Genomic DNA, 57,671 nt, shown 5'->3' with positions numbered 1-57,671 from the left:
CGGCCGAGGTGCTGCGCCTAATGCCGAAGGCAACCACGCTGATGGGCGTGCCCACCTTCTATACCCGTCTGCTCGACCAGCCCGGGCTCACCCGCGAGGCGACCGCGCACATGCGCCTGTTCGTCTCCGGCTCGGCCCCCCTGCTGGCCGAGACGCACCGCGCCTTCGAGGAAAAGACCGGCCAGGCCATTCTCGAGCGCTACGGCATGACCGAGACCGGCATGAACACCTCCAACCCCTACGACGGCGCACGCATCGCCGGCACGGTGGGCTATCCCCTGCCCGGCATCGAGGTGCGCATCGCCGACCCCGCCACCGGCGCCATACTGGGGCCGGAGGAGATCGGCTCCATCGAGGTGAAGGGACCCAACGTCTTCAAGGGTTATTGGAAGCTGCCGGAGAAAACCGCGTCCGAGTTCCACGACGGCTATTTCATCACCGGAGACCTCGGCAAGATCGATGGTCGCGGCTACGTCCACATCGTCGGGCGCGGCAAGGACCTCGTCATCACCGGCGGCTTCAACGTCTATCCCAAGGAAGTCGAAGGCGAGATCGACGCCCTGCCGGGCGTGCTGGAAAGTGCCGTCATCGGCCTGCCGCACAAGGATTTCGGCGAGGCCGTCACGGCGGTGATCGTGCGCACGCCGGGCTCCGCCCTCACGGAGGCGCAGGTGCACGCCGCGCTGGATGGCAGGCTCGCCAAGTTCAAGCTGCCGAAGAAGGTTTTCTTCGTGGACGAGTTGCCGCGCAACACCATGGGCAAGGTGCAGAAGAACGTGCTGCGCGACACCTACAAGGACATCTACCGCTCCGTGGCGTGACGCATGCACCGTCCCGGCATGAGCCGGGCGGCGGGTGATCCGCCGCCCAACAGTGACGTTGAGTAACCAGGTCACGCATATGCTCCGGCTCAAGATCCCGAACAATCGGGACGGCCGGGAGGAAACGCCAAGCAGCCAGGCCCCGTGCATCGCCGGTGGCCGCAAGGAGGACAGCCATGCTCATTTCCCGCCGCCACGTGCTCGCCGGTGCCATCGCCGCCCCCGCCGTCATCAGCTTTTCCCGGCTGGCCAGCGCCGCCACCACGCTGAAGATCTCGCACCAGTTCCCCGGCTCGACCGGCGATGACGGCGACTTCCGCGACCGCCTGGTGCGCAAGTTCGCCACCGAGGTGGAGAAACGTTCCAATGGCGAGCTGAAGTTCGAGATCTATCCCGGCTCGTCGCTGATGAAGACGAACGCGCAGTTCTCCGCCCTGCGCAAGGGCGCGCTCGACTTCTCGCTCTACCCCATCTCCTATGCCGGCGGCGAGGCGCCCGAATGCAACATCGGCCTCATGCCCTGCCTCGTCTCGTCCTACGCCCAGGGCCTCGCCTGGAAGACCAAGCCGGTGGGCGAGGAGTTCTCCGCCTATCTGGACGGCAAGGGTGTCAAGATCATCACCTGGGTCTGGCAGGCGGGCGGCGCGGCGAGCCGCGAGCGGCCGCTGGTCGGCCCCGAGGACGCCAAGGGCATGAAGATCCGCGGCGGCTCGCGTGAAATGGACCTGATGCTCCAGGCGGCGGGCGCGGCGGTGCTGAACCTGCCGTCGAACGAACTCTACGTGGCGATGCAGACCGGCGCGTGCGACGCCGGCATCACCTCCTCCACCAGCCTGATCTCCTTCCGGCTGGAGGAACTGTCGAAGAACCTCGCCACCGGCAAGGGCAAGTCCTACTGGTTCATGCTTGAGCCGCTGCTCATGTCGAAGGCCATCTTCGACAAGCTACCCAAGGCGCAACAGGACCTGATCACCACCGTCGGCGCGGAAATGGAGCCCTTCGGCCTCAAGGGCGCGCAGGAGGACGACATCAAGGTCGCCGAGGTGTTCGGCAAGGCGGGCGCCAAGGTCCACGACCTCAGCGACGCGGTGATCGAGCAGTGGCGCGTCATCGCCCGCGACACCGCCTGGAAGGACTATGCGGCGAAGACCCCGCTCTCTGCCAAGCTGCTGAAGCTCGCCGAAGAGGTCCAGGCATGAGTGCCCACGGCTTCGAGATCGCCGGGACGGGTGCCTCCCCGGAGGCGCGCGCCCTCTCCGCCGCGCGGGCGGCCCACCCGGTCCTGGGGGTGTTGCAGGCGACGCTCACGCGGATCAACACCGTCATCGTGGTGGCGGCCTCCATCGCCCTGGTGGCGGCAAGCGTCATCCTCTCCTACAGCGTCGTCATCCGCCTGTTGTTCCACGCCCCCACTTACTGGCAGGACGAAGCCTCGGTCTTCCTGCTGGTGGGCGCCACCTTCATGACCGCCGCCTATGTGCAGGGACGGCGCGGCCATGTGGCCATCGAGGCGCTCACCGCCCTGCTGCCGCCGCGCGTCAATGCCGCCCGGCTGCTGCTGGTGGACCTCGCCAGTCTCGCCTTCTGCGCCTTCTTCTCCTGGAAGTCCTTCACGCTGCTGCACGAGGCGTGGGAGGACGGCCACGTCTCCTCCTCCACCTGGGGTCCGCCCATGTGGATTCCCTATTCGGTCATGACGCTGGGCATGAGCCTGCTCACCCTCCAGATCGCCCTCCAGGCGGCCTGCGCGCTCCTTGGAGGCCGTCGCTCATGAGCACGCTCGTTGTCGGCCTGATGTATGGCGGCGCCACCCTCGCCACCATGTTCATCGGCATGCCCATCGCCTTCGCGCTCGGCGCGGTTGCGGTGCTGTTCATGTTCGGCTTCATGCCCTCCGCCTCGCTCGATACGGTGACGCAGAATGTCTATGAGGAGATGGCCTCCATCACCCTCCTGTCGATCCCGCTGTTCATCCTGAAGGGCGCCGCCATCGGTAAGTCGCGGGCGGGGCAGGATCTCTATTCGGCGCTGCATGCCTGGATGCACCGCATCCCCGGTGGGCTCGGCATCGCCAACGTGTTCGCCTGCGCGCTGTTCGCGGCCATGGCCGGGTCATCCCCCGCCACCTGCTCGGCCATCGGCTCGGCAGGCATTCCGGAGATGCGCAAGCGCGGCTATTCCGGCGCTTTCGCCGCCGGCCTCATCGCCGCCGGCGGCACGCTCGGCATCCTGCTGCCGCCCTCCATCACCATGATCCTTTATGCAGTCGCGGCCGAGCAGTCGCTGGGCCGGCTGTTCCTCGCCGGCCTCGGGCCCGGCCTACTGCTGGTCGTCCTGTTCGCCGGCTACGCCATGGTGCGCTTCCGGCAGGAATATGCTGCCGCCAAGGCCGCCTATGAGCGCACCGGCGTGCACTCGCAGATCCTGCACGAAGACAACCTCACCATGCGGGACCGCTTCGCGGCCCTGCCTCGGGTGCTGCCGTTCGTGGTATTGCTCACCGGCGTGATGATCGCGCTCTATGGCGGCTACGCGACGCCGTCCGAGACGGCGGGCCTCGGCGGCATCCTGGCGCTGGCCCTCATCGCCGCCATCTACGGCGTGTGGAAGCCGGCGGACCTTGCGCCGATCCTCACCTCCACCATACGCGAATCCACCATGCTGATGCTCATCATCGGCATGTCGCTGCTCTATTCCTATGTCATGAGCTACCTGCACATCAGCCAGGGTGCGGCGCAGGCCATCGTGGCGCTGCAGCTCTCCAAGTGGCTGCTGCTGGCCACCATCCTGCTGCTCGTGGTGGTGCTCGGCTTCTTCCTGCCGCCGGTGTCCATCATCCTGATGACCGCGCCGATCATCCTGCCGCCGCTCAGGGCAGCCGGCTTCGACCTGATCTGGTTCGGCGTGGTGATGACCATCGTGATGGAAATGGGGCTGATCCACCCGCCGGTGGGGCTCAACATCTTCGTCATCAAGAACATCGCCCCGGACATCCCGCTGAAGGACGTCATCTGGGGCACCGTGCCCTTCGTGCTGTTGATGATGGCCGCGGTGGTGCTGCTCTGCCTGTTCCCGCAGATCTCCACCGGCCTGCCCGACCTGGTGATGGGCAAGGGGCGGTGAGTCCGGCAGCCCGGCCCCCGCTCAGGAGGCCGGCGCGTCCGCCTGCGGGCGCTCCACCGGCACCACGTCCACGCCCACGGCGAGGATCTGGCTGCCAGACGACACCACCACCCCATCCACCGGAGAGACGTCGGCATAGTCCCGGCCGATGGCGAGGATCACATGGTCCTCGCCCGCGGGGATGGCATTGGTGGGGTCGAGCCCGATCCAGCCCGCCTCCTCGCCGCACCACACCTCCACCCAGGCATGGGTCGCGTCCGCGCCCGCCAGCCGCTCCTCGCCCGCCGGGGGGACCGTGCGCAGGTAGCCCGACACATAGCGCGCGGGAAGGCCGAGGCCGCGCAGGCCGGCGATCATCACATGGGCGAAGTCCTGACAGACGCCGCTGCGCGCCGCGAACGCTTCCGCCGGCAGGGTAGTGACGCAGGTGGCGCCCGGCTGGTAGGCGAAATCCTCGTGGATGCGGGTCATCACCTCCATCGCCGCCGCCAGGACCGGCCGGTCGTCGGCGCAGGAGGTCGCGACCCAGTCCGCGATGTCCACCTCCAGCGGCACGCTCCGGCTGGCGAACAGGCCGTGCACGGGCGAGGCCGGCCCCAGGTCCTGGCTGGCCAGCGCCGCCGCGCGGATCGCCTCCACTCCCGGCGTGCCCAGCGCCTCGGGTAGCGGCGTCACCGTCACGTCGATGCGGCTGCGGGTGGCGATGTCGAGCCGGTCGTGGGCCGCATCGATGGCCATCCAGGCGATGCCATTGCCGAAGAAATCGCGTCCGCGCTCGATCTCGCTGGGGCGCGGGGTGACGTCGAGCACGTGGGCGATGACATGCTGGTGGCCCTTGCGGTCCACCGGAGACATGCGCAACACCTGCTTCGTCGCCCGCACCGGCACGGCGTAGCTGTAGCTGGTAGTCTGGCGGATATCGTAGAGCATCACGCCACCTCAGGTCGCCACGGGCCAATAGACCGTTTCTTCCGGTTCCTGGATGAAATAGTGCGCGCCGATCTCGTCCGACAGCTTCAGCAAATCGCCCTCCATGGCCTCGAAATGCTGGAGTTCGAAACTCTCCGCCGTGCGCGCGATGAGGTCGGAGAGGATGCGCGCCACCAGGCGCTCGGAGAGCGAGGGTGGCGCGTCGGGATCGCGCCCCGGCAGCACGTGCAGATGGTCGGCGATGCGCTGGATCTGGAACATCAGCGAACGCGGGTTGTCAGGGTCAAGCATCACGAGGTCGAGCACCGGCCCGCGCGCCTCCAGCATCACATAGCGGGTGCGGTAGGTGATCTGGCTGTCCGCCAGTTGCAGCAGCACGTTGAGCGCGCCGCGCGGGGCCGCAGGCTCGGCGAAAGTGCGCGCGAAGCGCAGGATGGCGATGGAACGCTCGATGCGCCGGCCGATCTCCAGAAAGCGCCAGCCGGCGAGCCGGTTCATGTTCTCGCTGGCAAGGCCGGAGAAGGCCGCGATGATGCGCAGGCCCGCGTCCGCCCGCTCATAGGCATCCGCCTCGGAGGCGGCATTGGGCACCGGCGTGGTCAGGCAGCTTTCCAGGTCCAGCAAGGCCCGCCAGGCATCGGGCGAAAAGCGGTCGCGGATCACCGAGGCCGAAGCGCGGGCGTTGCGCACCAGTTGCGGCAGCGCGCCAGGCAGGTCCATGCGGGTCAGCGCGGCGATGGCGTAACGCGCGGGATTGGCGCGGGCGAGGTCGCGCGGCATGGCGCCCCAGGACGACAACAGGCTGAGCACGCGTGCGACCAGCGGCCCGGCCGAGGGCTCCACCTCGGAGAGCCGCCCGACCAGCGCGCGGACAACGCGCATGGTGGCCTCCGCCCGCTCCAGATAGCGCCCGAGCCAGAACAGATTGTCCGCCGAGCGACTCTGCAGCGTGCCGGATGAGCGGCGGATGCGCACATTCTCCGGGCTCGGCATCAGGGTGGCCGAGTTGACCACTCCGTCGGAGAGGACCCATACGTCCGCCGAGCGGTCACCGCGCTGCATGGAGAAGGCGCGGGCGTCGAGGCTCTCGGAAATGCGGCAGAAGCCGCCGGGCATCACTTCCCAGCCATCCTCGGTGGCGGCCAGGAAAACGCGCAGGGTGAAGGGCCGCGGCACGAGGCGGTCGCCGTTCCAGACCGGCATGGTGGACACCCGGGCGATGTCCTGGCCCACGAGGTCGGCGCCCCGCTGCGCCATGAGGGCCGCCACCCGGCGGCGCTCGGCGGGAGACAGATCCGCGCCCACCGCGGAAAACCGGCGGGGAAGCCCCGGAATGCGCCCGCCGAAGGCCGAGGTGATGACCAGATCGTCGAGATGCTCCATCACCTGCGCACGCTCGACGTCCTGCCCGCACCACCAGGTGCCCACATGCGGCAGGGCCAGGGGGTGGCCGAGCATCTCGGTGGCGATGCGCGGCAGAAAGGCCATCAGCGCCGGCGCTTCGACGAGGCCCGCGCCGAGCGCATTGGCGAGCGCGACGCCGCCCTGGCGGACCGCCTGCACCAGCCCCGGCACGCCGAGGCGGGAATGGGCGTTGAGCTCCAGCGGGTCGCCGAAATCCGCATCCAGGCGGCGCAGCAGCACGTCCACGCGCTTGAGGCCGGCCACGGTGCGGACATTGACCGCGTCACCGCGCACGGTGAGATCCTCACCCTCCACCAGCAGGAAGCCGAGATAGCGGGCGAGCAGCGCGTGCTCGAAATAGGTCTCGTTCAGCGAGCCGGGCGTGAGCAGGCCGATCCGCCCCTCGCCCGTGGCCTCGAGCTTGAGCAGCGAGGTGCGGAAGCTCTGGAAGAAGGAGGCGAGGCGTTCCATGCGCAGGGTGCGCGAGACATCCGGCAGCGCCCGCGTCACCGCAAGACGGTTCTCCAGCGCATAGCCGACGCCGGACGGCGCCTGCGTGCGGTCGGACAGCACCCACCAGCGTCCATCCGGGCCGCGTCCCACGTCAGCGGCGTAGAAGCGCAGGAAACGCCCTCCGCGCGGCTTCACGCCCACCAGGGGACGCAGGAATTCCGGGCTGCCCGCCACGGCCGCCGCCGGCAACGCGCCACTGGCGACGAGACTGCCGGCGCCATAGAGGTCCGCCAGCACGGTTTCGAGCAGTTCGACACGCTCCACCAGCCCGGCCGCCAGCTCCGACCAGTCGGATTTCTCCAGCAGCAGCGGGATATGGCTCAGCGACCAGGGGCGCTCGCCGCCGCCGGCGTCGTCATACACCCGGTAGAAGACACCGGATTCGCGCAGGTAGCGGTCGGCGGCGGAGAACCGGCGGCGCAGGTCGTCGGGGCCGAGTTCGGCGAGGGAGGCGAGAAAGGCAACCCAGTGCGCGCGCGGCTGCCCGTCGGCATCCATCATCTCATCGCGGACGCCGGGCAAGGTTTCGTAGCCGCCGAGGACGCTCTCCACGGCTGCCTGCTCGAACGCGATGCTGCGGGTCTCCGCGCCGGACACCGTCTTCCCTCTCCCGTCTCGCCCGCGCATCCGCCACGGCAGCGCGATCCGCCATCTCACAACAGTCCGCTTGCCCGAGGCTGCGGGCGCGAAAGGGAGAGCTTAACGATAAGCCGGACGCCTCCCTAACCCTTCAGGCTACGCTTGCCCGCTTATGCACGGGCTTCGGCCGCGAACCGGGCATCGCGCGCCGCCGGCGGCGCGCGATGGAAAGGGGATCACGCCGTGGTCCGCGAGACAAGCGCCGCCGCATCCAACGCCGCTCCGCAGCCGAAGATCGGCACCATGCTCAGGCGGCTCGGGAGGAAGCCCCGACGCGTCAGAGGCCGATCGGACGGCGCAGGTCGAGCGTCGTCGGGAATTCGTCCGGCGCGGCTTCCTCCGGGACATAGGCCAGACCGGGCGTATGGCCATGGTCCTGGAAGCGCGCCAGCCGCCGCGCCTCGGCCTCGTAGGAATTGACCGGGAAGGTCTCGTAATTGCGCCCCGCGGGATGGGCCACGTGGTAGACGCAGCCGCCCCGCGAGCGCCCGTTCCAGGTGTCCACCAGATCGAACACCAGGGGCGTGTGCACGGGAATGGTCGGGTGCAGGCCCTCCGGCGGCTGCCACGCCTTGTAGCGCACGCCGCCCACGAAGGTGCCGTTGCGCCCGGTGGGGGTCAGCGGCACGCGGCGGCCGTTGCAGGTGAGCAGGTAGCGGCCGGGCACGAAGCCCTCCACCTTCACCTGCACGCGCTCCACCGAGGAATCCACGTAGCGCACCGTGCCGCCGACGGCACCCTCCTCGCCCAGCACGTGCCAGGGCTCCAGCGCCTGGCGCACCTCGATGTCCACGCCGACCCGCTGCACCTTGCCGAAGGCCGGGAAGCGGAACTCGAACTGCGCCCGGAACCACTCGGGATCGAAATCGTAGCCGGCGTCCCGCAGGTGATCGAGAACGTCGAGGAAATCGGCCCAGCAATAATGCGGCAGCATGTAGCGGTCGTTCAGCGCCGTGCCCCAACGCACGCAGCCGCCGGTGAGCGGCTGGCGCCAGAGCGCGGCGATGAGCGCGCGCAGCAGCAGTTGCTGGGCGAGGCTCATGCGCCAGTCCGGCGGCATCTCGAAGCAGCGGAATTCCACCAGGCCGAGGCGGCCGGTCGGGCCGTCCGGCGAATAGAGCTTGTCGATGGAGATTTCAGTGCGGTGGGTGTTGCCGGTCACGTCCATCAGGATGTTGCGCAGCAGCCGGTCCACCAGCCAGGGCATCGGCGGCTGGCCGGTGCCCGGAAGCGGGATCTTCGAGAGGGCGATCTCCAGCTCGTAGAGGCTGTCGTGGCGGGCCTCGTCGATGCGCGGATGCTGCGAAGTGGGGCCGATGAACAGGCCGGAGAACAGATAGGACAGCGAGGGATGGCGCTGCCAGAACAGGATGAGGCTCCGCAGCAAATCGGGCCGCCGCAGGAACGGGCTGTCCGCCGGGGTGGAGCCGCCCACCACCACGTGGTTGCCGCCGCCGGTGCCGGTGTGGCGCCCGTCGGTCATGAACTTCTCGGTGCCGAGGCGGGCGAGGCGGGCTTCCTCATAGAGGATCCGCGTGGTCTCCACGCAGCCCTGCCAGTTGGCGGAGGGATGCACGTTCACTTCCAGCACGCCGGGATCGGCCGCGATGCCGATGACCTGGAGCCGCGGATCGAACGGCGGGGGATAGCCCTCCAGATGCACCGGCGTCTTGAGTTCCGCCGCGACCGCCTCCACCGCCGCGATGAAGTCGAGGAAATCCTCCAGCGTGGTCAGGGGCGGCAGGAACACGCACAGCCGCCCGTCGCGCGCCTCGACGCACACGGCGGTGCGCACCGAATTGGCCACTGGCTCCGAGTGGGCGAGATATTTCGACAGGTTCTGCCGGGCCTGCTCGGCTGCCGGCACATGGCCGGTCGCAGCATCGCGGAGATAGCTCTGCACCATCTCGTCCGGATCGGGCAGCGGATCGCGCGCTTCGAACGGATCGGCCGGGATGGTGAAGGGATAGACCGAAGGCGCGAGGAACGGCAGCGAATTGAGCGGCAGGCGGAAGCCGATGGCGCTGTCGCCGGGGACCAGGAAGAGGTGGCCTCGCCGGAACCGCCAGACTTCGCTGAGCCAGCCGCTGCCCGCCTGGGCATTCAGCCGCTGCACCGGAATGACGAAGCCGACCGGGTCCTTCAGGCCCTTGGCCAGTGCATTGGCGAGGGTGATGCGGGCCTCGGGGTCGTCGAGCCGGGGGTCGCCGGGTTCGAGATTCTCCGGCAGCGCGGCTTCCTTCAGCAGGAAGTGCGCGATGTCCTCATAGGCCGGCAGGACATATTTCGCCCCAAGGCCGAGCCGTTCGGCGAGGGCGGCGGCGAAGCGCTCCGCATCCTTCTTGCCGACGGCGTAATCATGAGCCTCGTCCGCGATCAGCTTCTCGTCGCGCCAGACCGGCTTGCCGTCGCGCCGCCAGAACAGGCCGAAGTTCCAGCGCGGAAGCGGCTCTCCGGGATACCACTTGCCCTGCCCGTAATGCAGCAAGCCGCCGGGGGCGAAACGGGCGCGCAGGCGGCGGACCAGTTCGTCCGCGCGCACCCTCTTCTGGCCGCCGAGCGCGGCGGTGTTCCACTCCGCGCCCTCATAATCGTCAATGGAGACGAAGGTGGGCTCGCCGCCCATGGTGAGGCGCACGTCGTCGGCGACGAGGTCCGCGTCCACCTTCTCGCCCAGAGCGTTCAGCGCCGCCCAGCTCTCGTCCGAGAACGGCAGCGTGACGCGCGGCGCCTCGGCCACGCGGGTCACCTTCATGTCGAAGCCGAACTCCACCTCCGCCGGCTCGACGAGGCCGGTGATCGGTGCCGCCGACCGATAGTGCGGGGTCGCCGCCAGGGGAATGTGCCCCTCGCCGCAGAGCAGGCCGGAGGTCGCGTCCAGCCCGATCCAGCCGGCGCCCGGCAGGTAGACCTCCGCCCAGGCGTGAAGATCGGTGAAATCCACCTCCGTGCCGGAGGGGCCGTCGAGCGACTTCACGTCCGGCTTGAGCTGGATGAGATAGCCGGAAACGAAGCGGGCGGCGAGGCCGAGGCGGCGCAGCACCTGCACCAGCAGCCAGCCAGAGTCACGGCAGGAGCCGAGCGCGCTCGACAGCGTCTCGTCCGGCGTCTGCACGCCGGGCTCCATGCGGATCACATAGCCGACGTCGCCCTGGATCTTCTGGTTAAGCCCGACCAGGAAATCCACCATGCGCTTCTTCTCGCGCGGGATGGCCTTGACGAAGGCGTCCAGCAGCGGACCGCCGTCCTCCAGCTCGAGATAGGGCGTGAGTTCCGCCTTCACCTCCGGGGCGTAGGCGAAGGGGAAATGCTCGGCATAGTCCTCGATGAAGAAATCGAACGGATTGATGACCGCCAGGTCCGCCAGTAGATCGACCTCGATCTTGAATTCGGTGGTCTTCTCCGGGAAGACCAGCCTGGCCTGCCAGTTGCCGAACGGGTCCTGCTGCCAGTTGAGGAAATGCTCCGCCGGCGAAATCTTCAGCGAGTAGGCCGGGATCCCCGTCCGGGTATGGGGCGCGGGCCGCAGGCGGATGATCTGGGGACCGAGCGCCACCGGCTTGTCATAGCTATAACTGGTAACATGATGCAGATTGGCAAGAATGGACATCAGAAATCACCAGAGGTCGGCGGGCAGCTTCGCCCAAGGTTAAACAAGGGGTTGCAACCGAGAAAGCTCGACTTTGTGGCGGGTGCTGCCGCTTTGGGAGGCACCATTGGCGGCCATCGCAAAGACGGCGAATGGCGCCGGATGAATGACCCGGCGCCGTTCCGTCATGCGGACACGGGAGCTCCGCCGCCTTCGGTGATCGGCCCCTTGTCCCCGCCGGGCGGGGGGGCACCCTGGCCGGATCCGCCATGGGCGGGGGGCGCCTTCTTGAGGAACTTCTCCTCGAAGCGCTGGAGCACCGTATAGAAGGACGGCACGAACAGCACCGCCAGGCAGGTGGACGCCAGCATGCCCGAGACCACGGCGATGCCGATGGACTTGCGCGAATTGGCGCCGGCGCCGGTGGCGAAGACCAGCGGCAGCACGCCGAGGATGAAGGCGAAGGAGGTCATGAGGATCGGGCGGAACCGCAGCCGTGCCGCCTCCACCGCCGCCGCGGTGATGTCCATGCCCTCGGCGCGTTTTTCGCGGGCATATTCCACGATCAGGATGGCGTTCTTCGACGCCAGCGCGATCAGCAGCACCAGGCCGATCTGGGTGTAGAGGTTGTTGGCGACCCCCAGCCCCAAGAGCGCGCCCACGGTGCCAAGCAGCGCCAGAGGCACCGCCAGAATGACCGAGAGCGGCTGGATCCAGCTCTCATACTGGCCCGCCAGCACCATGTAGACCAGCAGGATGGCGAGGGCGAAGACGTAGTACATCTGCGACCCGACCTGCTTCTCCTGGTAGGACATGGCGGTCCATTCGAAGCCCATGCCCGGCGGCAGGGTGGCCTTGGCGATCTGCTCCATCAGGGTCAGCGCCTGGCCGGAAGAGAAGCCGGCGGCATTGGTGCCGACGATGGTCGCGGTCGGATAGACATTGTAAAGCGAGATCAACGGCGCGCCGGGGACGACGCGGATATCGATCAGCGTGCCCAGCGGAACCATGGTGCCGTTGCCGGCCTTCACCTTCAGCGTGTTCAGATCCTCAGGCCGCACGCGGTACTTCGAATCCGCCTGCGCATAGACCTGGAACACGTTGCCGAACTTGTTGATCTGGGTGATGTAGCTCGATCCCACATAGGTGGAGATGGCGTTGAACACCTGATCCACCGTGATGCCGAGCGTCTCGGCCTTGATGCGGTTCACGTCCACCTGGAGCTGCGGCGCGCTCACCCGGAACGAGGTGGACAGGTGGGACAGCGCGGACTGCGCCTGCCCGCGCTCGATGATGGCCTGCGCCACCTTGTCCAGCAGTTCGTAGTCGAAATTGCCGTCGCGGATCTGCGGCTGCATGGTGAAGCCGGCGGCGTTGCCAATGCCCTGGATGGCCGGCGGCACGAGGACCGCGACGTTCGCCTCCTCGATCTTGCCCATCTCGGCGTTGAAGCGATTGTACAGCGAGAGCAGGTCCTGCCCCTTCTGCTTGTCGCGCCCCCCCCAGTCGTTCAGCGTCACGTAGAGCACGCCGGCGCTGCTGAGCGAGGCATTGTTGTCCAGCGCCGAGATGCCGGTGATGCCAATCACGGAAGCGACGCCGGGGATCTTCTTGGCGATCTCCGAGACCTTCGCGACCACCGCGTTGGAGCGCTCGGTGGAGGCGCCGTCCGGCAGTTGGACAGCGAGCACGAAATAGCCCTGGTCCTCGATGGGCAGGAAGGAGGTGGGTACGCGGGTGAGGCCGTAGCCGGCGATGCCGATCAGCACCAGGGCCACCACCACCATCAGGCCGGCGCGATGCACCATGCGATCCATCAGGCCGGCATACCAATGCTCGCAGCGATCGTAGACCGCGTTGAAGCCGCGATAGAAGGCGTTGCGCTTCTCCGGCGGGGTCGGCGGGCGCAGCCATAGGGCGCACTGCGTCGGCTTCAGCGTCGCCGCATTGATGGCCGAGATCAGCGCGGTGGCCGCGATGACCAGCGCGAACTGCTTGAACATCTGGCCGGTGAGGCCGGGAATGAAGGAGGCCGGCAGGAACACCGACATCAACACCAGGGTGATGCCGATCACGGGCCCGAACAGTTCGTCCATGGCCTTTTCGGCCGCCGCCCTGCCCTCCATGCCTTCTTCGATGTGCCGCGCCACGCCCTCCACGATCACGATGGCGTCGTCCACCACAATGCCGATGGCGAGGATGAGCGCGAACAGGGTCGACAGATTGATGGTGAAGCCCAGCGCCGCCATGGCCGCGAAGGCGCCGATGATGGTCACCGGCACGGTGGTGGCGGGCACCAGCGTCGCTCTCCAATCCTGCAGGAACAGGATGATGACCACCAGCACGAGGATGCCGGCTTCGTAGAGCGTCTTGTAGACTTCATCGATGGAGGCCGAGACGAAGCGCGTGGTGTCGAACGGAATTTCGTAGGCGACGCCCTGCGGGAAGTTGGCCTTCAGGTCTTCCATCTTCGCCTTCACCCGCGCTGCCACGTCGAGCGCGTTGGCGCTCGGCAGCTGGAAGATGGCGATGCCGGTGGCCGGCTTGTTGTCGAGGGTGAAGGTCTTGCTGTAGCTCTGGGCGCCCAGCTCGACCCGGCCCACATCCCGCACGCGGATGATCCGGCCGCCGTCCTGGTTGTCCACCTTGACGATGATGTTCTCATAGTCGGGCACGTCGCTGAGGCGGCCCCGGATGTTCACCGTGTACTGGAACGCCGTGTTGGCGGGCGACGGCGGCATGCCGGTCTGGCCCGCGGTGACCTCCTGGCTCTGCCCCTTGATGGCGTTGGTGACGTCGGAGGGCGTCAGGCCGAAGGCCTGCATCCGGTCCGGGTCGAGCCAGACGCGCATGGCATATTCGCCGGCGCCGAAGATGAAGACGTTGCCGACGCCGTCGAGCCGGGCCAGTTCGTTCTGGATATTGATGATGGCGTAGTTGGACAGATAGAGGCCGTCATAGCTGCCGTCGGGCGAGGTCAGCGCCACGAACTCCAGGATCGACGTGCCCTTCTGGAGCACGGTCACGCCCTGCTGCTGCACCGACTGGGGCAGCGAGGCCATGGCGATGGAGACCCGGTTCTGCACCAGCACCTGCGCCATGTTGGGGTCGGTGCCGATGGCGAAGGTGACGACCAGCGTGTAGGTGCCGTCGCTCGCCGACCAGGACTGCATGTAGAGCATGCCCTCGACGCCGTTCACCTGCTGCTCGATCGGCAGGGCGACCGTGTCCACCATGGTCTTGGCGCTGGCGCCGGGATAGCTCACCGTCACCGTCACCGTGGGCGGGACGATATTGGGGTACTGCGCCACCGGCAGGCGCAGCACGCACACGGCACCGATCAGGACGAAGAAGAGCGCGAGCACGTTCGCCAGGACGGGCCGCTCGATGAAAAAGCGCGAAATCATGATCGCCGCCTAGGTGCGAGAGGGCCTGATGCTCAGTTCTTCGGCGCGGACGGAGCCGCGGCGGGGGCGATCGGTTTCTTCGGCTCCTCGGCCACCATGGCGCCCTGCTGCACCGTCACCTTGGAACCGGGGACCGCGCGCTGCATGCCGTTGACGATCACCTGGTCGCCCTTGGCGAGGCCGGCGGTCACGGCCCGCAGGCCCTGGCCCTGGATCTGCCCGAGGCCCACGTTGGTCTGCTTCACCACGCCGTCGGCGCCGACGGTCAGCACATAGCTGCCGCTCTGGTTCGTGCCGATGGTCGAATCGAGCACCAGAACCGTCTCGCTCGACGGGCCCAGCGGCAGGCGGATGCGGGCGAACAGGCCGGGAATGAGGGAGAGATCCTTGTTCTCGAAGATCGCGCGCACCGTCAGCGTGCCGGTATTGGGGTCCACCTGGGGTGCGATATAGTCGAGCTTGCCCTTATGGGGGTAGCCCTCCTCCGTCTGGAGGCCGATCTCGACGCTGATGTTGTTCAGGTCGGCCTGCACGCTGCGCAGGGTCTTGCCCATCTTGGCAAGACCCTCCTTGATGCGCAGCACCTGTGTCTCGGACAGGGTGAACCACACATAGATCGGGTCCACCTCGACGATGGTGGCAAGCTTGGTGGGGCTGCCGTAGCCGACCAGCGCGCCGACATCCTGAAGATGCGCCGTCACCACGCCGTCGAACGGCGCACGCACCTCGGTATAGCCGAGGTTGATTTCGGCCAGCACGAGGCTGGCCTGGGCGTTCTGCACGTCGGCCACCGCGCCGTCGCGCTTGGCGCGCGCCTGGTCGAGGGTGGCCTGCGAGGCGAAGTCCTGCTTGGCGAGTTGGTTCTGCCGGTTGAACTCGGCTTCGGCCTGGACCTGCGCCGCCTGCTTGGCGGCGAGCGTCGCCTTGGCCTGATCCACGTCGGCCTTGTACTGGTCCTGCTCGATGACGAAGAGGGTCGTCCCCTTCTTCACCAGGGCGCCATCCTGGTAATTGATGCTGGTCAGGAACCCCTGCACGCGGGCGTTGAGGTCCACGGTATTGATGGAGGCCGTGTTGCCGGTGAGCTCCAGGTAGCGCGTCACCGGCTGCTGGAGCGCCGGAGCGACCGTCACGGTCGGCGGCGGCGGGGCGACGTACTCGTTCTTCTCGTTACAGCCGGCCACCGCGAGGACGGCCAGCGCGGGCCACAGCACACGGCCCAGCCGTCCGCGGAACATCTCGTCAACCCGCCCCGCAAACCGCACGCAAACCGTCATCACCGTCCCCCGACGTCAAACCCGCCGGATACTACGCAGCGCGCCCGCTCCGTGTCCATGAGCGTCCCGTGCGTCTCGTCGGAGGATCGTAGCAGGGTGTGACGCTCCGGCAGCTTCGCCAGGGCGGCGGCATGAAGCTACCGGAGTCCGCCCAGGGCAACGGAAAGCGCGCCGCGCCGCATTTCCCGGGCTCCTCGCATTGACAAGCCGGCGACCCGTTCATAAGTCTCCGGGCGGCGTGTCAGGCAGCCCGTCGCGGCGTTTTTCGGCCGGGTGTGGCCTAATCGCCGCAGCCGATGCCGATAATACCCAGCGGACTTGCTGACGCCCTATTGCGCGTCGATGAGGGCGCTTTCCCGGAGGGTCCGGCGGCCGTCTCCGCCCTTCGCTGACGTCAGGACGGCACGGATAAGAGACGCGACAGATGCTTGGTGGACTTGCCCGCAAGATTTTCGGCTCCGCGAACGATCGCCGGGTCCGCGGCTATCGCCCCACCGTGGAGGCCATCAACCGGCTTGAACCGGAGATCGCCAAGCTCACCGACGAACAGCTTCGGGGGCGGACGCAGGAATTCCGCCAGCAGATCGCCGAGGGCAAGACCCTGGACGACCTGCTGGTGCCGGCGTTCGCAACCGTGCGCGAGGCGGCCAAGCGCGTGCTGGGGCTGCGCCCGTTCGACGTGCAGCTCATCGGCGGCATGGTCCTGCACGATGCCGGCATCGCCGAGATGCGCACCGGCGAAGGCAAGACGCTTGTGGCGACCCTGCCGGTCTATCTGAATGCGCTCGCCGGCAAGGGCGTGCACGTCGTCACCGTCAACGACTATCTCGCCAAGCGCGACGCCGAATGGATGGCGCGCATCTACGGCTTCCTCGGGCTCACCACCGGCATCATCGTCCACGGCCTCGACGACGACCAGCGCCGCGCCGCCTACCAGTGCGACGTGACCTATGCCACCAACAACGAGCTGGGCTTCGATTACCTGCGCGACAACATGAAGTATGAGCGCGCCCAGATGGTGCAGCGCCCGCACTTCTACGCCATCGTGGACGAGGTGGACTCGATCCTGGTGGACGAGGCGCGCACGCCGCTCATCATTTCCGGCCCGCTCGACGACCGCTCGGATTTCTACAACACCATCGACAAGTTCATCCCGGGCCTCGCCAAGGGCGATTATGACGTGGATGAGAAGCAGCGCTCCGTCGCCATGACCGAAGCCGGCATGGAGAAGATGGAGCAGACGCTGCGCGACGCCGGCCTGCTGAAGTCCGACTCGCTCTACGACATCGAGAACGTCTCGGTGGTCCACCACGTCAACCAGGCGCTGCGCGCGCATACCTTGTTCCAGCGGGACAAGGATTACATCGTGCGCAACGATGAAGTGGTCATCATCGACGAGTTCACCGGCCGCATGATGCCGGGCCGGCGCTATTCGGAAGGGCTGCACCAGGCGCTGGAGGCCAAGGAGCGGGTCACCGTCCAGCCGGAAAACCAGACGCTGGCCTCCATCACTTTCCAGAATTATTTCCGCCTGTACGAAAAGCTCGGCGGTATGACCGGAACGGCCTCCACCGAGGCGTCCGAATTCTCCGACATCTACAAGCTGGACGTGGTGGAAGTGCCCACCAACCGGAAGGTCCAGCGCATCGACGACGACGACGAGGTCTACCGCACCACGCGGGAGAAGTATGACGCCATCGTCAAGCTCATCGACGAATGCGCGGAGCGCAAGCAGCCGGTGCTCGTGGGCACCACCTCCATCGAGAAGTCCGAACTGCTGGCCGAGCGGCTGAAGGAAGCCGGCTTCCGCCAGAAGGACTTTTCCGACGCCAAGGCCTTCACCACGGCCTCGGACGGGCGCAGCTTCGCGGTGCTGAACGCCCGCTACCACGAGCAGGAAGCCTTCATCGTCTCCCAGGCCGGCGTGCCCGGTGCCGTGACCATCGCCACCAACATGGCCGGCCGTGGCACGGACATCCAGCTCGGCGGCAATCTGGAGATGCGCATCGCCCAGGAACTGGGCGAACTTCCGGCCGGACCGGAGCGCGAGGCGGCCGAGCAGAAGATCCGCGACGAGATCGCGGTCCTCAAGCAGCAGGCGCTGGATGCCGGCGGCCTCTATGTGCTCGGCACCGAGCGCCACGAGAGCCGGCGCATCGACAACCAGTTGCGCGGCCGCTCCGGCCGTCAGGGCGACCCCGGCCATTCGAAGTTCTTCTTGTCGCTCGAAGACGACCTGATGCGGATCTTCGGCTCTGACCGGCTGGAAGGCATGCTCAAGCGCCTCGGCCTGAAGGAAGGCGAGGCGATCATCCATCCCTGGATCAACCGGGCCCTGGAAAAGGCGCAGCAGAAGGTCGAGGCTCGCAACTACGACATCCGCAAGAACCTGCTGAAGTATGACGACGTGCTCAACGACCAGCGCAAGGTGGTGTTCGAGCAGCGCGTGGAGCTGATGAACGACGACGACGTCGCCGAGACCGTCGAGGACATGCGCCACGACGTCATCACCGATCTCGTCGCCAAGTACATCCCAGTCAATTCCTATCCCGAGCAATGGGATGTGAAGGGTCTCGACTTCGCGGTGCGCGACGTGCTCACCCTCGCCCTTCCCATCGAGGACTGGGCGAAGGAGGAAGGCATCGGCGGGCCGGAAGTCACCGAGCGCGTGATCCAGAAGGCCGACGAGTGGATGGCGGCCAAGAGCGGCCAGTACGGCCCCGAGCTGATGCGCTACGTGGAGAAGTCGATCCTGCTGCAAACGCTGGATCACCTCTGGCGCGAGCACATCGCCATGCTGGACCACCTGCGCCAGGTGATCGGGCTGCGCGGCTACGGCCAGCGCGATCCGCTCAACGAATACAAGTCGGAAGCCTTCCAGCTGTTCGCCGCCATGCTCGGCCGGCTGCGCGAGATCGTCACCGCCCAGCTGATGCGGGTGGAGATCGTCTCGACGCCCCAGCCCACGGAACTGCCCCCCATGGAGGCGCATCACATCGACGCCTCCACCGGCGAGGACGAACTGGCGAGCAGCGGGGCCGCCATCGGCGTGCGGCCGGAACTGGCGCTGGCCGGCGACGTGGCGGTGGCCGACCGCGATCCCAACGACCCCTCGACCTGGGGCAAGGTGGGCCGCAACGAGGCCTGCCCCTGCGGCTCTGGCAAGAAGTTCAAGCACTGCCACGGCCGCTTCGCCTGAGGCCGGGCGAGGCGGGCCAGCCAATACCTTGCCGACTTTCAAATTGAGAAGCCCCGGGCGGTGATCCGTCCGGGGCTTTTCTTTTGCGGGGGGCGGGACGGCCGGCTCAGGCGAAGTCCAGTGACTGGCGCGCGTGCAGGCGGCGGTAGATGCCGCCCTCCAGCCGCAGCAGCGCCTCGGGCGTCCCCTCCTCCGCGATGCGGCCGCGATCGAACACCAGCAGGCGGTCGAGCGTGCGCACGGTGGACAGGCGGTGGGCGATGACCAGCGTGGTCCGGCCCACCATCAGGCGCTCCATGGCCTCCTGGATCTGCGCCTCGGATTCCGAATCAAGGCTGGAGGTAGCCTCGTCCAGGATCAGGATGGGCGCATCCGCCAGGAAGGCGCGGGCAATGGCCACCCGCTGGCGCTCCCCACCGGACAGCTTCACGCCGCGCTCGCCCACCAGGGTGGCGTAGCCGCGCGGCAGGCGGGCAATGAAGTCCTCCGCATTGGCAAGGCGCGCCGCCCGCTCGATCTCGGCCCGGCTGGCGTCCGGCCGGGCATAGGCGATGTTCTCCGCCAGCGTGCGGTGGAACAGGATCGGCTCCTGCTGCACCACGGCGATCTGTCGGCGCAGGCTGCCCTGCGTGACATCGCGGACATCCTGCCCGTCCACCAGCACCCGGCCGCCGGTCACGTCGTACAGCCGCTGGATCAGCTTGACGAAGGTGGTCTTGCCCGACCCGGACGGCCCGACGAGGCCGACGCGCTCGCCGGCAGCGATCGCCACCGACAAGCCGTCATAGAGCGGCGTCTCATGCCCGGCATAGTGGAAGCGCACGGCGTCGAACATGATCCGTCCGCTCGCCACCATCGCCGGCACTGCGCCGGGCTTGTCGGCGATGGTGACCTCGGTCGCATGGATCTCCGCCAGTTCCTGCATGTCGTTCACCGAGCGCTGCAGGTTGTGCACATGGAAGCCCACGTCGCGCAGATAGCCGTGCACCACGAAATAGGTAGTGAGCATGTAGGCCACCTCGCCCGGCGTCGCCTGCCCCTGCCACCACAGGATGAGGCCCGTGCCGATGATGGCCGTGCGCAGCAGCAGGAGCGCGAACAGTTGCGCCGTGCCGCTCCAGGTGGCCGCCATCCAGGTGCGGCGGGTGCGGGTGTTCCACTTGCGCAGCACGCGGGCCAGCCGCCCCTCTTCCCGCGCCTCGGCGCCGAACCCCTTCACCACCGCGTTGCAGCCGATGGCGTCGGCCAGCGTGCCGCCCACGCGGGTGTCCCAGGCGTTCGACAGGCGGGCCGCAGGCGCCACATAGGCGATGGACAGCGCCACCGTCATGCCGATGAACACCACGGCGCCACCAGCCACGACCATTCCAAGCACCGGCCATTGCAGCCACAACATCACCGCCGCGCCCGCCAGAACGGTGACCGAGGGCAGCAGCGCCACCAGCAGGGTGTCGTTCAGCAGGTCCAGCGACCACATGCCCCGCGAGATCTTGCGCACCGTGGAGCCGGCGAAGGCATTGGCATGCCAGTCGGAAGAGAAGCGCTGGACGCGGGCGAACGCCTCCTGGGCGATGTCGGACATCATCACCAGCGTCAGGCGCACAATGCCGACGAAGGCGGCATGGCGCAGCGCCACCATGCCGAGCCCAAGCCCGAGGATCATCAGGAATGCCTCGGTAGCCGTCGCGCGGGCGGCAAGACGGGCGGCCTCGCCGGGCACGCCCTCGGCGGCAGCAAGGGCGTCCACGAGACGGCCCGCATAGAGCGGCACCAGCACCTCGCACAGCGTGGACAGCGAGATCACGCCGATGATGGCGGCGATCACCCTCGGCTGGAGGCGCCAATGCCCCCAGAGAAAGCCAAAGACGAGACGGAATGCGCCTGAGCGCTTGGTATGACGCAAGAGCGACATGATCATGCCCGGCGGCGCACGCGCGCACCGGCCTTCTGATGGAACTGGGGATGTTCGGCAGGCCCCATGGGCCGCTGACGATGCGCTGGAAGACAGCGAAGCGAGCCGCCTGGGCGACCGCGAACCGGCGTCGAAATGCGACCCGGCTAACTCCCCCGCGGGGGCGTGATACGAACCATCGGCCCCTCCTCGGTGGGTTGACAGGAGCGCCTTGGTAGACCCTGGCGCGACGTCAGGTCAAGCCGTGGGCTGCGCCGGCCGGTCCCGAAGCCGTGAGCGCCAGATGGCCGGGCCCCGCGCGCGAGGGGGTGGCGCCAGACGCAAAAGCCCGGCGCGCGAAACGCACCGGGCCTTGCAATTCAATGTCTTGGCTCGGCCTATTGGCCGAAGCCGCCGGGCGAGACGATGGGCGTTGCGCCCATCAGCACGGACGCCTGCGCGGCACCGCTATCGGCGCTGGCAGTCTGCGTCTGCCTCCGCACGGCGTCATTGGCCGTGGTGGCCGGCAGCGTGCCGGGCGCAGTTGCGGCGACTTCCGGCGCCCCCGGCCGGGCCGCGAGCGCTGTCGGGCGATTGGCCGCCGCGGGCGTGCTGGCCGCGATTTCCGCGTCGGACTTCGGCGGGCGCACGTTGGCCGGATCGAAGGCCGGCACGCTGCTGCTGCCATAGGCGAGACGGGCGGTGCTGTTCTCCTCGCCGTTCAGCTTGGCGAGAAAGATGGGGTTCATGCCGCCGTCGCGGCCGGTGCGCACGGGGGCGACGGGCGTATTGGGAGCCAGTTCGGCCATCTTGGCGTCGTCGGCACGCTGCTTGGCGCTGACCGCGCTGGCGATGGCGGGGGGCACCGTATAGCTCGGGCAGGCCGCAGCGGGGTTGAAGGACTGGCCGAGGGGCGCCTGGGCGTCGAACACATACTGGCGCCCGCACACGTCCACCTTCGGCTCCTGGCGCGTGACCTCGAAATGGTCGTAGCCCTGCTTGAGGTTGCGCCAGAACGCCATGTTCGGATTGTTGCGGTGGCGCGCCATGTTCTGCGGCGTCATGCGGAAGGGCATGGCCTGGATCTGGAACGAGCGCTGCCCGCCCGCGAACGACTCGCGCGCCAGGGCGAAGATCTCGGCGATCTGCTCGTCCGTCATGGCGTAGCAGCCGGCCGACGAGCAGTCGCCGTGGATCATCAGGAATTCGCCGGTCCGCCCGTAGGACTTGTCGAAGGCGTTCGGGAAGCCCGTGTTGATCGAGAGGTAGTAGCTGGAGTTCGGGTTCATCAGCCCCGGGGTGATGGTGTAGAAGCCCTCGGGCGCCTGACGGTCGCCAATCTTCACCTTGGGCCCGAGCTCGCCCGACCAGCGGCAGATGGGATAGGTCTTGAGCAGGGCGTAGGTGCCGTCGCTCTTGGTCTTCCAGACCTCCAGCTCGGATTCTTCCTTGAACACCCGCACCAGGATGGGGCTCGGCGGCGCCATGTCCTTCTCGGACATCAGCGACAGCATCTGCGGCGAGAGCGGCTGCCTGGCCCTCGCCGAAACATCCGACCCCTGACCATTGCAGGCGGCCAGCGCGAGCGACATTGCGGCAGCCATGGCCGCCAGGCGCGCGCGGGAGAAAATCTGAAGCGGACGGCTCAACACGGAACTCCTGGGTCCGATCCGGGCGCGGTGAGCGAGAATTCTAGCGCTGTCTACCCTTGCCGGCGGGTTACCGCAAGATGGCGAAATCGCGGAAGAACCATCGCTCTTTGCGGCAGGTGAACCGGCAATTGCGGCCAAGATGCGATTGTTCCCTTGCGTCGGGCTTCCTTCCGGCGGCACTGCCCACCACTATCTGGAACTATGGTTTACAGCGTGCGGCCAATGGCCAGGAACTTCGCCCGCCGCGCCTTGCGCACGGCGTCCGCGTCGAGACCGGCAAGAGAGGCCAATGCCTCGGCGATGGCATCGCCGGTGGCTGCGATCGCCGCCTTGGCATCACGATGGGCGCCGCCCACCGGCTCCCGCACAATGCCGTCGACGACACCGAACTTGAGCAGGTCCTGCGCGGTGATCTTCATGTTGGTGGCGGCATCCTGCGCCTTGGCGGTGTCGCGCCACAGGATCGAGGCTGCCCCTTCCGGCGAGATGACGCTGTAGACGGCATGCTCCAGCATGAGCACCTTGTTCGCCGTGGCGATGGCGATGGCACCGCCCGAGCCGCCCTCGCCGATGACCACCGCCACATTGGGCGCACCGAGCGCCAGGCAGGCATCGGTGGAGCGGGCGATAGCCTCGGCCTGGCCGCGCTCTTCCGCGCCGATGCCCGGATAGGCGCCGGCGGTATCCACCAGCGAGATCAGCGGCAGGCCGAAACGGTCCGCCAGTTCCATAATGCGGGCCGCCTTACGGTAGCCCTCGGGGCGCGCCATGCCGAAATTGTGCCGGATGCGGGTCTCCGTGGTGGAGCCCTTTTCATGGCCCAGCACGCACACCGCCTCGCCGCGAAACCGGGCGAAGCCGCCGATGATGGCTTCGTCCTCGCCATATTTCCGGTCGCCGGCCAGCGGCGTGAAATCGGTGAACAGCCCGGCGGCGAAATCGCCGAAGTGCGGCCGCGCTGGATGGCGCGCCACCAGGGTCTTCTGCCAGGGCGTCAGGCTGGAATAAAGCTGGCTGAGGGCCTCGCTGGCCTTGGCTTCAAGGCGCTGAACCTCGTCGGCGATGCTCACCCCGTCGTCCGGCGAGGACAGCGCGCGCAGTTCTTCCACCTTCGCCTCGAGCTCGGCCACCGGCTTCTCGAAGTCCAAATAGCTACGCATGCACGCCCATGGGGTTTGAGATGACATCCGCCCCCCGCCTTGGGGCGCGCGGAAGCTGCCCCCCGCGCCGCGGGGAGTCAAGCCGCACGCCCTATCCCCGGAACGAAGAGGCAACCCTTATGTGGGGTGCGGCGTTGTCAGAATTGAGACCACGGGAGCGATGCATCATGCCGCAGGGAGACAAGCCGGACCGCGAGGACAAGGCGTCGCGCCAGGGAAAGCCGTCGCGCCCGAGCCAACCGCCGGCCGCCGGGCCTCATGCGAAGCCGAAACTGACCGATCCGTCGAAGACCCCCGGCAGCGGAACGCTGCCCTCCCCTGACCACCCGCACGATGGCGATGCGACCTCCGGGTAGCCAGGCCCACGGGCGCCGCTCCCGTCCGGTCCAACCCGCCGCCGGCGCGACCTGATCACGCACGCGACCTTCCGGCAGGCTCGCGTGCGATCAGCCTTGTTCGCACGCCCCCTCCCCGGTTATTGCTGCGCAGCGATGTTGCATCGCCCGAGGGCACCGCCGGCTAGGCGCGGCGCTCCGGGCGAGCCAGACGAGGACCCTTGCCCCCATGCGCGCCCTTCTCGACGTCATCCTGCTCGTCCTTCAGCTCTATGTGTGGGTTCTGATTATCGCAGCGGTGCTGTCCTGGCTGATCGCCTTCAATGTGGTGAACCCCTATAATCAGGTGGTCCGCACCATCACCGAGATCGTCTTCCGCATCACCGAGCCGGTGCTGGCGCCGATCCGCTCGATCCTGCCCAGCCTCGGCGGCATCGACCTCTCGCCGATGGTGCTGATCCTGCTCATCTTCTTCATCGAGCGGGTGATCGGGCTCTACATCTACCCTTACGTGTTCTGAGCCGCGATGCCCTTCTGGCGCGAGGCCGCCGACGGCCTGGAGGTCAGCGTCCGCGCGACCCCGAAAGGCGGGCGCGACGCGCTCGACGGCGCGGTGGTCCTGTCCGATGGGCGAGAGGTGCTGAAGATCCGCGTGCGCGCGGCACCGGAGGACGGGGCCGCCACGGCCGCCGTGGCGAAGGTGCTCGCCGGTGCGGCGGGCGTTGCCCCGTCCGCCGTGCGCCTCGCCTCCGGCGCGACCGCGCGCCTCAAGGTGTTCCGCATTTCGGGTGATGCCGCCCGCCTGCGCGCGACGCTCGAAGCCGCCGTCGCCGCCCTCTGATTTTCCCACCGTCGCGGAAGCGCAAACGGCCCGCCGAGGCGGGCCGTCCGGGCGAGGCATGCGCCGATCAGGCGACCTTGCGCTCGGGGGCTTCCTCGCCGAGCGTCCACGGCGCGGGCGTGTGGCGGGTGTCCACCATCTTGTTGTCCACGCCGTTCTCGTCGAGGAAGGTCTTCTGCTCGCGATAGGTCATGGCCCAGGCGCGGTTGAACTTGTTGAACAAGCCCTGGTCCCAATAGTCCTCCAGCTTGAACTCCTTCTTGGAGAACACGTCGTAGCTGGGGATCTGGTAGGTCTCGGCAAACTCCACCGTGCGGCTGTCGTAGGTGAAATAGATCGACGGCGTGCCGTTGGAGAGGGCCATCAGGTTGCCGTGCAGGCGATAGCCGAGCACCAGATCCTTCTGCTGCACGAGCGACTCGTAGTCGGCCACCACGTCCGAGTAGAACAGCCGCTCGCGGTGGAGCTTCTCGATCTCGTCGTCCCAATACCAGTCGGACACCCATTTGTTGGCCTTCAGGGCGGCGATGGCTTCTTCCCGCTGCTCGGCGGTGCCGAACACGATCTTTTTCTCCTCCACCTCGCCCTGGGCCATCAGCACCACGTCCCAGCGGCTGGCGCACTCTTTTACCAAGTCGCGGTGGAAGGTGAGGTAGCGCTTGATGTCCTGCGCATAGGCCGGCGACACCTCGCGGCGGCAGGTGATGCCCACCTGCTTCACGTCCTCCAGCGCCGGCAAAGTGATGGCCAGATTCGGGTCGTTGCGGCGGAACGCGGTGGGGCAGCCGACGATGCGGATGTTGCGGATGCCGATGTCCCACAGCACCTGCGCCGAATAGGCGCCGCGCACGCCGATGGAGGCGGAGCTGTCGGCCATCATGTGGAGCACCGTCTTGGTCTCCTCCGACAGCTCCATCTCGCCCTTCACCGGCGCCTGCGCGCCGATGCCATAGGCAATCACCGGCAGCTTGAGGCGCTTGAGCACCTCGATGGTGCGCTGCCATTTCATGTGGTTGTGGACGTAGTTCGAGCCCCGCAGGAAGACGTAGTCATACTCCTCCCGCAGCCGGTCGATGTCGTCCATGTTCGGATTGGCGATGGGCAGCACGCCGAGCTTGTCGAAATTCATCAGCTTCAGCGATGAATCGAACACGAAGGCGTCGCCGATGTTGTGGTAGTGGTCGATGCTGCGCTGGACATCCTTGTAATTGTACCAGCGGACGCAGTCGTGGTCGTAGACTTCCCCCGACGGGATCATGACGAGTACGCGGGCCATTCGTGCCTCCCTCTGGATTTCCGAGGTTCAAAACCTCAGGCGGTGCGCGCCACGGCCTCAGGTGCCGGGACGCTGGGGACATCCGGACGCTGCGCGCGCAGGCGCCGGTAGAGATCGAGATGGGTGCGGGCGAAATCGAGATGGCTGTCCGGCTTGCGGATGCCGCGGCGCATGCGCTCCCACAGCGTGTCGTCGGTCAGCGCCTCGACCAGCCGGTCGGCCAGGTCCTCGGCGCTGCCGGCGCGGAAATGCAGGCCATCGATGCCGTCGCGGATCTTCTCCGCCATGCCGCCGATGTTGGAGGAGATGATCGGACGGCCGTGGAAGAAGGCCTCCTGGATCACCACCGGCGAGTTCTCCCACCACACCGACGGCATGATCATCCAGTCCACGGAGCGCATCAGCCGCGGCATCTCCGCATTCTGGTAGGAGCCGTAGAAGCGGACGCGATCGCCCGCCTTCTCCACCAGCGCGGCGATCTTGTTCTGGTAGGCCTGGGGCTGGCGCTCCAGATTGCCGCCGAAGATCATCATGCGGGCGTCCTCGCCCCACACGCTCTCCGGCACGCGGCCGACCGCGTCCAGCAGCACGTCTGCGCCCTTGTAGGGGGTCATCTGGCCGAAATAGGCGAAGCTGCCGCGTCGCTTGGCCGGGCCGGTCAGAGGCCGGGGCGGCGCCGCCTCGGCGATGTCGAGCCCGTTCTCGATCACCGACATCCGATCCGCGTCCAGCCCCCAGTCGACGAAGCGCTGGGCCAGGAAGTGGCTCGGCGAGACGTAGTGGTCGGCCAGTTCCAGCATGGACTGCACGAAGCGCTCGCGCTGCAGGAAGCGGGCGGGCGAAATGTCGGGGAAGCAGGCGTGGCACTCGGTCGGCGAGGCGCGCTGGCACAGCTTCATGCCCGCCGTCTTCACCATCTGCCCATGGTGGTGGCAGATGGACAGGAATTCGTGGAACGTGACCACGATCCGCGTGTCCGGCAGCGCATCGCGCACCGCGAACAGGGCCTCCAGGCCCAGGCCGAGGATGTGGTGGAAGTGCACCACGTCCGGGCGGACATCGGTGACGAAGCGCAGGAAATCCCGCCTTATGTCGTCGGTGTTGCGGTTCGACAGCAGGAAATGGTCGTAATCGTCCGCGTGATAGAGGATCTCGTCGTCATTCTGCCGCAGGCTCATCAATGCGGAGGCGCCGTGCCGCGGCACCGGGCTCGCCACCCGCGCCAGATAGCGCGACGATGCCCCGCCCACCGCGTTCAGCCCCTTGTGCAGATTGTGCGAGGCCACCTCCGCCCCGCCCAGCGAATAGCTGGGGTGGGCATGGGAGACGACGAGCACGCGCAGGTCCTCGCCGACGCTTTCGGACGGCACCGGGATCGCGGGCACGGGGGAGGACGGGTTGGGCTGCGCATTCATGGTCATCAGCTCCGCATGTTCGCCACCGCGAGGGACCAGCGCCGGTCGAAGGCCCAGCGGTCCACCCGGCGCACCAGGCCGTGCCAGGACGCCGCGGCCGACCCGGCCGCGCCTTCGCTGGTCTCGTCGGCGCACACCATTTCCACATCCGGCACCCAGACCGAGGGCGTTCCGCCCAGCCTGAGCTTGAGGGCGAGATCGAGCCGCTTCTCGGCAATGCCGAGATAGCCGCGCGTGAAGCCCTCCACCGCCTCGAAGGCGGAACGCGGCAGGATGCAGCATTCCACCGTGCCGGCCGTCACCTCCATCGGCTCGGCCCCGCGCACTGCGGCGCGGGGATAGCCCACCAGCCGGTCGTTCAGGCCACGCGCCGCGCCCTCGCCATCGAGCACGGTACCGGCCCAGCGGACGGAATCGTCCTCGAACAGAAGAGTGGGCGATACGAGGCATCGGCCGCCACGGGCGCGATAGGCCCGCTCCAGGCGCGGCAGCCAGCCGTTGGCGCGCGGCAGCACATGGGCGCAGAGCAGCAGCAGATGCTCCGCCGTGCTCGCACGCACCCCGGCCTCCAGGGCGTCGCATACGTCCTCGGCTCCGTCCGCCCGCACCAGGCGCAGGCGCAGGCCGTAGAAATCCGCGAGCCGGCGCACCTCGGCCGCCACATCGTCGAAACCATCCTCGCGCACCGCCACAATGATGGGCAGGGCACGGGTGGCGGGCTCCAGCGCGAGCAGGGAGAGCAGAACGCCAGCCTGGGCCGCGCCCTCGTCGACGCCGACCACGATCACCAGCGGCGCGGCGCCGTCGAAGCCCGCCGCCTCGCTCATCACCCGGCTGGCCGCCGGCCGCCGCTCCAGCGACTGCACCATGGGGCCGAGCTGGCGCTCCACCACATGAGCCGCCGCCACCGAGCGCGGCTCCACCGCGGCGGAGAGGCGGGCCAGAACCTGGCGGGGCGTCGCCCGGGTCAGCGGCAGCGGCCGGTAGGCCGGGCCGCTGTCCAGCGTCAGTTCGAGATAGGCCGCATCGCGCGCATGGCCCGCCACACGGGGGGCGAAGGCCAGAAAGCCATGCGCATGGCGATTGGGATCCAGGGCCGCGAACAGCGGATCGGACAGGAAGGCGCGGGTCACGTCCGGGCGCGGCTGGCGGGTCCAGCCTTCATCGATGCGCGCGCCGCTCTTGCCCACCTTGAGCGAGACCCCGCGGACGTGCTCCTCGCAATCCACCAGCCAGCCGGACACCAGCACGCCGCCGCCATCCACCATGAGCGCGAAGTCGATGCCGAGGCGGACCGGCAGCTTGAGGTCGCTCACCGTATCGCGGCCGTCGAAGCGGTTGGCGGCGTCCTTCAGCTTGGCGAGAACGTCGGTGGGCGCGGTGAGGCGCGGCAGCACGGCGCGCACATGGGCCGGCACGTCGCGCGGCTCCAGCAGCACCCGGCGCTCGTACACCGCCACCGCCCGCCAGCCGTCGCGGGCACGGAACAGGATCTTCTGCAGCTTGCCGGTCTCGGGCTTGTCCGGCGCGACCATGATGCCGGCAAAGCCCCGGCTGCGGCCCGCCAGGTCCTCGCGCGGGAATGAGGCGCTGTCCAGTTCGGCCAGCACCGGCTCGGTGCCGATGGCGAGCACGCGGGCCCGGCCCGGCACCAGATCGGCGGTCCAGCCCTGGAGGAAGATGTCGCCGTCCTCGTCCGCGCCCATCACTTCCACGAAGCCGTCCGGCCGCGCTACCGCCTGCGCCATGGCCGCCACGGCGCGCAGACGGCGTGCCGTCGGCTTGCCCGCCAGCAGGGCTTCCACGATGCCGTCCACCACCACGGACGCAGACGGGCCGGCATCCTCCGCCACCGCCTGCAAGGCCGCCTCCAGGGAGAGCGGGCGGCGGGCGAAGGCATAGCGCGCCGGGTGACCGGGGCTGCGGAACACGATGGAACTGAGCCGTCCCCGCCCCAGCGCCGCCAAGGGGACCAGCGCGCAGAAGCCGGACCGGATCTCGTTCGGCGCATCGGCCCGCCGCCAGCACACGGTGGCCGCCTGGGTGGCCGCGCTGGGATCGCCATTCAGCAACGCCTGCACGCTGGCCGGGAGTTCGCCCATGCCGGCGATGAGTGCCAGCCCCTCGTCAACCGCCGCCACCAGGGCGGTCTCGCCATCCAGCGGCAGCCCAACGGCATCCGGCACCGCGCGATCGGCGGCGCGCTCGGAAGGGGGGCGGTTGGGGGAGTGGGGATCCGGCATGCGCGTCCTCAGATCTTCAGGCCAATGGCGAGGGCAAGGCCGATGCCCATGCCGATGAGCACCGCCAGGGCGAAGAATTGCGGCTTGATCTCGTTGCGCCCCTGCTCGCTCAAGGCGTGCAGGCGCTTGTCGAAACCGGCCAGCGAACTGTCGAACCGGGTGAGGAAGATCTCCATCTGGTCGAGGCGCAAGGTGAGCCCATCCTGGCCGGTGCGCACAGTGTCCAGGGCCTCTTCCAGCCGGCTTTCCTTGTCGGACAGCGCATCCAGCCGCTGGGCCGCCTCCTTGAGGCTGACGCCGGTGTCGCGCTGGCCGAGCTGCAATTGCCGCTGGGCCGCCACCAGCAGGTCGAGCCGGTCCAGCACCCGGGCCATGGGCGCGGCGACCGCAGCCTCCGCCGCCTTCTCGTCGGCGGACGGCCGGCGCAGCACCAGCTCGGCGGCGGGGTCCACCGCCACCGCGATCACCGTCAGCCGGTCCGGCGAGTGCAGCGCCTTCTGCGGCAGGTCGAGCGTGAAGGCGTGATGGCCGTCGCCGATGCCGTTGCGGCGCAGGTCCACGCGCGGCTTGTCGGCGACACCCGCCGCGACCTCCTCCCCGTCCAGCAGCACGCGGACGAGCAGCCGAGCCTCCGGCTTGTTGCGATCCCACACCCAGCCGAACAGCTGGCCATTGTCCACCGCGTCGACCCGCCCGGCCAGCGCGGCCTCCGGGGCGGCCGGAGCTGCGACGACCGGGGCAGCCGCCGGAGGCGGAGCCACCTGGGCCTTCGCTGCCGCCGGCTTTGCCTTGGGCGCGGGTTCAGGCGCCGCGGCTACGGGGGTGGGAGCCGCCACGACCGTCGGCTTGCGCGGCGCGGCGGGCGCCGGGGACGGCGCACCGGCCGACGCGGTGGCGTCGGTCGCAAGGGAGGGGCGCGTGGTGACTTCCGCGAGAGGCATGCGGTCTCCTTACGCTGCAGCGGTGGAGGGGGTCGTGCCCGTGGACACGACTGACTTATTGCTCATCAGTCCCATATAGCGACCGGCAACCGCATCGATGGAGGCGGGCGGCTGGGAAGCGGCGGACAGGCGGCGCCACAGGCCCGGATCCTCGGCACAGCGGCGCATGATGCCGGCGAGATCGGCGGCATCGCCCGGCAAGACGTGGAGGCCGTCCACGCCATCCCGCACGGCTTCTGCCATGCCGCCGATGCCGCTGGTGATGACCGGGCGGCGGTGCATCTGCGCCTCCTGGATCACCAGAGGGGCGTTCTCCCACCACACCGAAGGCATCACCACCCAGTCCACCGCGGACATCAGCGGGCCCACCTCGTGGCGCTCATAGGGACCGAGCCGCAGCACGTGGGAATCCGTGTCGGCGAACAGCTGGTCGATCTCGGCGGTGAAGGCCTCGCTCTGATAGAGCGCCGCGCCGTGCACCCGCAGCTCGAAATCGAGCCCGCTGCCGATCAGCCGCCGGGCGGCATCCAGCAGCACCTTCATCCCCTTCCAGGGATTGATGTTGCCGAAATAGCCGAAGGATGAGCGCCGCCCTTCGTGCGGGGTGCGGAACGGCGCCGGCGAAGCCAGCGGACGGCCGTTGGCGATGACCTCGATCTTCGCCGCATCCAGCCCCCATTTCACATAGCGCTCCTTCAGGAAGCGGCTCGGCGCGACGAACTGGTCCACATAGGCCAGATGCGTCTTGAGATGATGCTCGCGCAGCAGGAAGCGATCGGCAGGGATCTCGGGGAAGCAGCGATGGCAGGGATCGGGACCCGCGGCGAGGCAGCGCTGGCCGTCCTTGGTGCGGGCCATCAGCCCGTCATGCGCGCAGATGGAATAATAGTCGTGCAGCGTCATGATGATGCGGGCATCGGGCAGGATGCGCTTCACCAGCGCGGGAAACTCGGCGCCGATCAGCAGCAGGTGGTGCACATGCACCACGTCGGGCCGAAAGTCCTGCAACAGCGCGGTCAGGTCCGGCACCACGCCGTAGAGGTCGATCTGGCTCATGGTGAAGCGGTCGAAATGGCCGGCCCACAGCAGGATCTCGTCCTTGGCCCGCCCCACGGTCTGGAACGAGGTGCCGGGGCGGGCCTCGCGATGCAGGCGATTGGTGGCGCCGAGAAACAGCGCCTCGCAGCCGGCCTTCTGGTAGGCCTTGAACAGATCGTGCGCGAAGATCTCCGTGCCGCCGGGATGCAGGTCGGGATGATTGTGCGCGACGACGAGGATGCGCGGGTTCATGGTTGGCCTCCCCGCTTCACCGCCACGAACACGTCCTGGTAGTGATCCGCCGGCACGCCGCGCCAATGGCCGAGGCTCTTCAGCGCGATGTCGAAGCCGCAGGTGCGCAGCAGGGTGTCGATGAAGCCGTCGTCGAACCCCACCGCCGCCAGCGGCGCCTCGGGATTGGCGAACCAGCACGGCCCCTCCCCGTCCCGCGCGAAGCCGAGACGCGCGTCGCGCCCTTCCGCCGTGCGCGCCACCTCATCGAGCACGAAGGCGGTGAGGAACAGCTTGCCGCTGGGCGCCAGGACGCGGGAAATCTCGCGCACATACCGCGTGAGTTCCTCCGCCGGCAGGTGGGTGGCCACCGACACCATGATCGAGAAGTCGAAGGCCGCGTCCGCATAGGGCAGGCTCAGCTTCGCGCCGGAGACCACGCCGTTGGGGTTATACAGCGCATGGGCCACGTCCAGCTTCTGGAAGCGGAAACGCGGATAGGCCTGGGTGATCGTGGTGGCGCACCACAGCACGCCTTCCAGCACCGGGTCGAAGCCCTCGTAGCTGCCGCGCTCGGGATGCAGATACTGGGTGAGCGGCACCGCCATGCGGCCGATGCCGCTGCCCACGTCCAGCACCCGGTGGCTGCGGCGCAGGCCGCCCAGCGTCACGAAATGGCGCAGGAATTCCGCGCCGATGGCCTGGTAGTCGCCATCACCCACGAAGATGCTGTCGGCGGGCGGCTGCGGCAGGAAGCGGTTCTGCGCGATATGCTCCAGCAGCCATTCGGTCTCCGCCGGCAGGCGGCCTGCGGTCTCCCGCTGCAAGGCGTGCATGTTCATGCGGCGCTCCCGGTCTGCGGGGCGGCCGCCATCAGCGCGCCCATGGTGTCACCCCAGCGCTGGCTGTGCAGCCAGGCGTTATAAGCGGACGCGGTGCCCCGGCCGTGATCGGGGCTCACCTGCATGGAGCGGCGCTCCAGATGGTAGAGCTCCGCCTGCGGGACGTAGCGCACGTCCAGATCCCTCGCCCGCACCTTCAGGCACAGGTCGCTGTCCTCGTAGTCGCCGATCACGTAATCCTCGGTGAAGCCGCCGACCGCCTCGAACACGGCGCGGCGCATGAGCAGGCAGGCGCCGGTCACCGCCGGCACAGAGCGGGCGAGCGCGGCAGGCGGATAATCGCGCGGCATGCCCTTGTGGAAGTGGTGGTTGAGCCACTGGCCGCGCGGCCCGGGCGCGAAATACATGCCCGCATGCTGCAGGGAGCCGTCGTCGAACAGCAGCTTCGGCCCGACCGCGCCAACACCGTCTTCCGCCAGCGCCGCGCACAGCGGCGCGAGCCAGCCGGGGGCGACGGGAATGACGTCGGAATTGACCTGCGCCACCACCTCGCCGCGCGCTTCCCGCGCGCCAGCGTTGCTGGCGGCGGCAAAGCCGGCGTTGCGCGCCATCACCACCAGCACGAGCGGCAGGTCGTAGAGCAGGTGCAGGCCACGCAGCAGATGCTCCAGCCCGTCCGCCTGCTCGGGGGAATCGAGCACATAGATGATCTCCGCGCGCGCCCGCACCTCCGCGTCGGCGGCGAACGCTCCCACCTGGAAACGCAGGAAATCCAGCACCCGATAGAGCGGCACCACGATGGACACGGCGGGGGCAGCGGGACGCGCACCGATGGTCAGGACCCGCGGCGGCGCAAGGCTCGCCAGCAGGTCGCGCTGGATCGCGGCGAGGGCCGGGCCGAGGCAGCGCGAAAGCGTCTGTTCGTTGAGGAATTGCGGCGGGATCGCCTTCAGCGCGCGGGAACGCTTCTCGGCGAGATCCACCGGCTGCGGCGGCGGAATGAGCACATGCCGCTCTCCGGATTTCAGGTTGAGCGCGAACCGCGGCTGCAATAGCGGCAGGGCCGCGCTCGCCAGTGCCGCGAAGCCGGTGACCGGAACCGCCTCATCGCCCTGCCCCACCACGCCGGCGAAATCGTGCCGGTTCTCGCCGAGCGGCGTCAAGGTCTCTCCATCCATCAGGTCGATGCCGGCCACCATGGACAGGGGATCGCGCACCCAGCCGCCCGCAAGAAGGCCGGCGGAGGTGGCGAGCGCCAGATCCAGCTCGGCCGACGGCAGGTGCGCGCTGCCGGCCAGCGCACGGGGCTGGAGCGGCGCCTGGAGCTGCAATTCGAGGGCGGCGGCACGGGCCGCGGGAGAGCCTTGCGCGGCGACCCCGACGGCATATTCGCGCAGCACCGGATCAGGCTTGCCCTGCGCCCGCCACCAGCGGGCCAGGGAGACGAGGCCCGCCGGCCACTCCAGGCGGCGCACCGTCATCCCCTTGCCCCCGGCCAGCAGGATCAAGGTCTCCGGGTCGTCCTCCGCGCCTTCGAGCGCGAGATAGAAGCGCCGCTGGCCGCGGGCATCGGCCGCCCCAATGCGGGGCGCACCGGAGATGCGGAAAAAGCGGTCGGGAGAAATGCTGTGCAGGGCGCCCGGCAGCGGCATGCCCGCCGGCAGCCCGCCTTCCACCAGCGCGGTCTGCGCATCAAGCCGGGCCACGGCCCGCATGACCGGGGGCTTGGCCACGGAAGCCTTTGCGAGGCCGTAGACGAGGCGGGCAAAGGCGCGGCTGCCGCGCAGGCGGAAGATGCTCGCCCAGGTGTCGAGAAAGGTCATAACCAGCGAGACCCGTGCGGCCGGAACGAGCCCGCTGAGCAGACGCTCGGCATCGGCCAGGGGAAGCTCGCCCTTGGGGTCCACCTCCACGTCCAGGCTCTGCCCGACCACGCCGGCGAACAGCGCCAGCGACACCGGCACTTCGGGCCGCCGAAAGGCGAACAGCAGGCGCGTGCCGCCATCCTCGCGTTGCAGCCTCAGGGCCCCGAGGGGGGCGAGCGCCGGGCCGGAGGCCGGCTCCAGCCGCCCGCTGCTCCACACCCGCGAATTGGCGTCCCACACCAAAAGGAGCACGCTGCTCGACAGCGCGAAGACCTGCGGGCCGTCGGGAACCGCGGGGAGCGGACCGAGCACCACGGGCGTGAATACGTCGCGGGCAGGTTCGAGCATGGGCTGTCACCTCAATCGAACGTCGGGACGGGCGCCCGCGAGACTGGCTCGCGGGCGCTGAGGGCCGACCGGCAGGGGGGGGAGGTGCCGGTCGGCGCCGAGCCATGGCGGGGCGGATGCGCCACCCCGCCGCGGCGTCATCAATGGACGAGGAAGTAGGTGCTCGGGTGGTCCTGCACGTCCTCGACACTCACGTTGTGCAGCGTGACGGTATCGCCATTGCCGAGGTCGATGACCGTATGGCCGCCCACGTCGGTGGCACGCGCCGCCACGTCTTCCGCCGAGCCGATGTCGGTGCCGTTGATGCCCTTGCTGATTTCCAGCAGGTCGCTGCCCGCCTTGAAATCGAGCACGACATCATTGCCGCCGCCGCCGCTGAAGACGAACACGTCGCTGCCCTGACCGCCCATCAGGAGGTCGTCGCCCGCGCCGCCGGCGATAAGATCGTCGCCCGCGCCGCCGGAGAGGAAGTCGGCACCTTCGCCGCCGAGGAGCACATCGCCGCCGTCGCCGCCGAGGATGTGGTCGTCACCGGCTCCGCCGTCGAGATAATCGCTGCCGGCGCCGCCGGACAGCAGATCGTTGCCCTCGCCGCCGAAGAGCTGGTCGTCTCCAGCCCCGCCGAACAAGGTGTCATGGCCCGCTTCGCCAAAGATGCTGTCGGATCCGTCCTCACCGAAGACCAGATCGTGCCCTTCGCCGGCGAATACGGTGTCGTCGCCACCATGGGCGAAGATCGCGTCGTGGAACCGGCTTCCGAGAAGCGCGTCGTCGTAGGCGCTTCCTTCAATGGTCGCCATGGCTGTCTCCGTCGTTCCAGAGCATGTCCGGATTGGCTTCGGATCCCATGCGGGAGAGCCCAAGCGGCGGCATGTCTCTGGCGTAGGGTTTCAGAGGCGGATTCGCAGAACCGGATGAATCCACCCGACCTGATCCGCCCCATGGGGGACGCGTTTATTCACGCCCGAGGATGACGCAACTGCAAAACGAAGTATCGCAGCTCCGACGCAGTGCATCATACGCAAGGAGATGCCGTGCAGGAAGGGAAAAAGATGATTTCTTTGAGGTTTATTATGGCATTAGCCAAGACGATTACATTCTATTCGCGAACATATTGCCGGATTAACCGGATCAATTTGATTCAAAAATCGAAATTTCCAATACCGAAACAGCAGGTGAAATGGCGAATCCGCCGCTCCACCTGCTGCAACGCATCAATTTTCCCGGAAGGCGCGATTGAAGCTCTCGGTCACCGGACCGAACAGATAATCGATCGCACGCCGCGGCTTTTTCAGCACCAGGAGTTCGGCCGGCATGCCGGGATAAAGGCTCACCGAAGGATGCTGGGCGAGCTGCGCCTGGTCGATCTCCGCCCGGATGACGTAATAGGCGTTCTGCGTCTGCGGATCGATGGTCTGGTCCGCCGCCACGTATGAGAGCTTGCCGTCCAGCGGGGCCAGTACGCGGTGGTCATAGGCGGTGAGGCGCACCTGGGTCTTGGAACCCACCTGCACCGACACGATCTCGCGGGTGCCGAGGCGCGCCTCCACCACCATGAGCTCCTTCTCGGGCACGACATCCATGATGGCCTGCCCGGCGGGAATGGCCCCGCCGGGGGTGCGCATCTGGATGTTCACCACCGCCCCGTCCTGCGGCGCGCGCACGGTGAGGCGGTCCAGCACATCCTTGGCCGTGGTGATCTGGTTCTCCACCTCGTTCAGCTGCAATTGCGCATCCTGCAACTGGTTCGCCACGTCGCTCTGCCAGTCGAAATCGATGCTGGCGAGGGTGGCCTCCGCGCTCGCCTTGGCCTTTTCGGATTTGGCCTTTTGCGCCGCATAGTCGCCGGAGCGCCCGACCAGTTCCGACAGCCGCGCCTCCTGTTCCAGCAATTGCGCCTTGCCGACGAACCCCTTCGCCGCCAGCTCACGCATGCCTTTCAGCCGCTCGCCGAGGAACTCGCGCTGATGGTCCGTCGCTTCCATGAGGGCGGTCAGCGATTCGGCCTCAGCCACCCGCTGCTCGATCTCCTTGCGTTGGATCGCCACCTTGCCGTCGTAGGATTCGTGCCGGCGCTGGAACAGCCGCCGCTCGGCGGTGAGGACATCGACGGCGATGGGGTTGCCGGGATCGAGGACGGGTGCGGGAAAATCCACCTGCTCCGCACCGCCCTGCTCGGCCCGCAGGCGCGCCAGCTTCGCCAGGAGGCCGATCCGCTTGCCGCGATACTGCTGGAGGTCGGAACGCGCCCGGGTGTCGTCGAGTTGGGCCACCGGCTGGTCGGCGCGCACCACGTCGCCTTCCTGCACGAGGAGGCGCTTGAGGATGCCCCCTTCCAGATGACTGACGGTCTTGCGCTTGGAATCCACCACCACCGTTCCGGTCGCGACCGCCGCCGAATCCAGATCCGCCGAAAAGGCCCAGCCCAGGAAGCCGCCGAAGCCCAGCAGCACCGCCACCGTGCCGGCGATCACCGGCCGGCGCAGGCTGGACGAGGTTTCGACGTCCTCCCGCTCAAGGACCTGGTACCAGGTCTCCACGGCCTTGCCGCGGATGGGCGGAAGGATGTCCGCCCGACGCGCCGCGGCGCCCCGCCAGGGGGTATCACGCCGGGTGTCGGTGGCGGGCAGCAATTCGTCCGCTTCGCTCATGCGGCGTCTCCCGTGCCGGAAATGGCCTGCTTGCGTCCGCCCGCTCCGCGCGCCGGCGTCAGGCTCGCGACGACCGAGGTGCGGTCGCCGAACTGGGCGATCCGGCCCTCTTGGAGCACCAGCAGCTTGTCCGCGCATTCCATGATCGCCGGCCGGTGGGCGATCACCACCACGATGGCGCCGTCCTCGCGCATCGCACGCATGGCGCGCATCAGCGCGGCCTCGCCCTCGGCGTCGAGATTGGCGTTCGGCTCGTCGAGCACGAGCATGCGCGGGCGCCCGTACAAGGCGCGGGCCAGTGCGATGCGCTGCTTCTGGCCGCCGGAAAGGGTGAAGCGTCCGTCGCCAACGGGCGTGTCGTAGCCCAACGGCAGGCGGCCGATCATCTCATGCACGCCGGCCATGCGCGCCGCCTCGATCACCAGGCGCGGGTCGGCCTCGCGCATGCGGGCGATGTTTTCCCGGATGGTGCCATCCAGGAGGGAAACGGACTGCGGCAGATAGCCGACCATCTCGCCGAACGAGCCGCGCTCCCACAGATACACGTTGTGGCCGTCGAGATAGATGCCGCCCGCCGTGGGACGCGCGGCGCCCACCATGAGGCGCGCCAAGGTGGACTTGCCGGCGGCGGACGGACCGACAACGCCGAGAATGGTGCCCGGCTCCACCGTGAAGCCGATCCCCTTGATCACCGGCAGGTCGCGGCCCGGCGGCACGAAGATCAACCCGTCCACCTCCAGCGGTCCCTGGCTGGGCGGCGTTGGAATCGTGTCGCGGTTGGAGCGATGGCTTTCCAGCAGTTCGCGGGTCCGGCTCCACGCGGACGAGGCGGCGATCCAGGAGCGCCAGTTGTCGGTGAGGCTGTCGAACGGGGCGAGCAGCCGGCTCATGATGATGGTGGCGCCGATCATGGAGCCGGGCGAGGCGGTGCCCTCGATCACCAGCGAGGCACCGAGCGACAATGCTCCGATCTGCATCAGCAGCCGCAGCACGCGCGTGGTGGCGTGCATGCCGCGCCCGCGCCCGTTGGCAAGGTTGGACAGGTCCGCCGCATGCACCTGGCTGGCGCGCCAGCGCCGGGCCAGCGCCGGCAGCATGCCCATGGCCTCGATGGCTTCCGAATGGCGCAGGGTGGCGCTGACACGGGAGATGTTCTCGATATGCGCCTGGTTGGCTTCCTTCGTGACCTGCCGGGTGAACATGTCCGACAGCAGGCCGAGGCACACGAGGATACCGGCGGATACGATGGCGAGGAGCCCGTAATAGGGGTGGAGCGCGAACAGCACCGCCAGGAAGATGGGGCACCACATGCCTTCCAGCGGAGCGACGACGGCGCTGGAGGTCAGGAAGGTGCGCAGGTCGGCGAGATCGCGCAGGACCTGCGAGGCCTTGACCGAGCCGCCCTCCACCGAGGCGGCGAGTGCCGCCTCCAGCGTCGGCAGGTTCAGCCGCCGCACCAGGGTGCCGGCCATGGCCTGGAATGTGAGCGCCCGGATATATTCCAGGATGCCGTAGAGGAGGAGGCCGCCCGCTGCCAGCAAAGCGAGCATGGCCAACGTATCATAGCTCCTGGAGTTGACCACGCGATCGTGCACCTGAAGCATGAACAGCGGCACGGTGAGCTGCAGCAGCGTTATGAAGCCGCTCAGAGCGGCGGCATAGACCAATCCGGCAACGAATGTGCGTCGCCCATCCTTGATCAGGGTACGCGCGTCGGACCGCTGAACAGGCATCTGATACCCACCTTCCTACCGACGGCTGAAGAAGATTGACCGAAACTCGAAACATCTTCAAATTCGCGATGATTTTCCCTATCATCGCCGCATTAAGCCGTATCGTCGACGACATTGCTATTACTCTTCATAGGATATTGGAGAGATCATGGCATGAACCGCCAATGAACAGCTTATGAACGACTAATGAATAGCCAGCAACGATGCTGGAATGCCTTACGCAAAGGGAGGTTGGTTCGAAATTCGAGATAAATTCGAACGAAAGGCGACGTGATGACTCAGAAGATTGAACAGACCTTGGTCGAGGAGACGGAGACCGACTTCGCCGCACGCTGGCGCGAGCTCATCCCCGCAAACTTCCCGGAACCCCCTGTATCATGCGACCATCCGGAGCCGGCCCCTGAGGTGTTACCGCCCGCGGAAATCGTTACCCACCTTGAACTCGTGCGCGTCATCGAGCGTGTCCATCGCCGCTATTGCGATCTCCTGCGGGTGGAACTGACCCGCCTCGGCATCGACGACATCAGCCCACCGCAGGTCATGCTGCTGCTCACCATCGGCGAGGACGAGCTTTCGGTGCGCGATCTGCTGGAGCGGGGCCACTATCTGGGATCTAACGCCTCCTACAACCTGAAGCAGCTCCTGGAGGCCAGCTACATCCTGCGCACGGCGTCGGCGCGCGACCGGCGATCCGCCCGCATCCGGCTCGACGCCAAGGGGCGCCATCTGTGCGAGATGATCCGCGGGGTGGACGAGACCTATCACCGGCTCGTGGCGCGCGACGCCGACGAGGAGCGGGACCTGGGGGTGGCCTTCGCCATGCTGCGGCGGATGGAGTTCGTCTGGACCAACGCCTTGCGCTACGGCGACGCCTGAGCCGGTGCCCGCCCCGCGCCGGGGCGGGCCTGCCCGCCGCGATCCCGCGGCAGTGGCCACGTTCAACGAAGGGCGTTCAACGAAAGCATGCGCATCGTCTTCATTCATCGCCGTGGGCCGGGCCAGTTCCTGCACCTGGCGCCCCACCTCGCCAGCGAAGGCTGGGAGGTCACGCTGGTCTGCGAGACCACCGACCGCGCCTTGCCGGGCGTGCGCACGGTCCGCCACCGCGCGGAACTCGCCCCGCATGGGCGGGCCGACGCCACGCCCCATCTGGCCACCCCCGAACAGCACGTCCGCATCGGCTATCGGGTGGCCGACACGCTGGCCGCGCTGGCGCGGGTGGATGGGCCGCCGGACCTCGTCTTCGGCCATATGGGCTGGGGCGGGCTGATCTTCGCCAAGGACGTGCTGCCGGAGACCCCGCTCATCGGCTATTGCGAATATTACCATTGCGCGGAAGGCGGCGACGCCGGCTTCGATCCGGCGGAGCAGGTGACGCTGGACGACCGCCAGCGCCTGCGCCTGCGCAACAATGCGCAGTTGCTGACGCTCGATGCCATGGATGGCGGCATCAGCCCCACCCGCTGGCAGAAGAGCCGCTATCCGGCCGCCTACCAGTCCCGCATCGCCCACTGCCACGACGGCATCGACGCGCGGACGTTCCGGCCCGAGCCGCGCGCCCGCTTCCGCCTGCCGGACGGACGCGTCCTGGCGCCGGGCGATCCCGTCGTCACTTATGCGGCACGCGATCTGGAGCCCTACCGCGGCTTTCCGCAATTCATGCGCGCCGCCGCGCGCGTGGCCCGCCTTCACCCGGACGCCCTGTTCGTGGTCGCCGGCGGCGACGGCATCAGCTACGGCCGCCCGCCGGCGGAAGGGCGCAACTGGCGGGAGGTGATGATGGCGGAGACCGGGATCGACCCCGCGCGCATCGTCTTCCTCGGCTCAGTGCCCCACGCCGCGCTGCTCCGCCTGTTCCAGGTGTCGGCGGCGCATGTCTACCTCACCTATCCCTTCGTCCTGTCCTGGTCGGTGCTAGAGGCCATGGCCTGCGGCGCCCTGGTGATCGGCTCGGCCACGGCGCCGATGGAGGAGGTGATCCAGGACGGCACGAATGGCCTGCTGACCCCGTTCTTCGACACCGACGCTTTGACCGGGCGGATGCTGGAGGCCCTCAAAGGCGGGCCGCAACTGGCAACGCTGCGGGCCGGCGCGCGGCGCACCATTGTCGAACGCTACGCCCTGGATCGCTGCCTTGCCCGCCAGCAGTCACTCATCGGCCTGCTCCTCGGCCGGCGCACGGCATCGCCGGCCGCGCGCGCCGGGGCCGCGTGAAACGACTCTTTGCCGACTATTCCGGCATCATGGCAAATATATCTTCAAATCCGAAGTAATTTTTTATTATTGCGCAACGCAATACGTGAAGACATGATGCCATTGACTGCGCATCCATAGAAAGATCACTGAACAGCGATCATCATTTCTGGCCCCGCGCGCTGCCGACACCATCGCCTTTATCCGCGAGGAGGAACTTCCATGCCCGCAGCTTCGTCTTATGTCCCGACCGGAAATGCCCCCACCGGCCGCCGCCCCAGGATCGGCGTGCTCATGCCCGCCGGCAAGGTGATGGACCACGACCGCGTGGTCACCCACACCTATGGCGACCCGGAAAAGGCCACCAAGCTGTTCACCAATATCGGCGACTGCTTCGTGTTCGAATCCTCCCTGCGCATCCTCGACTATGCCGATGTCCAGCCCATCTATGCCGGCGAGAACACGGTGCCGACCGACGCCTATGTGGAGAAGCTGAACCAGCTGGACTTCCTGTTCCTGCGCGGCTCCAACTACATCAACACCAACGGCAAGTGGGACGCCATCACCGCCCTGCTGGAGCGCACCAAGGTGCCGGTGATGGCCTTCGGCATCGGCGTGCAGACGCCGGACAATTCCGAGGACTATGTCAACGAAAGCACCAAGCGCTTCCTGCAATTGGTGGCCGACCGCTCCAGCTCCATCGCCATCCGCGGGACGCTGTCGCAGAAGGCGCTGAAATCCATCGGCATCAGCAAGGTGCGGATCATCGGCTGCCCCACGGCCTTCCGGCACCGCAAGCCCACCATCAGCATCAAGCGCGTGGACAGCGCGGCCATCAACGACCTCGGCTTCACCCTGCGCCGCAAGACCCACGGCAGCCAGACGCTGCAACGCTACATGCTGCGGACCCTCGCGGAGCAATACCGCACCCGCATCTTCTGCGCCGGCGAGTTGGAGGAGAAGCAGATCTTCTATGCCAACAAGGGCGCGCTCGCCCAGTCCGCCGAGATGCTGTCGGGCGCCATCGACGCGCTGATCTCGGAGAACTGGTTCTACGGCCCCACCGACCCGCTGATCGAGATGTACAAATCCTCGCTTGCCGTGTTCGAGGCGGTGCAGGATTTTGAGGCCGGGCTGAAGGAGATGGATGCCGTCACCGGCTTCCGCCTGCACGGCAATCTCCTGGCGCTCGCCAACAGCATCCCCGCGCTCTATGTGACCTACGACACCCGCACCCGCGAGTTCGTGCAGACGCTGGGCATTCCCTCCATCGACATCCGTCAGATGGACCGCTTCTCCTTCCGCAAGGCCTGGGACAGCGCCGATTTCTCCACCTTCGAGAAGGCCTATGCCCTGCGTTTCAAGGAATTGAAGGCCTTCCTCGACGAGAACGGCATGAGCCACCGGCTGGAGCGCCCCACTCCCACGCTGGTGGCCGCGGAATGAGGCGCGCGGCCGCGTGAGGGACCGCAGAAGCGGCACACCGCCGCGCACCGGATGGCGGGCATCGCTCCGCCGTCCGTTCCGCCGGATGGCCAGCGCGACCCGGTGCGCGGGCCTTGTCGGCCTGTTCGCCGCTTTCCTCGCGCCGGTATCCGCCGGCGCTCTGGAACTGACGGTGGCGGGACCGGAAAGCGTCATCTTCGACCAGCGCACCCAGGCGTGCGACGCGTCCGACCTGCCCGATGCACCGGCCCGGGCGTTCCGCAACGCGCAGGGCCAGATGGTCCTGTTCGCCCCCAATTTCCGCAACCGCGCCTTCGTGGGGCCGGACCTGCGGCACCTCGCCCGCGACTGCACCGTGCGCTTCGCCGCCAAGGGCGCCAGCGATCCGGCCATGCTGGACGACCGCACCTGGCTGCAGGCCTTCCACACCACGGACGGCGTCAACATCTTCGCCTTCGCCAGCGCCAGCTTCATCCCCTATCGCCACGGCGCGCGCTGCGCCGCCGGAGGCGAGCGCACCGCGTGCTGGCGCAACGGCATCGTGGCGCTGCTGTCCCATGACGGCGGGCGCTCCTTCGCCGACAGCGCGCCACCGCCGCGCCATGTGGTGATGCCGCCGGACGCCTATACGCCGGATGTGAAGGACCCGCCGGGCTTCATCTCGGCTACCAATTTCGTGCCGTTCGGCGGCGACCTCTATTCCATCGTCTGGCGGCGCGATGCCGACCCGCGCCAGTCGCGCAACTGCCTGGTGCGCGCCAAGGGCGGCGACGTGAACCACTGGGAAACCTGGACCGGCGACGGCTTCTCGCCCATGGCCGACAGGACGGCGGACGGCTGGCAGGTGGCCCGCACCGATTGCGCGCGCATCGGCGAGCGCGGGCTGCCGGCCATTCGCGGGCTTGTGTTCCACCCAGCGAGCGGCACGTTCGTGGCGGTGTTCCAGCATCGCCGGCGTGGCGCGGACGGCGCGCCGGAGGAAGGCTTCTTCACCGCCACCTCCAGGGATCTGATCACCTGGTCACAGCCGCGCCTGCTCGCCCCGCTGCCCTTGCGGGCAGGGCCCGGCGACACCGGCACCTTCGCCGGCTACCCCTCGCTGATCGACGGCGCGAGCCCCGATCGCGATTTCGGCACCGTGGGCGACAGTGCCGACCTCCTGTTCGTCCGGTTCCTGATGGAGGACAAGGGCGGGCGCCCGGTGCGGGTGCGCGAACTGGTGGCGCTGCCGCTGAAGATCACGCAGTGAGTCCGCCCCTGGATCGCGATCCGCGGCAGGGATGCGACCCAGGGGCGGAATCGAACCTGCTCAGCCGGCGACGAATTCCTGGCGCATGGGGGTGAACACATCCACCAGCACGCCCGGCTCCACGCAGATGGCGCCGTGATGGACATCGGACGGAACGTAGAAGCTGTCGCCCGCCTTCAGCCGGGCGGTCTTGCCGTCGATGGTGATGTCGAACACGCCGCTCTCGACGCTGGTGACCTGCACATGGGGATGGCTGTGCGGCACGCCGCCCGGCCCAGGCTTCTTGAACAGCACCCGGACCATCATGATCTCGTCATTATAGGTCAGGATCTGGCGGCTGACGATGTCGTCCAGCACCTCCATCTCCACCTGGTCGACGAACGCGAACACATCGCCCTTCTGCGGCATGGATGCCTCTCCGTAACAAGGGCCGCCCTGCCCGGGCGGCAATGGGAATGTCCTGATGGCCTGTCTTAGCGCGCCAGCCAGCCGCCATCGACCGGCAGGACGATGCCATGCACATAGTCCGACGCTGGGGCGGCGAGAAAGACCGCGGCGCCGCCGAGTTCCGAGGGCTGGCCCCAGTGTCCGGCCGGGATGCGGGCGAGGATGGCGGCGGAACGCTCCTCGTCGTGGCGCAGGGCCTCGGTGTTGTTGGTCACGAAATAGCCGGGCGCGATGGCATTCACATTGATGCCCTTGGCCGCCCATTCGCAGGCCAGCAGCCGGGTGAGCCCGGCCAGCCCGCTCTTGCTGGCGGTGTAGGACGGGATGCGGATGCCGCCCTGGAAGGACAGCAGCGAGGCGATGTTGATGACCTTGCCGCTCTTGCCGTCCGCCAGCATGTGGCGCGCCACGCCCTGGGTCAGGAAGAAGGTGCTCTTCAGGTTCACGTCCATCACCGCGTCCCAGTCGGCCTCGGTGAAGTCGATGGCGTCGGCGCGGCGGATGATGCCCGCATTGTTGACGAGGATGTCCACGCGCCCGCCTGCGTGCGCCTCCTCGACGATGCGGGCGATGGGCTCCAGCGTCGCGAGGTCGGCGCGCACTTCGGTGAAGCCGGCGCCGGTCGCCCTCACCAGTTCGGCCGTCTCGTCCATGGCCGAGCGGCCGACCGCGACGATGCCCGCCCCCGCCTGGGCGAGGGCCACCGCAACGGCCTGGCCGAGGCCGGTGTTGGCGCCGGTGACGACGGCACGCTTGCCGGCAAGGTCGAAAGGAGACGTCATCGCGGTCACCGCAGCTTGTCCATGGCCACCATGTCCATGTCTGTATAGTCGATATTGTCGCCGCCCATGCCCCAGATGAAGGTATAGGCCCGCGTGCCGACGCCGGAATGGATGGACCAGGGCGGCGACAGGATCGCCTGACCGTCGGCCACGACGAGGTGGCGGGTCTGGTCCGGCTCACCCATCAGGTGGACCACCCGAGCGTCCGCCGCCAGGTCGAAATAAAGGTAGACCTCCGAGCGGCGGTCATGCACGTGGCAGGGCATGGTGTTCCAGATGTTGCCTTCGTCCAGCTGGGTCATGCCCATGACGAGCTGGCAGGACTTCACCACGTCCGGGTGGATCATCTGGTAGATGGTGCGCTTGTTGGCGGTGGCCTGGTCGCCCAGCGGCATGGCCTTGGCCTCGGAAATCCTCACCACCTTGGTCTCATGGCGCGCGTGCGCCGGCGTAGACAGCAGGTAGAACTTCGCCGGATGGTCCGGGTCGTCGGACAGGAAATGCACGTCCTTGGTACCCTGCGCCACATAGAGCGCGTCGCGATGGCCCAGCGCATGGGTCACGCCGTCCGCCTCCACCCGGCCGGGACCGCCGATGTTGAAGACGCCGAGTTCGCGGCGATCGAGAAAGTTCGGCGAGCCGATGGTGGCCTTGTCGCTTTCCAGCTTCAGCGGCGCGCTCTGCGGCGTGGCGCCGCCGATGACGAAGCGCTCGATGTGGCTGTAGGTGAGCAGCACCTTGCCGGGCTCGAACAGGCGCTCCACGAGGAAATGACGACGCAGTTCCTCGGTATCGTAGCGGCGGACGGCCTCCGGATGGCTCACTTGGCGCACGTCGATCATCATGATGGAAACCTCGATGGACAGTCGGAAGGCGCGCTCCTGGCCGGTGGCGCGCCGGGCAGGCGGCCGGCGACAATGCCGGCCGGCCCTGGAAAGGGGGGAGACCTCAGCGAAACAGTGACGGCAGCCACAAGGTCACGGCAGGCACATAGCTGACAAGCAGCAACACCACCACGCTGGCGCCGAAGAATGGCCAGATGGTCTTCATCGCCTCGCCGATGGAGATCTTGCCCACGGCGCAGCCGACGAACAGCACCGAGCCGACCGGCGGGGTGTTGAGGCCGATGCCGGCGTTCAGGATCAGGATGATGCCGAACTGCACGGGATCGATGCCGAAGGCCTTGATGAGGGGCAGGAAGATGGGCGTGCAGATGATGATCATGGGCGCCATGTCCATGAACGTGCCGAGCACCAGCAGCAGGATGTTGATGAGCAGCAGGATCACGTACTTGTTGGACGAGATCGACTGCATCAGCTCGATGGTGGCCGCCGGCACCTGAAGGAAGGCCATCAGCCAGCCGAAGGCGCCCGCGGTGCCGATCACCAGCAGCACCATGGCGGTGGTGCGCACCGCCCCGAGCGTCGCATGGACGAAGGAGGGCCAGTCCAGCTCGCGATAGACCAGGAGCGTGACCAGAAGCGAATAGATGACGGCGATGCAGGAGCTCTCCGTGGCGGTGAAGACGCCGGAGCGCACGCCGCCGAAGATGATGGCGATGAGGATGATGCCCGGCGCCGCCACCACGACCGCCTTCAGCACCCCGTACCAGCCGGGGAAGATACCGGACGGATAGCCGCGCCGCCGCGCCACCACATAGGCGGTGATCATCAGCGCCACGGCGAGCAGGACGCCCGGCAGGATGCCCGCGGTGAACAGGTCGGCGATGGAAATCGTGCCGCCCGCCGCCAGCGAATAGATGATCATGTTGTGCGACGGCGGCACCAGCAGCGCGATGATGGCCGCGTTGACGGTCACGTTCACCGCATAGTCGCGGGCGTAGCCGTGCTTGGCCATCTGGGGGATCATGATGCCGCCGATGGCGGAGGCGTCCGCCACCGCCGAGCCGGAGACCCCGCCGAACAGGAAGGAGGCCACCACGTTCACCTGCCCGAGGCCGCCGCGCAGATGGCCGAACATGGCCGCCGCCATGCCGATGAGGCGGTCGGCGATGCCGCCACGCATCATCAGGTCGCCGGCGAAGATGAAGAACGGAATCGCCAGCATGGCGAAGGCGTTCATGTTGGAATTGATCTGCTGGAACACCACCATGGGCGGCAGGTCCAGATACAGCACGGTCGCGACCGAAGCGATGCCGAGGCAGAAGGCGACCGGAGTGCCGAGCAGCAGCAGGCCGGAGAAGACGCCGAAGAGAATGGTCATGGCCATGGCGGAAATCCCGGCGCTCAATCGGTGGAATGCTCGGCGCCGAGCGGCACCGGCGCAGGCATGGGCTTCACCAGGTCCTGCAACAGCTTTTCGAAGGAAAACAAGGCGATGAGCGCGCCACCGCCGGCCAGCGGCAGGTAATCCACGCCCTGCGGCAGGTCGATGCCCGCCATCTTGGCCGACCAGGTGCCCATGGCGAGGTCCCAGCCATAATAGGCCATGGCGGCGCCGAACGCCGTCACCAGCACATGGGTGGTCAGCTCCATGCCGCGCCGCACCGCAGGGGAGGCATAATGCAGACCGATCTCGAAGCCGAGATGGTCGCCCTCCCGCACGCCGACCGCAGCGCCGAGCAGGATGAACCAGCTCATGAGCAGCAGCGAGAAGGGCTCGGTCCAGCTCGGGGAATCGTTGAACACGTAGCGGCCGATGACCTGCCAGAACACCGCTCCGGTCATCACGATGAGGCCCACGCCGGAGACGTAGAGCGCGGCGCGCGACAGCCATCGCACCAGATGGTGGAGGGCGACGAGGATGGGCATGGCTCCCATGAAAGCGGGCCTTCGCAGAGAATGATCGGTCATTGGCGCACCCCTTCGCGCCGGCCCGTGGCCGGCGGCTGCGGCCGGCGGCACGCCGCCCGGACCCCGCCGGGCGCGCGCCGCCGGAGGCTCCCTCACGCGGTGGCTTTGATGCGCGCCACCAGGTCCTTCATCTTCTCGGTGGTGACGAACTTGTCGTAGACCGGCTTCATCGCGTCGATGAAGGGCTGCTTGTCCACCGTGTTGATGAGCGCGCCGCCCTTGGTGACCTTCTCCTTGGCGTCCGCATCGCGCTGCGCCCAGAGTTCGCGCATCTTGATCGTGGCGGCCTTGCCGGCCTCCTGGAACAGCTTCTTGTCGTCCGCCGAGAGCTTGTCCCAGGAGCGCTTGGCCATGACGAACACCTCCGGCGCCATGGAATGCTCGGTCAGCGAGAAATACTTCGCCACCTCGTAATGCTTCACCGATTCATAGGAGGGGAAGTTGTTCTCCGCCCCATCCACCAGCCCGGTCTGGAGCGCGGAATAGAGTTCGCCGAAGGGCATGGGCGTCGCATTGGCGCCGAGCGCGTTGATCAGGGCGATGAACAGGTCCGACTGCTGCACCCGGATCTTCATGCCCTTCATGTCGGCCAAGGTGTTGATCGGCCGCTTGGAATTATACATGGACCGGGCGCCGCTATCGAAGAAGCCCAGAACGATCAGGCCATGGGGCTCGAACGCCTTGCCGATGTCGGCGCCGATCGGCCCGTCCACCACGGCGTACATGTGCTGCACGGAGCGGAACAGGAACGGCAGGCCGAGCACCGCGGTCTCGGGGATGAGATTGTTGAACGGCGCGGTGTTCACCCGGTTCAGATCGATGACGCCGAAGCGGGTCTGCTCGATCGTGTCCTTCTCCTGCCCGAGCTGGCCGGAATTGAACACCTGCACCTTGATGCGGCCGTTGGTCTTCTCCTGAAGCACCTGGCCGAAGTATTTCACCGCCTCGACGGTCGGATAGCCGTCGGGATGGATGTCGGCGGAGCGCAGCGTCACGCTTTGGGCGGAAGCGCGTGACAGAGGAGCAGCGGCAAGCGCGGCGGTCAGCGCAAGCGCGTGACGTCGGGTCAGCATGGGCGTTCTCCCTGAACACTGTTTTTATGGGCCAGCCGCTTCAGCCTGGGGGACGGCGCATGCGACCGGACCCAACGCGATGAATGCAAGCCCCCATCTTGTATGGTAGTATTACGGAACTGGCAACTGGGAGAATGGGCGTGGACGCCATCACATCGCCGCCAACGGGTTCGGCGGCGCAACGCATCGAGGCGGAGCTGCGGCGCGCCATCATCGCCATGGACCTGCCGCCCGGCACGCGCCTGTCGGAACAGGAGATCGCGGCCGCCCACGGGGTCTCGCGCCAGCCGGTCCGCGAGGCCCTGATCGGCCTTGCGCGGACGCGCCTGGTGGAAATCCTGCCCCAGCGCGGCACGGTGGTGGTGAAGATCTCCACCCGCAAGATGATGGAGGCGCGCTTCGTGCGCGAGGCCATCGAGACCGCGGTGGCCCGGCGCGCGGCGGAAGCGTTCGACCCGGCGGCGCGGGTGAAGATCGACGACCTGATCGACCTCCAGCAGAAGGCCGCCCAGCGCAACGCGCACGGCACCTTCCAGCGCTATGACGAGCTGTTCCACATCGCCCTGGCGGAGGGGGCGGGCTGCCCGCTTGCCTGGGAGGCGGTGAGCGACATCAAGGCCCACATGGACCGCGCCTGCCACCTGACGCTGACCAGCAGCGAGACCATGCTCGACCTCGTTGCCCAGCACCGGGCGATCATGGCGGCGGTGGACGCCAGGGATCCCGACGCGGCGGCGGAGGCCATGCATCGCCACCTGCGGGAGATCCTGCGGGCCCTGCCGAAGGTGGAGGCCGAGCACCCGGACCTGTTCGAGTGACCGGCCCGGGACTCACCTAAAGGCCCGCCTCGCGAGACGCGCCTCACCGGAAACAGGCCTCACATCACGGCGCCGATCTGCCAGGGCACGAACTCGGCGTCGCCATAGCCCAGATCCTCGGACTTGGTGCGCGCGCCCGATGCGGTGCGCAGGACCGTGTCGAAGATCTCCCGGCCCTTCTCCTCCAGCGACACGCCGTCGAGGACATCGCCGCAATTGATGTCCATGTCCTCCTCCATCCGGCGGTAGATGTCGGAATTGGTGGCGAGCTTGAGGGAGGGCGTGGGCTTGCAGCCGAAGGCGGAGCCGCGCCCGGTGGTGAAGCAGATCACGTTGGCCCCGCCCGCCACCTGCCCGGTCGCCGCCACGGGATCGTAGCCGGGCGTGTCCATGTAGACGAAGCCCTGGGCGGTGACCGGCTCGGCATATTCATAGACCGCGCGCAGGGTCGAGGACCCGCCCTTGGCCGCCGCGCCCAGCGACTTCTCCAGGATGGTGGTGAGGCCGCCGGCCTTGTTGCCGGGCGAGGGATTGTTGTTCATCTCCCCCGCATTGCGCGCGGTGTATTCCTCCCACCACTTGATCCGCGCCACCAGCTTCTCGCCGACCGCGCGGTTCGCCGCACGGCGGGTCAGGAGATGCTCGGCGCCGTAGATCTCCGGCGTCTCGGACAGGATGGAGGTGCCGCCGTTGCGCACCAGCAGGTCGGAGGCGACGCCGAGCGCCGGATTGGCGGTCAGCGCGCTGTAGCCGTCCGAACCGCCGCATTGCAGCGCCAGCACCAGTTCGGAGGCCGGGCGGGTCTGCCGTTGCAGGGCGGCGGCGGCAGGCAGCATCTCGCGGAGGGCGCCGGTGATATGCTCCACCGTCTTGCGGGTGCCGCCCTCGTCCTGGATGGTCAGGGTGCGGAAGCTGTCGGTCTCGTCCACGCCATAGTCGGACTTGAAGCGGGCGATCTGGAACATCTCGCAGCCCAGCCCCACCATCACCACGGCGGCGAAATTGGGATGGGTGGCATAGCCCCACAGGGTGCGGCTCAGGATGTCGAACCCCTCGCCCTTGGACGCCATGCCGCAACCGGTGCCGTGGATGATCGGCACGATGCCGTCGATGCCGGGAAATTCCTCCAGCAGCCCCGAGCGTTCCACCGCCTGGGCGGCGAAGCGGGCGACGGAGGCCGAGCAGTTCACGCTGGTAAGGATGCCGAGATAGTTGCGCGTGCCGGTGCGCCCGTTGGAGCGGCGATAGCCCTGGAACGTGGCGCGCTCGGCCTCCGGCAACAGGCCGTCATCCTTGGCATCCACGGCGAAGGCATAGTCGCGCGAGAAGTCATGCAGCACCACATTGTGCTCATGCACATGCTCGCCCGGCCCGATGCCGCGCGCGGCAAAGCCGATGATCTGGCCGAGCTTCAGCACCGGCGCGCCTTCGGGAATGGCCGAGAGGGCAAACTTGTGGCCACGCGGTATGCGCGCCGTGGCGATGACGCCGCCCACGTGCGTACCCGGAGCCACAGCATCCAGCGCCACCGCCACATTGTCCGAGGCCGCCAGATGCAGCACGCGCGGGGCGTTGCCCGCCGGGGCGCCCGGCGTCGTCCCCTCCATCACCGGCACATCCATTGGCGAACCTCCCGCTGCGTTATCGTTGACGGTCTTGATATGCTAATATATTAGCGAAAAAAAACATGACAATAGGGAGTAAGGAAACGTGCCAGCGGAGCGGGCTTTCGCGCGATGGACCGGAGCAGCCGAGACCTTCGGCTTCTCCAAGCGCGTGCGCGCGATTCCGGCCTCGGCGCGCATCCACGCCGCCTTGCGCGAACAGATCATCGGCATGGAAATCCCGCCCGGCGCGGCGCTCCAGGAAAAGCAGATCGCGCTCGCCTGCGGCGTCAGCCGCACCCCGGTGCGCGAGGCGCTGCTGAAGCTGGCCGACGAGCGGCTGGTGGACATCTTTCCGCAATACGGCACCTTCGTCTCGCGCATCTCCGTGCCCGCCATGCGCGATGCCATGGTGATCCGCGACGCGCTGGAGCGGGCCGCGGCCCGTGGCGCGGCGGCGGCGGTGGACGAGGCCGCCGTCACCCGCCTGCGCAACCTGCTGGTGGAACAGCGCACCACCCATGAGGCGGGGCATCTGGCCGCCTTCTATGCGGCGGACGAGGCCTTCCACCAAGCCATCGCCGAGATCGCCGGCCACCCCAATCTCTGGCGCGTCGTGCGGCAGGAGAAGGCCCATGTGGACCGCTGCCGCATCCTCACCCTGCCCTCCCCGGACCGCCGCCTCGGCGTGATGTCGGACCACCAGGCCATCTTCGCGGCCATCGCCTCCGGCAAGCCGGACGCGGCGGAGGCGGCCATGCAGGCCCATCTCGACCAGGTGCTGCCCATCGTCACCGTGCTGGTGCAGCGCCACCCGAACTATTTCGAGGGCGCCGATGCCGCCCTGCCGGCCGAAGGCGCGCCCGCCGACATCACCGGCCCACCGGCCGCCGCCGCGCCCGAGCCGGCCGAAACACAGAAAACGCCTCGGAAAAGGACCCGATAATCCTCATGGCGAGCGCCCTCCTCCATCCCGACCGCCTGTTTCCTGCCGACCCCGCCGTGCGCGCGGTCGCCCGGCGGCTCTATGACACCGTGGCGGACCTGCCGATCGTCTCGCCGCACGGCCATACCGATCCGCGCTGGTATGCGGAGAACCAGCCGTTCCCGGACCCGGCGCGGCTGTTCGTGGTGCCGGACCACTACATCTTCCGCATGCTCTACAGCCAGGGCATCCCGCTGGAGAAGCTGGGCGTTCCGCGCCGCGACGGCGGGCCGACCGAACAGGACGGCCGCGCCATCTGGCGCCTGTTCGCGCAGAACCAGCACCTGTTCCGCGGCACCCCGACCCGCATGTGGCTGGACCATGCCTTCGCCACCCTGTTCGACTTCGACGAGCGCCTGAGCGCCCAGAACGCCGACCGGCTCTATGATGTGATCGCGGACAGGCTCGCCACCGACGCCTTCCGTCCCCGCGCCCTGTTCGAGCGCTTCAAGATCGAGGTGATCGCCACCACCGAGAGCCCGCTCGACGAGCTGAAGTGGCACAGGATGATCCGGGAGTCCGGCTGGACCGGCCGCGTCGTCACCGCCTACCGGCCCGACCCGGTGGTGGACCCGGACTTCGAGGGCTTCCGCGACAACCTCAGCCGCTTCGGTGAATTGACCGGCGAGGACACCTTCACCTGGACCGGCTATCTGGCCGCCCACCGCAAGCGCCGGGCCTTCTTCAAGAGCTTCGGCGCCACCTCCACCGACCACGGCCACCCGAGCGCGCGCACCGCCGACCTGCCGTTCGCCGAGGCGGAAGCCCTGTTCGAGCGCGTGGCCGGCGGCCAGGAGGTGTCGGCGCAGGATGCGGAACTGTTCCGCGCCCAGATGCTCACCGAGATGGCGGCCATGTCGGTGGACGACGGGCTGGTGATGCAGATCCACCCCGGCTCGGTGCGCAACCACAACGGCGGAATCCTCGCCCGCCACGGCCGCGACATGGGCGCCGACATCCCCGGCCGCACCGACTATGTCCACGCGCTGAAGCCCCTGCTCGACCGCTTCGGCAACGAGAAGGACCTCACCATCGTGCTCTTCACGCTGGACGAGACCAGCTATTCGCGCGAGCTGGCCCCCCTCGCGGGCCACTATCCGGTGCTGCGGCTCGGCCCCGCCTGGTGGTTCTTCGATGCCCCGGAAGGCATGAAGCGCTTCCGCGAGCTGACCACCGAGACCGCCGGCTTCTACAACACCGTCGGCTTCAACGACGACACCCGCGCCTTCCCCTCCATTCCCGCCCGGCATGACGTGGCCCGGCGGGTGGACTGCGCCTTCCTCGCCGAACTGGTGACCACCCACCGGCTCGACGAGGACGAGGCGCACGACGTCGCCCACGACCTCGCCTACAGGCTCGCCAAGAAGGCCTACAGGCTCTGACCAAGACGCGGCGCCGGATGCGCCAGAGGAAACGCCAAGGAGAACCGAACATGACCTGGTCCCATCTCACCCGCCGCACCTTCGTCGGCGGCGTGGCCGGCGCGGCGGGGCTCGCCGCGCTCGGCGGCTCCGCGCGCGCGCAGCTCGCCTTGCCCAAGTCCCCCATCACCCTGAACGTGGTGGATGTGGCGGGCAATCTCGCGCTCACCCAGAAGCCGATCGAGAACTACCGCAAGGCCAAGCCCAACCTCGTTTCCAAGATCTCCTTCACCAAGGCCCCCGCCCCCGAGCTGCCCGGCAAGATCAAGGCGCAGCAGGATGCCGGCCGGGTGGACATCGACATCGTCCTCACCGGCACGGACGCGCTCGCCGCCGGCATCGACCAGAAGCTCTGGGTCGAGCTGCTGCCCGCCCATGCCGCGGCCCTGCCGAAGCTGGACGACATCTACCAGGAGCCCGCCGCCCGCATGCAGACCCTGGCCAGCGGCCAGGGTGTGGTGGTGAGCTATTATCCCTCCGGCCCGCTGATCGAATACATGCCCACGGTCAAGACCCCGCCCACCACGGCGGAGGAGCTTCTGGCCTGGACCAAGGAGAACAAGAACCGCTTCCTCTATGCCCGCCCGGCCAATTCCGGCCCCGGCCGCACCTGGCTGATGGGCCTGCCCTATCTGCTCAAGGATGCCGACCCCAAGGACCCGATCAAGGGCTGGGACAAGACCTGGGCCTATCTGAAGGCGTTGGGCGAGAACATCGAATACTATCCATCCGGCACCACGCCCACCATGAAGGAACTGGGCGAGGGCTCGCGCGACATCATCGTCTCGACCACCGGCTGGGACATCAATCCGCGCGTGCTCGGCATCGTGCCGAAGGAGGCCAAGGTCGGCGCCCTGAAGGGCTTCCACTGGGTGGCGGACGCCCATTATGTCTGCATTCCCAAGGGCCTGTCGGACGAGAAGCTGGCGGTGGTGCTCGACCTCGTCTCCTTCATCCTGACACCGCCGCAGCAGGCCTATACTTATGACGAGGGCTATTTCTATCCCGGCCCGGCGGTAAAGAACGTGCCGCTGGACCTCGCCCCGGCGGAAAGCCAGGCCGCCATCAAGGAATATGGCCGGCCCGAATATGCCGCGCTGATCGCCGACAATCCCATCGAGCTGCCGCTGATGCCGGACAAGATGGTGCAGGCCTTCCGCCGCTGGGACGAAGAAATCGGCGGCGCCAAAAAGAAGTGACCGCCTCCGCCCGCTGAATGTTCGCGCCGCTCCACCGGAGCGGCGCCTGACCCGTGACCCAGGATCGAGCCGGCGGCAGAGCGCCGCCGGCCCTCGCTTCGTGCAACATCCGGACGCGCGCCATGACCATCCACGCTGCCAATTTCACCGAGCTGAAACTCGAACGGCTCTCCCGCGAGTTCGGAAACCTGAACGCCCTGAGGGACGTCAATCTCACCATCCGCCAGGGCGAGTTCATCGCCTTGCTGGGGCCGTCGGGCTGCGGCAAGTCCACCACGCTGAACATCCTCGCCGGCCTGCTGCCCGCCACCGGCGGCGGCATCTGGCTGGATGACAAGCGCATCGACCGCCTGCGCCCCGAGGAGCGCGGCTTCGGCATGGTGTTCCAGAACTATGCCCTGTTCCCGCACATGAGCGTGGAGGACAATGTGGGCTTCGGCCTCTTGATGCGCGGCATGTCCAAGGCCGAGCGCAAGAAACGGGTGGACGAGGCCATCACCATGGTCCGCCTCACCGGCCACGGCCACAAGCTGCCGGGCCAGCTCTCCGGCGGCCAGCAGCAGCGCGTCGCCATCGCCCGCGCCATCGTGGTGGAGCCGCCGCTGGTGCTCATGGACGAGCCGCTCTCCAACCTCGACGCCAAGCTGCGGCTGGAGATGCGCGCGGAAATCCGCCGCATTCACAACATGCTGGGCGCCACCACCATCTATGTGACACACGACCAGGAAGAGGCGCTCTCGCTCGCCGACCGCATCGTCGTGCTGAAGGATGGCGTGGTGCGCCAGGTGGGCACGCCGGACGAATTGTTCGCCCATCCCGCCTATCTCGACGTCGCCGAATTCATGGGCTTCCGCAACCGCCTGGGTGGCACCGTGACCGCCCGCGAGGGCGACCGCGTCACCGTGGCGCTCGCCGCCGGCGGGCAGATGCAGGGCCGCCCGCGCGGCGACATCAACGTGGGCGACACCGTCATCGTCACCGTGCGCGCCGACGACATGAAGCACGCGCCCGACGGCGAGGGCTTCCCGGCCAAGGTGGCCTCCAGCGAGTTCCGCGGCCGCGAATTCTGCGCCTTCGGCAGCGCCGCGGACGGCTCGGACCTTGCCTTCCAGTCGCACAGCCCGCTGGTGGCCGGCGACCAGGTGCAGGTCGGCGCCGACCCCGCGCGCGTCCTCGTGTTCCCGGATCGCATGCAATGAGCACGCCCGTGTCGCTCCCCGCCTCCATCCCTCTCTCGCAGCGCCTCGCCGCGCGCGGCATCGACGGGCTGACCCTGCTGGTGGTCCCCGCCGCGCTGTTCATCCTGGGGCTGTTCGTCTACCCCTTCCTCTACGGGCTGTGGCTGTCGTTCCAGCCCAAGGTCGGCGGCACATTCGCCAATTATGCCAAGTTCTTCGCCGATCCGTTCCTGTATGGCACCATCGCCACCACGCTGTGGCTGGCGCTGCCGGTGACGCTGCTGAACATCGTGCTGGCGGTGCCCATCGCGCTCCGGGTGCGGCATCTGCGCCGGCAGCGGCTGCTGACCACCATATTGGTCATCCCGATCACGCTCGGCACCGTGCTGGTGGCGGAAGGGCTGCTGAACTATCTCGGCCCGCAGGGCTGGTTCAGCCGCTCGCTCATCGCCCTCGGCCTCATCTCCAAGCCGCTGGCGCTGCTGCATAATTACTGGGGCGTGTTCATCTCGCTGCTGCTCACCGGCTTCCCCTTCACGTTCCTGCTCACCCTGTCCTATCTGTCCGGGCTCGACCCGGCGCTGGAGCAGGCGGCGGCGACGCTGGGGGCCGGGTCCTGGCAGCGTTTCCGGCACATCATCCTGCCGCTGCTGCTGGCGGGGCTCGCCATCACCTTCTGCCTGTCCTTCGTCCAGGCCTTCTCGGTCTTCCCCTCGGCCGTGCTGCTGGGCGCGCCGGCGGGGCCCACCCGCGTCATCTCCATCGCGGCCTATCAGGCGGCGTTCGAAGACTATGATTATTCAATGGCTTCGGCCATCGCGATGATCATGGCGGTGGTGCAGTTGGCCATCGTCGCCGCGCTGCTGTTCGCGCGCGGCCTGATCTATCGCGGCGCCACCTCCGGCGGAAAGGGCTGAGCCATGATCCGGGACACGACACTCGGCGCGAAGCTCTGGATCACCGCCGTCTGGGCGGTGATCGGCTTCTTCATTCTCAACCTTTTGGCCATGATCGCGGCGGTGGTGGTCTCCTCCTTCGCCACCCGCTGGCTGGGCACCTGGTTCCCGCTCGGCTGGACCACACGCTGGTACACCTCCGC

Annotated in this window: 43 protein-coding genes (2 of these 43 cut by a window edge); 18 read left to right on the top strand and 25 right to left on the bottom strand. The window is 67.9% G+C overall.

Annotated elements, in window-relative coordinates; genetic code table 11:
* The 4 genes from YU1_RS0114515 to YU1_RS0114500 all read left to right on the top strand — a co-directional run.
* Positions 1–821: the 3' portion of a malonate--CoA ligase gene (locus tag YU1_RS0114515; protein WP_029004689.1), read on the top strand. The gene continues 706 nt to the left of window position 1, outside the view; 821 of the gene's 1,527 nt are visible here — the last part of the coding sequence; its start codon lies beyond the left edge, outside the window; it ends in the stop codon at positions 819–821.
* 176 nt (positions 822–997) lie between these two features.
* Complete coding sequence (gene dctP, locus YU1_RS0114510; RefSeq protein WP_029004688.1) at positions 998–2,020, top strand: TRAP transporter substrate-binding protein DctP; 1,023 nt, start codon at positions 998–1,000, stop codon at positions 2,018–2,020.
* A complete protein-coding gene (locus YU1_RS0114505; RefSeq protein ID WP_029004687.1) occupies positions 2,017–2,595 on the top strand; it encodes a TRAP transporter small permease in 579 nt (192 codons plus the stop codon). Before dctP ends, YU1_RS0114505 begins: the two co-directional genes overlap by 4 nt.
* The gene (locus YU1_RS0114500; protein ID WP_029004686.1) at positions 2,592–3,944 is read left to right on the top strand and encodes a TRAP transporter large permease; all 1,353 of its coding nucleotides are present in this window, start codon (positions 2,592–2,594) and stop codon (positions 3,942–3,944) included. The genes YU1_RS0114505 and YU1_RS0114500 overlap by 4 nt, the downstream gene beginning before the upstream one ends.
* 21 nt (positions 3,945–3,965) lie before the next feature.
* On the opposite strand, the gene YU1_RS0114495 is transcribed toward YU1_RS0114500, so the two are convergent.
* From YU1_RS0114495 to YU1_RS29540, 5 genes are all read right to left on the bottom strand, one after another.
* Positions 3,966–4,874 carry a transglutaminase family protein gene (locus tag YU1_RS0114495; protein WP_029004685.1) on the bottom strand — a complete coding sequence of 303 codons (909 nt, stop codon included), beginning with the start codon at positions 4,872–4,874 and terminating at the stop codon, positions 3,966–3,968.
* Between the two features lie 9 nt (positions 4,875–4,883).
* Positions 4,884–7,388 (bottom strand): circularly permuted type 2 ATP-grasp protein, encoded by a 2,505-nt coding sequence (locus tag YU1_RS0114490; protein WP_035715409.1) that lies wholly within the window; start codon positions 7,386–7,388, stop codon positions 4,884–4,886.
* A gap of 319 nt (positions 7,389–7,707) precedes the next feature.
* Complete coding sequence (locus tag YU1_RS0114485) at positions 7,708–11,040, bottom strand: transglutaminase family protein (protein WP_029004683.1); 3,333 nt, start codon at positions 11,038–11,040, stop codon at positions 7,708–7,710.
* A gap of 164 nt (positions 11,041–11,204) precedes the next feature.
* A complete protein-coding gene (locus tag YU1_RS29545; protein WP_084539876.1) occupies positions 11,205–14,426 on the bottom strand; it encodes an efflux RND transporter permease subunit in 3,222 nt (1,073 codons plus the stop codon).
* A gap of 32 nt (positions 14,427–14,458) precedes the next feature.
* Positions 14,459–15,664, bottom strand: coding sequence for an efflux RND transporter periplasmic adaptor subunit (locus YU1_RS29540; RefSeq protein ID WP_051356873.1), 1,206 nt, complete (start codon positions 15,662–15,664; stop codon positions 14,459–14,461).
* A 463-nt stretch (positions 15,665–16,127) separates the two neighbouring features.
* Here YU1_RS29540 and secA point away from each other — a divergent pair, with 463 nt between their 5' ends.
* The gene (secA, locus tag YU1_RS0114470; protein ID WP_029004682.1) at positions 16,128–18,902 is read left to right on the top strand and encodes a preprotein translocase subunit SecA; all 2,775 of its coding nucleotides are present in this window, start codon (positions 16,128–16,130) and stop codon (positions 18,900–18,902) included.
* A gap of 106 nt (positions 18,903–19,008) precedes the next feature.
* Here the strand turns inward: secA and YU1_RS0114465 are convergent, their stop codons facing one another.
* The 3 genes from YU1_RS0114465 to YU1_RS0114455 all read right to left on the bottom strand — a co-directional run bounded on the left by YU1_RS0114465 (position 19,009) and on the right by YU1_RS0114455 (position 23,605).
* On the bottom strand, positions 19,009–20,814 hold the full coding sequence (locus YU1_RS0114465; protein WP_029004681.1) for an ABC transporter ATP-binding protein: 1,806 nt from the start codon (positions 20,812–20,814) through the stop codon (positions 19,009–19,011).
* A gap of 377 nt (positions 20,815–21,191) precedes the next feature.
* Entirely contained in the window at positions 21,192–22,442 is a 1,251-nt protein-coding gene (locus YU1_RS29535) for a L,D-transpeptidase family protein (RefSeq protein ID WP_425339155.1), read from the bottom strand.
* Positions 22,443–22,651: 209 nt separating this feature from the next.
* The gene (locus YU1_RS0114455; protein WP_029004680.1) at positions 22,652–23,605 is read right to left on the bottom strand and encodes an acetyl-CoA carboxylase carboxyltransferase subunit alpha; all 954 of its coding nucleotides are present in this window, start codon (positions 23,603–23,605) and stop codon (positions 22,652–22,654) included.
* A gap of 564 nt (positions 23,606–24,169) precedes the next feature.
* Between YU1_RS0114455 and YU1_RS0114450 the strand changes: the two genes are divergently transcribed.
* Complete coding sequence (locus YU1_RS0114450) at positions 24,170–24,460, top strand: YggT family protein (protein ID WP_029004679.1); 291 nt, start codon at positions 24,170–24,172, stop codon at positions 24,458–24,460.
* A gap of 6 nt (positions 24,461–24,466) precedes the next feature.
* Positions 24,467–24,781 carry a DUF167 family protein gene (locus YU1_RS0114445; RefSeq protein WP_029004678.1) on the top strand — a complete coding sequence of 105 codons (315 nt, stop codon included), beginning with the start codon at positions 24,467–24,469 and terminating at the stop codon, positions 24,779–24,781.
* Positions 24,782–24,848: 67 nt separating this feature from the next.
* Here the strand turns inward: YU1_RS0114445 and YU1_RS29530 are convergent, their stop codons facing one another.
* The 10 genes from YU1_RS29530 to YU1_RS29510 form a co-directional block, all read right to left on the bottom strand.
* A complete protein-coding gene (locus YU1_RS29530; RefSeq protein WP_035715406.1) occupies positions 24,849–26,057 on the bottom strand; it encodes a polysaccharide pyruvyl transferase family protein in 1,209 nt (402 codons plus the stop codon).
* Positions 26,058–26,092: 35 nt separating this feature from the next.
* Positions 26,093–27,472 (bottom strand): glycosyltransferase family 4 protein, encoded by a 1,380-nt coding sequence (locus YU1_RS0114435; protein ID WP_084539881.1) that lies wholly within the window; start codon positions 27,470–27,472, stop codon positions 26,093–26,095.
* Between the two features lie 5 nt (positions 27,473–27,477).
* On the bottom strand, positions 27,478–29,715 hold the full coding sequence (locus YU1_RS0114430) for a hypothetical protein (RefSeq protein WP_084539874.1): 2,238 nt from the start codon (positions 29,713–29,715) through the stop codon (positions 27,478–27,480).
* Between the two features lie 8 nt (positions 29,716–29,723).
* Positions 29,724–30,656 (bottom strand): hypothetical protein, encoded by a 933-nt coding sequence (locus YU1_RS0114425; RefSeq protein WP_084539873.1) that lies wholly within the window; start codon positions 30,654–30,656, stop codon positions 29,724–29,726.
* Between the two features lie 9 nt (positions 30,657–30,665).
* A complete protein-coding gene (locus YU1_RS29525) occupies positions 30,666–31,946 on the bottom strand; it encodes a glycosyltransferase family 4 protein (RefSeq protein WP_051356871.1) in 1,281 nt (426 codons plus the stop codon).
* Complete coding sequence (locus YU1_RS0114415; RefSeq protein WP_029004674.1) at positions 31,943–32,767, bottom strand: class I SAM-dependent methyltransferase; 825 nt, start codon at positions 32,765–32,767, stop codon at positions 31,943–31,945. The genes YU1_RS29525 and YU1_RS0114415 overlap by 4 nt, the downstream gene beginning before the upstream one ends.
* Positions 32,764–34,980 carry a glycosyltransferase gene (locus YU1_RS29520; RefSeq protein WP_051356870.1) on the bottom strand — a complete coding sequence of 739 codons (2,217 nt, stop codon included), beginning with the start codon at positions 34,978–34,980 and terminating at the stop codon, positions 32,764–32,766. The genes YU1_RS0114415 and YU1_RS29520 overlap by 4 nt, the downstream gene beginning before the upstream one ends.
* Positions 34,981–35,120: 140 nt before the next feature.
* On the bottom strand, positions 35,121–35,780 hold the full coding sequence (locus YU1_RS0114405) for a calcium-binding protein (RefSeq protein WP_029004673.1): 660 nt from the start codon (positions 35,778–35,780) through the stop codon (positions 35,121–35,123).
* Between the two features lie 414 nt (positions 35,781–36,194).
* Positions 36,195–37,631: an HlyD family type I secretion periplasmic adaptor subunit gene (locus tag YU1_RS29515; RefSeq protein WP_084539872.1), complete on the bottom strand. Its 1,437-nt coding sequence runs from the start codon at positions 37,629–37,631 to the stop codon at positions 36,195–36,197.
* Positions 37,628–39,364, bottom strand: a complete 1,737-nt coding sequence (locus YU1_RS29510; RefSeq protein ID WP_084539871.1) for a type I secretion system permease/ATPase — start codon at positions 39,362–39,364, stop codon at positions 37,628–37,630. Before YU1_RS29510 ends, YU1_RS29515 begins: the two co-directional genes overlap by 4 nt.
* A gap of 405 nt (positions 39,365–39,769) precedes the next feature.
* On the opposite strand from YU1_RS29510, the gene YU1_RS29505 reads away from it, so the two are divergent.
* The 4 genes from YU1_RS29505 (at position 39,770) to YU1_RS0114375 (ending at position 44,252) form a co-directional block, all read left to right on the top strand.
* Positions 39,770–40,240, top strand: a complete 471-nt coding sequence (locus tag YU1_RS29505; protein ID WP_035715433.1) for a MarR family transcriptional regulator — start codon at positions 39,770–39,772, stop codon at positions 40,238–40,240.
* Positions 40,241–40,327: 87 nt separating this feature from the next.
* On the top strand, positions 40,328–41,578 hold the full coding sequence (locus tag YU1_RS0114385) for a glycosyltransferase family 4 protein (RefSeq protein WP_029004672.1): 1,251 nt from the start codon (positions 40,328–40,330) through the stop codon (positions 41,576–41,578).
* A gap of 201 nt (positions 41,579–41,779) precedes the next feature.
* Complete coding sequence (locus YU1_RS0114380; RefSeq protein ID WP_198018931.1) at positions 41,780–43,003, top strand: polysaccharide pyruvyl transferase family protein; 1,224 nt, start codon at positions 41,780–41,782, stop codon at positions 43,001–43,003.
* Between the two features lie 85 nt (positions 43,004–43,088).
* Positions 43,089–44,252, top strand: coding sequence for a hypothetical protein (locus YU1_RS0114375; RefSeq protein WP_029004670.1), 1,164 nt, complete (start codon positions 43,089–43,091; stop codon positions 44,250–44,252).
* Positions 44,253–44,312: 60 nt separating this feature from the next.
* Here the strand turns inward: YU1_RS0114375 and YU1_RS0114370 are convergent, their stop codons facing one another.
* From YU1_RS0114370 to YU1_RS0114345, 6 genes are all read right to left on the bottom strand, one after another.
* Positions 44,313–44,660, bottom strand: coding sequence for a cupin domain-containing protein (locus YU1_RS0114370; RefSeq protein ID WP_029004669.1), 348 nt, complete (start codon positions 44,658–44,660; stop codon positions 44,313–44,315).
* A 65-nt stretch (positions 44,661–44,725) separates the two neighbouring features.
* A complete protein-coding gene (gene kduD / locus YU1_RS0114365; protein WP_035715431.1) occupies positions 44,726–45,481 on the bottom strand; it encodes a 2-dehydro-3-deoxy-D-gluconate 5-dehydrogenase KduD in 756 nt (251 codons plus the stop codon).
* Positions 45,482–45,486: 5 nt separating this feature from the next.
* Positions 45,487–46,326 carry a 5-dehydro-4-deoxy-D-glucuronate isomerase gene (kduI, locus tag YU1_RS0114360; RefSeq protein WP_029004667.1) on the bottom strand — a complete coding sequence of 280 codons (840 nt, stop codon included), beginning with the start codon at positions 46,324–46,326 and terminating at the stop codon, positions 45,487–45,489.
* Between the two features lie 103 nt (positions 46,327–46,429).
* Positions 46,430–47,710, bottom strand: coding sequence for a TRAP transporter large permease (locus YU1_RS0114355; protein ID WP_029004666.1), 1,281 nt, complete (start codon positions 47,708–47,710; stop codon positions 46,430–46,432).
* Between the two features lie 17 nt (positions 47,711–47,727).
* A complete protein-coding gene (locus YU1_RS29500; protein WP_245263337.1) occupies positions 47,728–48,261 on the bottom strand; it encodes a TRAP transporter small permease in 534 nt (177 codons plus the stop codon).
* Between the two features lie 125 nt (positions 48,262–48,386).
* Positions 48,387–49,367: a TRAP transporter substrate-binding protein gene (locus YU1_RS0114345; RefSeq protein ID WP_051356869.1), complete on the bottom strand. Its 981-nt coding sequence runs from the start codon at positions 49,365–49,367 to the stop codon at positions 48,387–48,389.
* A 134-nt stretch (positions 49,368–49,501) separates the two neighbouring features.
* On the opposite strand from YU1_RS0114345, the gene YU1_RS0114340 reads away from it, so the two are divergent.
* On the top strand, positions 49,502–50,185 hold the full coding sequence (locus YU1_RS0114340) for a GntR family transcriptional regulator (protein ID WP_029004664.1): 684 nt from the start codon (positions 49,502–49,504) through the stop codon (positions 50,183–50,185).
* A 59-nt stretch (positions 50,186–50,244) separates the two neighbouring features.
* On the opposite strand, the gene YU1_RS0114335 is transcribed toward YU1_RS0114340, so the two are convergent.
* Entirely contained in the window at positions 50,245–51,807 is a 1,563-nt protein-coding gene (locus YU1_RS0114335) for a UxaA family hydrolase (RefSeq protein WP_245263336.1), read from the bottom strand.
* Positions 51,808–51,895: 88 nt separating this feature from the next.
* Between YU1_RS0114335 and YU1_RS29495 the strand changes: the two genes are divergently transcribed.
* The 6 genes from YU1_RS29495 to YU1_RS0114305 form a co-directional block, all read left to right on the top strand.
* Positions 51,896–52,735 carry a GntR family transcriptional regulator gene (locus YU1_RS29495; protein WP_245263335.1) on the top strand — a complete coding sequence of 280 codons (840 nt, stop codon included), beginning with the start codon at positions 51,896–51,898 and terminating at the stop codon, positions 52,733–52,735.
* Between the two features lie 5 nt (positions 52,736–52,740).
* Positions 52,741–54,156 carry a glucuronate isomerase gene (gene uxaC / locus YU1_RS0114325; protein ID WP_035715403.1) on the top strand — a complete coding sequence of 472 codons (1,416 nt, stop codon included), beginning with the start codon at positions 52,741–52,743 and terminating at the stop codon, positions 54,154–54,156.
* 50 nt (positions 54,157–54,206) lie between these two features.
* Complete coding sequence (locus YU1_RS0114320) at positions 54,207–55,394, top strand: ABC transporter substrate-binding protein (RefSeq protein ID WP_029004661.1); 1,188 nt, start codon at positions 54,207–54,209, stop codon at positions 55,392–55,394.
* 122 nt (positions 55,395–55,516) lie between these two features.
* Complete coding sequence (locus YU1_RS0114315; protein ID WP_029004660.1) at positions 55,517–56,593, top strand: ABC transporter ATP-binding protein; 1,077 nt, start codon at positions 55,517–55,519, stop codon at positions 56,591–56,593.
* Entirely contained in the window at positions 56,590–57,489 is a 900-nt protein-coding gene (locus YU1_RS0114310) for an ABC transporter permease (RefSeq protein ID WP_035715401.1), read from the top strand. The genes YU1_RS0114315 and YU1_RS0114310 overlap by 4 nt, the downstream gene beginning before the upstream one ends.
* Before the next feature lie 3 nt (positions 57,490–57,492).
* Positions 57,493–57,671 carry the beginning of an ABC transporter permease gene (locus tag YU1_RS0114305; protein ID WP_029004658.1) on the top strand. Its footprint extends 664 nt past the window's final position, so 179 of the gene's 843 nt are visible here — the first part of the coding sequence; its start codon is at positions 57,493–57,495; the stop codon falls past the right edge of the window.

The sequence above is a fragment of the Azorhizobium doebereinerae UFLA1-100 genome, assembly GCF_000473085.1.
Classification (GTDB): domain Bacteria; phylum Pseudomonadota; class Alphaproteobacteria; order Rhizobiales; family Xanthobacteraceae; genus Azorhizobium; species Azorhizobium doebereinerae.
Note: the sequence above shows the minus strand (reverse complement) of the source record. Positions and strands in the feature narration are given on the sequence as shown.

Coding starts and splice junctions, on each gene's coding strand:
- YU1_RS0114505 (WP_029004687.1), top strand. CDS start 2,017: ATGAGTGCCCACGGCTTCGAGATCGCCGGGACGGGTGCCTCCCCGGAG.
- YU1_RS29515 (WP_084539872.1), bottom strand. CDS start 37,631: ATGAGCGAAGCGGACGAATTGCTGCCCGCCACCGACACCCGGCGTGAT.
- YU1_RS0114320 (WP_029004661.1), top strand. CDS start 54,207: ATGACCTGGTCCCATCTCACCCGCCGCACCTTCGTCGGCGGCGTGGCC.
- YU1_RS0114315 (WP_029004660.1), top strand. CDS start 55,517: ATGACCATCCACGCTGCCAATTTCACCGAGCTGAAACTCGAACGGCTC.
- YU1_RS0114455 (WP_029004680.1), bottom strand. CDS start 23,605: ATGCGTAGCTATTTGGACTTCGAGAAGCCGGTGGCCGAGCTCGAGGCG.
- YU1_RS0114370 (WP_029004669.1), bottom strand. CDS start 44,660: ATGCCGCAGAAGGGCGATGTGTTCGCGTTCGTCGACCAGGTGGAGATG.
- YU1_RS0114435 (WP_084539881.1), bottom strand. CDS start 27,472: ATGAATGCGCAGCCCAACCCGTCCTCCCCCGTGCCCGCGATCCCGGTG.
- YU1_RS0114380 (WP_198018931.1), top strand. CDS start 41,780: ATGCCCGCAGCTTCGTCTTATGTCCCGACCGGAAATGCCCCCACCGGC.
- YU1_RS0114500 (WP_029004686.1), top strand. CDS start 2,592: ATGAGCACGCTCGTTGTCGGCCTGATGTATGGCGGCGCCACCCTCGCC.
- YU1_RS0114405 (WP_029004673.1), bottom strand. CDS start 35,780: ATGGCGACCATTGAAGGAAGCGCCTACGACGACGCGCTTCTCGGAAGC.
- kduI (WP_029004667.1), bottom strand. CDS start 46,326: ATGATGATCGACGTGCGCCAAGTGAGCCATCCGGAGGCCGTCCGCCGC.
- YU1_RS29520 (WP_051356870.1), bottom strand. CDS start 34,980: ATGCTCGAACCTGCCCGCGACGTATTCACGCCCGTGGTGCTCGGTCCG.
- YU1_RS0114345 (WP_051356869.1), bottom strand. CDS start 49,367: ATGCTGACCCGACGTCACGCGCTTGCGCTGACCGCCGCGCTTGCCGCT.
- YU1_RS0114445 (WP_029004678.1), top strand. CDS start 24,467: ATGCCCTTCTGGCGCGAGGCCGCCGACGGCCTGGAGGTCAGCGTCCGC.
- dctP (WP_029004688.1), top strand. CDS start 998: ATGCTCATTTCCCGCCGCCACGTGCTCGCCGGTGCCATCGCCGCCCCC.
- YU1_RS0114485 (WP_029004683.1), bottom strand. CDS start 11,040: ATGTCCATTCTTGCCAATCTGCATCATGTTACCAGTTATAGCTATGAC.
- YU1_RS0114425 (WP_084539873.1), bottom strand. CDS start 30,656: ATGCCTCTCGCGGAAGTCACCACGCGCCCCTCCCTTGCGACCGACGCC.
- YU1_RS0114495 (WP_029004685.1), bottom strand. CDS start 4,874: ATGCTCTACGATATCCGCCAGACTACCAGCTACAGCTACGCCGTGCCG.
- YU1_RS29545 (WP_084539876.1), bottom strand. CDS start 14,426: ATGATTTCGCGCTTTTTCATCGAGCGGCCCGTCCTGGCGAACGTGCTC.
- YU1_RS0114355 (WP_029004666.1), bottom strand. CDS start 47,710: ATGGCCATGACCATTCTCTTCGGCGTCTTCTCCGGCCTGCTGCTGCTC.
- YU1_RS0114375 (WP_029004670.1), top strand. CDS start 43,089: ATGGCCAGCGCGACCCGGTGCGCGGGCCTTGTCGGCCTGTTCGCCGCT.
- YU1_RS0114310 (WP_035715401.1), top strand. CDS start 56,590: ATGAGCACGCCCGTGTCGCTCCCCGCCTCCATCCCTCTCTCGCAGCGC.
- YU1_RS29510 (WP_084539871.1), bottom strand. CDS start 39,364: ATGCCTGTTCAGCGGTCCGACGCGCGTACCCTGATCAAGGATGGGCGA.
- YU1_RS0114430 (WP_084539874.1), bottom strand. CDS start 29,715: ATGCCGGATCCCCACTCCCCCAACCGCCCCCCTTCCGAGCGCGCCGCC.
- uxaC (WP_035715403.1), top strand. CDS start 52,741: ATGGCGAGCGCCCTCCTCCATCCCGACCGCCTGTTTCCTGCCGACCCC.
- YU1_RS29500 (WP_245263337.1), bottom strand. CDS start 48,261: ATGGGAGCCATGCCCATCCTCGTCGCCCTCCACCATCTGGTGCGATGG.
- kduD (WP_035715431.1), bottom strand. CDS start 45,481: ATGACGTCTCCTTTCGACCTTGCCGGCAAGCGTGCCGTCGTCACCGGC.
- YU1_RS29525 (WP_051356871.1), bottom strand. CDS start 31,946: ATGAACCCGCGCATCCTCGTCGTCGCGCACAATCATCCCGACCTGCAT.
- secA (WP_029004682.1), top strand. CDS start 16,128: ATGCTTGGTGGACTTGCCCGCAAGATTTTCGGCTCCGCGAACGATCGC.
- YU1_RS29530 (WP_035715406.1), bottom strand. CDS start 26,057: ATGGCCCGCGTACTCGTCATGATCCCGTCGGGGGAAGTCTACGACCAC.
- YU1_RS29540 (WP_051356873.1), bottom strand. CDS start 15,664: ATGTTCCGCGGACGGCTGGGCCGTGTGCTGTGGCCCGCGCTGGCCGTC.
- YU1_RS0114465 (WP_029004681.1), bottom strand. CDS start 20,814: ATGTCGCTCTTGCGTCATACCAAGCGCTCAGGCGCATTCCGTCTCGTC.
- YU1_RS0114340 (WP_029004664.1), top strand. CDS start 49,502: ATGGGCGTGGACGCCATCACATCGCCGCCAACGGGTTCGGCGGCGCAA.
- YU1_RS0114415 (WP_029004674.1), bottom strand. CDS start 32,767: ATGAACATGCACGCCTTGCAGCGGGAGACCGCAGGCCGCCTGCCGGCG.
- YU1_RS0114385 (WP_029004672.1), top strand. CDS start 40,328: ATGCGCATCGTCTTCATTCATCGCCGTGGGCCGGGCCAGTTCCTGCAC.
- YU1_RS0114450 (WP_029004679.1), top strand. CDS start 24,170: ATGCGCGCCCTTCTCGACGTCATCCTGCTCGTCCTTCAGCTCTATGTG.
- YU1_RS0114335 (WP_245263336.1), bottom strand. CDS start 51,807: ATGGATGTGCCGGTGATGGAGGGGACGACGCCGGGCGCCCCGGCGGGC.